The following is a 55,847-nucleotide window of genomic DNA, read 5'->3' on the forward strand; positions in this document are numbered from 1 at the left end:
GGCCAGCCCGGCGTCGGCGACCAGCGCGGCGGCCCGGGCGGTCGCGCTGAGCAGCGACCACCCCTCGCGGGGCAGGCCGGGCAGGCGCTCGTCGGCCAGGGCGGCCCGCGCCGCGGCCACCGCCTCCACCTTGTCAGCGACCGCGAGCGCCGCCTCGATCCGCAACTCCCGCAACGGCAGCCGGAGGTTCGGCCACAGGTAGGGGCGGGCCAGGAAGGCCAGCGCCCGGCCGGTCAGCTCGTCGGCGGCGGGGTGGGCCCGGGCCAGCCGCAACCCGGCCCGGAGCTGCAGCCAGTGCAGCCCGGACACGCCCGGCGGGTCGATCCGGGCCGCCTGTGCGCAGGCCTCGTCGGCCTCGTCCCAGCGGCCCAGCGCGATCAGCGCCTCGGCCCGGTTGGACAGCAGGTACGCCCCGGTCGAGCGGCTGATCCCGACCCGGCGCGCCTCGGCGACCCCGCCGGCCGCCGCCTCCGCGGACTCGGCGTACGAACCCAGCTCGTAGAGCACGTCGGAGAGGTGGACCAGGGCGCTGACCAGCGCCGACGCGTTGCCGGTGGCGCGGGCCAGGGCCTCCGCCCGGCGCAGCTCGACCAATCCCAGGTCCGGGGCGCGTGCGGTGCGGCAGAGCATGGCGATCCGGGTGGCCAACAGGGCCGTTTCCTCACCGACCGCCTCGGCGCCGGCCATCGCCTCGGCGGCAATTGAGGCGGCCTGCCCCGGATCGATCTTCACCAGGTGCGCGGCGATGTCGGCGAGCAGCCGTACCCGTTCCGGGCCGTCCGGCGTGTCGGCGGCCAGCCGGTACCCCTCGCGTACCTCGGCCGTGCCGTCGGTCTTGCCGAGCAGGGCGAGCAGCCGGCCGCGCTGGTAGAGCAGGCGGGCGGCGCGGAGCGGCTCGGCGGCGGAGTCCACCTCCGCCAGCCCGGCCCGGGTGAGGGTGAGCGCCCGGTTGTAGTCGCCGGCGGTGACCGCCGCGGCCAGCGTCTCCTCCAGCACCCGCAGGTGGTCCATGGCCAGCCGGTCGGCGGCGTCGGGCACCAGCTCCCAGAGTTCGAGGACCCGTTCCAGCAGCCGGCTCTGCTCGGCGTAGGCGTACCGGTCGGCGGCCGCGCTGGCCGCGGCCCGGGCGGCGACCAGGGCGCGCGGGTGGTCGTGCGCGGCGTACCAGTGGTGGGCGATCTCGGCCGGGGCGCGGCCGGCGGCCACCAGGTGCGGCTGCGCCTCGATCGCGGCGGCGTACCGGGCGTGCAGCCGGGCGTGCTCGCCGGGGAGCAGCTCGTCGTGGACCGCCTCGCGGACCAGGGCGTGCCGGAACTCGTAGTCCCCGTCCGGGTCGGCCACCACGAGCTGGGCGGCCACCGCGGCGCGCAGCGCGTCCTCCAGCTCCAGCTCGGGCAGGCCGGCCACCTCGGCGAGCAGCTGGTGGGCGAAGCGGGTGCCACCCGCGGCGGCGATCCGCAGCACCCGCTGGGCCGGCTCGGGCAGCCGGTCCACCCGGGCCAGCAGCAGATCGCGCAGCGTCTCCGGGAGCGTGGCGCAGCCCACCGGGTCGCCCGCGGCGGCCAGTTCCTCGATGAAGAACGGGTTGCCCTGGGTACGTTCGTGCACGTCGTCGACCGCCCGGGGCGCCGGTTCGGCGCCGATCAGGTCGGCGAGGATGGCGGCCGTGCCGTCCCGGTCCAGCCGGCCCAGCTCCACCCGCTCCACGCCCCGCGCCCGGTCCAGCTCGGCCAGGAACGGGCGCAGCGGGTGGCCGCGGTGCAGCTCGTCGGTCCGGTAGGTGCAGACCAGCAGCAGGCGGGCGGCCCGGGCGGCCCGGACCAGGAAGCCGATCAGGTCCCGGGTGGAGCGGTCCGCCCAGTGCAGGTCCTCGATCACCAGCACCAGCGGGCGCTCCGCGGCGATCCGGCCGAACAGCTCGCAGACCAGGTCGAACAGGTAGCCCCGCGGAGTGTCCGAGACGGGCAGCCCGGCGGGCGCGGCCGCCGCCGGCACCCGGGCAAGCTCCGGCAGCAGCCGGGCGAACTCCGCCTCGTACCCGGCGAAGGGCGCCGGACCGTCGCGGCGCAGCACCTCGCGCAGCGCCGCCGCGAACGGCGCGAACGGCAGGCCGGCCTCGCCGAGCTCCAGGCACTGGCCGACCAACATCCGGGCCCCGGCGGCCGCGACGTGGGCGCGGAACTCCTCCAGCAGCCGGGTCTTGCCGACGCCGGCCTCGCCGCCGACCAGCACGGTGACGGGCTCGCCGGCACGGGCCCGGCCGAGCGCGGCGCGCAACTCGGCCAACTCTCTCTGGCGGCCCACGAGGACGGTGCTGGCGGCGCGTACGGTCACGCCGTCGAGCATGCCACGGCCGGGCGGCGCACCGTCCCGGCCGACCGGCCGGTCTGCGGGACCGGCCGCCGCCGGGCCGGCCGCCCCCGTGGCGGTCGGCCCGGCACCTGCGCCGACCGCACCCGACCCGGCCGCGCCCGCGGCAGGGGCCGGGTCAGGTGCGGGATCCCGACCGGCCGGGCCGGGCGCGTCGCCGGGTGGCGGCGGCACCGGGCCGGCCGGACCGGGTGTGTGGTCGCTCCGACCGCCGGTGGGCGGCGCGGCGAGGGTGGTCACCGACGGCCCTGGGCCGCGCGGGCGGCGTCGTGGCGCCGGCCCAGCCAGCTGCGCTGGTGGCGGCGGGGCACCGACCGGGCGAGCCGGTCGCGGGCCGCGTCGGCCTGGAGCTCGGAGGCGTGGTTGCGGTGGATGGTGAGCATCAATTCCGCGTCGTTGCCGAACATGTCGTTTCCCCTGTCGTGTCGTTCTCGCTGTCGACACTCACTTTCCGCGCGAAGGTGGCCCCGGGGCATGGGTCCACTGCCTGATCTTCGGCCCCTCCCCCTCCTTACCGGCGGGCCTGAGGGGGCCGCCGGCGACGTAAGGTACTCAGCGCGGGCGGAAGGCCGGCCACGGATCAACCGGTGGCGGAGCGACCACTAGACTCTGCGGCATGGCAAAGCCCCAGGAGAAGGTCTCGTTCGGCCAGCGGCTGAAGCAGATCGGGATGGTGTTCCAGTTCACCGCCAAGCAGGACCGGTGGTTCGCGCCGCTGACCGCGGCGGCGGTGCTGATCCCGCTGGCGCTCACCGTGGTCGCCGTGCTCCTGTGGGGTTGGATCTGGCTGCCGATCGGCATCCTGTTCATCCTGCTCGCGGTGCTGATCGTGCTCAACCTGCGGTCCAACAAGGCGATGATGAACGCCGCCGAGGGGCAGCCCGGCGCGGCGGCGCAGATCATGGAGAGCATGCGCGGCGACTGGCGGGTCACCCCGGCGGTCAGCTCGACCACCCAGATGGACATGGTGCACCTGGTGATCGGCCGCCCCGGCGTGATCCTGCTGGCCGAGGGGAACCCGCAGCGGGTGCGCGGCCTGCTCGGTCAGGAGAAGCGCCGGCTGGCCAAGGTGATCGGCACCGCCCCGCTGCACGACTACGTGATCGGTCAGGGCGAGGGCGAGTTGCCGATCCGCAAGCTGCGGATGACCCTGATGCGGCTGCCCCGCAACCTCGCCCCGAAGGACGTCAACGCCCTCGACAAGCGGCTCAAGGCGCTCACCGCCCGCCCGCAACTGCCCAAGGGCGCGATCCCGAAGAACATGCGGCCGCCGCGCGGCGCGTTCCGCCAGACCCGGGGTCGCTGACCCGAGGCGTACGCGAGAAGGAGCCGGACCCACGCGGGGCCGGCTCCTTCGTCGTCCGGTGGCTCAGCGGCGGACCGGTCGGGGGGCGTCGACGATGACCGAGCCGGTGAGCCGGTCGTGCAGGCCGCGGCGGTGCTCGTCCATGATCAGGGCGGGGACGACCAGGGCGAGCAGGAGACCGCGCAGCAGCGCCCGGGCCAGGCCGATCCGCCCGCCGTCGGCCCAGGACAGGCAGCGGACCCGGGTGACGTACATGCCCGGGGTCTGGGCGAACAGGCCGAGGAAGAAGCCGTACTCCAGCACCAGCACCAGCACCGGGGCCCAGCCGTCCCGGACCGGGTTGGCGAAGATGTTGGCGACCAGCAGGCAGAGCACCCAGTCGATGACGAGCGCGCCGAAGCGGCGGCCCAGGCTCGGGGGCGTGAAGCTGGGGTCCGCGGCGGGCGGCACCGGCACGGCGGCGGTATCGGTCACAGCGGTCAAGGGTAGTCAGCCCGCGTCCCGGCGCGGGCAGCGCGGCGGCACCGCGGGGCGCCGGTCACTGCTCCCGGCTGGACCGGATCGCCACCCCGGCGGCGCTGCGCGGTGCGGTCACTGCCCGGCTGGACCGGTTCGCCACCCAGCAAGGAAACGGACCATTGCCATCAATCAGCGGCACATCGACACAGCGGGTATCGTCCGAACGGAGACTCCACGGCGACTGAGCGGCTCGGATGACGCTCCGCGAGGGACGTAACACGGCGGAAACAGAGGAGACACGGCCGGGCAACCGCGCGGCCATAGCGTCGCCAGGAGCCAGCCACCGGAGTGGACCTGCCAGGAGGACGTGTGTTCGCCAATCCCGAGGAACTCCTGCGATACCTCAAGAACGAGGACGTGAAGTTCGTCGACGTACGTTTCTGTGACCTGCCCGGCGTGATGCAGCACTTCAACCTGCCGGTCGAGTCCTTCGACGACAGCGTCTTCACCGACGGCCTCGCGTTCGACGGTTCGTCGATCCGTGGCTTCCAGGCGATCCACGAGTCGGACATGCTCCTGCTCCCGGACGTCGCCAGCGCCTTCATCGACCCGTTCCGCGGGCAGAAGACCCTCGCGCTCAACTTCTTCATCCACGACCCGTTCACCCGCGAGGCGTACTCGCGGGACCCGCGGAACGTGGCGAAGAAGGCCGAGGCGTTCCTGGCCGCGAGCGGCATCGCCGACACCGCGTACTTCGGCGCCGAGGCGGAGTTCTACATCTTCGACTCGATCCGACACGAGACCTCCGCGCACCGGTCGTTCTACTACATCGACTCGATCGAGGGCGCGTGGAACTCCGGCCGCGAGGAGGAGGGCGGCAACCGCGGTTACAAGACCGCGTACAAGGGCGGCTACTTCCCGGTGCCGCCGGTTGACCACTACGCCGACCTGCGCGACAGCATGGTCCGCCGCCTGATCGACGCCGGCTTCACCGTGGAGCGTTCGCACCACGAGGTCGGCACCGCCGGCCAGTCGGAGATCAACTACAAGTTCTCCACCCTGCTGCACTCGGCCGACCAGCTCCAGCTCTTCAAGTACCTGATCAAGAACGAGGCCTGGGCCGCCGGCAAGACCGCCACCTTCATGCCGAAGCCGCTCTTCGGCGACAACGGCTCCGGCATGCACACCCACCAGAGCCTCTGGCTCAACGGCGAGCCGCTGTTCTACGACGAGACCGGCTACGCCGGCCTCTCCGACACGGCCCGCTGGTACATCGGCGGCCTGCTGCACCACGCGCCGTCGCTGCTGGCCTTCACCAACCCGACGGTCAACTCGTACCGCCGGCTGGTGCCGGGCTTCGAGGCGCCGGTCAACCTGGTCTACTCGCAGCGCAACCGCTCCGCGTGCACCCGGATCCCGGTCACCGGCAGCAACCCCAAGGCCAAGCGGGTCGAGTTCCGGGTGCCGGACCCGTCCAGCAACCCGTACCTCGCCTTCTCGGCCATGATGATGGCCGGCCTGGACGGCATCAAGAACAAGATCGAGCCGCCGGCGCCGATCGACAAGGACCTGTACGACCTGCCCCCGGAGGAGTGGGGCGACGTCAAGCAGGTGCCGGGCTCGCTCCCCGCCGTGCTCGACGCCCTCGAGGCCGACCACGACTACCTGCTCGACGGCGGCGTCTTCACCCCGGACCTGATCTCCACCTGGGTGTCCTGGAAGCGGGCCAACGAGGTCGACCCGGTGCGTCTGCGCCCGACCCCGCACGAGTTCGCGATGTACTTCGACTGCTGACCCGCCCGGGCGACACACACCACAGCAGCGGCCGGGCCGACTCCGCGACAGCGGGGCCGGCCCGGCCGCTTTCCGTGCGCACCGCCCCGAGGCGCGGCCGGGCCTTCTTGATCGACTCCGGTTGCGGCAAATCGGCCCCTCGGCGCGGTTTGAGACCACAGATTGCCGCAACCCGAGTCGATCAAGACAGCCGGTCGGACCGGGCGGAGCGGACCGGGCGGAGCGGACCGGGCGGACGGTCAGCGGGCGGGGTCAGGGGCGGGCGGACGGTCAGCGGGCGGGGTCAGGGGCGGGCGGTCAAGGCGGGCCGAACGGCCAAGGCGGGGGGGCGGTCAGCGGGCCGGGCGGGGGCGGGTGGCCCGGGCGGCCCGGGCGGCCCGGATGGCGACGGCGGCCACCGCCAGGACCAGTGCCGTCATCGCGATCGCGCCCGGGGCCTTGGTGAACCGGGCCAGGTTCGTGCCGTCGGGGAGGACGAGCAGCCCGGCCAGCGCGCAGGGCGCCACGAACCAGGCCGTCCGGGCCGGCGACCGGGTCGCCACGGCGAGCAGCGCGAGGGGCCAGACCGCGTACCAGGGGTGGAAGACCGGGGCGAGCAGGACCGTGGCGGCCAGCGCCAGGCCCGCCCCGAGCAGCGCCACCCGGGCCCGGGCCACCGCCGACGGCGAGGCCGACTCCGGCGGCGAGCCCGGCGTCGGCAACGGGACTGTCGACGCCGCGGGTTCCCGGACGACGCCCGGCCGGCGCAGCGCGGTCCACGACCGCCACCAGAGCGCCACCAGCAGCACGGCGAGCACGGCCAGCGCGGCCAGCCGAGCCACCGGCACGGCGTCGGGCTCCCGCCCGAACAGGCCGCCCGCGTAGTCGACGACGAAGCCCACGGCGGTCGGCGGCGAGGTCCACTGCTGCGAGTCGCCGCTGCGCGCCAGGCCGCCCAGCCAGCCGAGGCCCAGCCCGGTGGCGAGCGAGGTGGCCAGCAGCGCAGCCAGCACCCCGCCGGCGAGCCAGGCACCGGCGCCCAGCAGCGCCCGTACCGGGGCAGCCCGCGCCGCGCCGCCGAGCCTGGCCCCGTCGCGTTGAACGAACCGTTCGGGCGCCACGCCGCCGAGCCCGGCACCGTCGCGTCGAGGGAACCGGTCGGCTGCCACGCCGCCGAGCCCGGTAGCGCCGGGTCGCGGGGGGCGGCCGGGCAGCGCGACCAGCGCGGCGAACGGCAACACCACCACGGCGACCGCCTTCACCGCCACGGCGAGGCCCAGCAGCGCCCCGGCGAGCAGCAGCACGCCCGGCCGGCCCGGCCGGCGGAGCAGCACCAGCAGCCCGGAGAGGACCAGCCCGAGCGCGAGGGCGTCGTTGTGTACGCCGGCCACCAGGTGCACCCCGACCAGCGGGCAGGCCAGCACCAGCCAGGTCGCCCGCCGGGGTGGCACGCCGGCGGCGTGGGCCAGGCCCGGCAGGCAGAGCGCGGCCAGTAGCACCCCGGCCACCGCGGCCACCCGCAGCGCCACCAGCGCACCGACCAGGCCGCCCCCGGCCAGTACGGCCAGGCCGGCCAGCAGCACGAAGAACGGCCCGTACGGGGCGGGGGTGTCCCGCCAGATCGGGGGCACCGCGTCGGTCCACGGGCAGCCGGCCGCGGCCACCCCGACGCGGTAGGGATCGGCGCCGTGCGTCCAGGACCAGCCCTGGCAGGCGTACGAGTAGACGTCCCGGCTGCCCAGCGGCGGCGCGGCCAGCAGCGGCAGCAGCCACAGCCCGGCGGTCAGGTACGCCCACCGGGTCGACGGGGCGCCCCAGCGCAGCGACCACCAGGCGCCGGCCAGCAGCACCGCGCCGGCCAGCCAGCAGGCCAGGACCGGGGGCCCGTGCGGGGCGCGCCAGACGTCGGCGAAGCGGGTGACCGGCGGGGCGTCGGGCAGCGCGCCGCCCAGCCAGCCGGCGACGGTCAGCAGCACCGCGCCGAGCAGCCCGGCGTACCGGGCGAGCGCGGCGGCGACCGGCCGGACCGGCCCGTCGGGAAGCGTGCCGCCCGGCTCGCTCACCGGCACCTCTCCTCAGTCGGCTGCCGCCTCGGCGGGGACCGCCTTCCGGGCCGCCCGAGCCGACCGTACCAACCGGACGGTGACCACGATCACCAACAGCGTCATCAGGGGCGCGCCGGGCATCTTGGTCCACCGGGGCAGGCCGAGCCCGTCCGGCAGGATCAGGAAGCAGCCGACGAGCGCGACCACCAGGTACCACTTCTCCCGCACCGCGGCGGTCGCGGCGAGCACGGCCAGCGGCCAGGTCCAGTACCAGGGGTGCACCACCGGGGAGAGCGCCACGGTCAGCGCCAGCGCCAGCCCTGCGTGGTAGAACGGGTCCCGGTGTCGGGCCCGCCACCAGAGCCAGACCAGCAGCACGGCCAGCAGCACCACGGCGATCCCCCGGGTCACCGGGAGCGCGTCGATGTGCGCGCCGAACGGCACCGCGAGGTAGCCGATGGTCTGGCCGACGGCGGTGGGCGGGGAGGTCCAGGCCACCGCCACGCCGCCCTGGGACAGCCCGCCGACCCAGCCGAAGTCCAGGCCGCCGCCGAAGGTGACCGCGACCACGACCGCCACGGCGCCGCCGACCACCCACCCGCCGTCGCGCACCAGCGTCCGGATCCGGTACGGCCCGACCATCGCGGCCAGCGCGGCGAACGGCACCACGACCAGCGCGGTCACCTTGATCGCCACGGCCACGCCGAGCAGCGCCCCGGCGGCCAGCAGCGGGCCGGGGCGGCCCGGTCGGGACGCCACCAGGGCCAGCCCGGCGACCAGCGCCCCGACCATCAGGGCGTCGTTGTGCGGGCCGCCGATCAGGTGCATGGCGACCAGCGGGCAGGCCAGCGCCAGCCAGACCGCCCGCGCGGCGGGCACCCCGCGGCGCCGGGCGAGCACCGGCACGGCGTACCCGATGAGCGCCACGCCGGCCAGGCTGAGCAGGCGGAACAGCACGATGCTCGCGGTCAGCGAGCCGGTCGCCTTGACCACCGCCCCGGCGATCACCACGAACAGCGGCCCGTACGGTGCCGGGGTGTCCCGCCAGATGAACGAGACGGTGTCCAGCCACGGGCAGGGCAGCGCGGAGACCCCCTGCTCGTACGGGCTGATCCCGCCGGCGTAGCTGGCGCCCTGGCAGGCGTACGCGTAGACGTCCCGGCTGCCGAACGGCGGCGCGACCAGCATCGGCAGCAGCCAGAGCCCGGCGGTGACCAGCGCCCAGCGCACCGACGGCACCCGGTCCCGCAGCGACCACCAGGCCCAGGCCAGCAGCGCGGTGCCGACCAGCCAGGCCGCGATGATCAGCGGTCCGTTCCGGCCCTGCCAGGTGCCGACCGGGGTGGGGCGCAGGTTCGCGTGCGGGAACGCGCCGCCGAGGTAGGCGGACAGGGCGAGCAGCGCCGAGCCGGCCAGGCCGGTCCAGCGCGAGAGGTGGTGAGGCACCCCGCCATGCTGCCAGCCCGGCCGGGCGGGACCGACGCTGGGCACCGGGCCGGGGCGCGGGTTCAGCAGTGCCCCCCGGGCGTCAGGCTGCTGGAGACGGTGAATTCGCCCGGGGCAAACGCCCGCACCTCGGTCCAGCCGTCCGGCCCCGGACGCAGGCATCCGTCGCCGCCGGCGAGGGTGAGCCAGCGGGACCAGCGGACCCGGACCGGCAGGTCACCGGCCTGTTCCGCAGTGAGGCGCAGCCGGGCCTGGTCGGCGGCGACCAGCCGACCCGGCGCGCCGACCAGCGGCGTCGGGTCGACCACGGCGTACAGCCGCCAGTGCGCGTCGCGCCACACCTCGCGCAGGTACGGCTGGCCCGCCTCGATCAGGTCGGCCTCGGCGCGTCCCCACCGGTCCGGCGGGGCGTCGGGGGCGACCGCCACGTACTGGACGGCCTCCCGGCGCAGCCAGTCCGCGTATCCGTCGGCGGTCAGCGGATCGGCGTAGAAGAGGCCGTTGCGGTCGGTGTCCGCCTGCCGTTCCCAGCCCCGGGCCAGCGGCACGGTCGGCGGCAGGTACGCCGACTCCCAGTGGTCGCGCAGCGGCACCACCTCGACCCGGCCGACCGGCTGCCGCCGGGCCAGCTCGTCGGCGAGCGGGCGGTGGAACGCGGGGTCGCTTTCCGCCGCGCCGGCCCGGGTCACGTCGCTGACCATCACCGGGTTCTGCCACCAGACGGTCGCGGCGAGCAGCGCGGCCAGCCACGGCCCGGGCAGTGGGGCGTAGCCGGCGAGGACGGGCAGCGCGAAGAGCATCGGCAGCCGCAGCGCGTTGGAGCCGACCGGGCTGGGCAGGTAGAAGGCGGCGACCAGCAGCAGCACGGTGAGCGCGGCGCCGATCCGCAGCGCCCGGCGGCGCCGGGGCAGCACGGCGCAGACCAGCACGGCCAGCGCCACGTTGATCCGCATCGACTCGGCCGAGTACGGCTGGGTGCCGCCGTTGCCGAACAGCACGGCCATCGGGGCGAGCGCGAGCGCCGGCGCGAGGCAGAGCACCAGGCTCTCGGCCAGCGGGCGGTCGGCCCGCCAGCCGCCCGGCAACGGCCGGCCCGGGCCGTCGCCCCGGCGCAGCCCGGCCAGCAGCAGCGCCGCGCCGGCCACACCGGTGAACAGCCCGGCCACCGGGCTGGCCCAGGTGGCGGCGGCGGCGAGCGCGGCGGCCAGGACCAGGCGGGCCGGGCGCCCCGGCCGGTCGGCGCTCACCGCGCCGAGCGCGAGCAGCCCGAAGGCCAGGCCGACGGCGAAGGTGATCCGGCCGCTGGCCAGGTTGCCGACCAGCACCACCGCGCCGAGCACCCCGGCCAGCACCGGCCGGCGGGCCCGGTGCCGGGCGAAGAGCCAGCCCAGTGCCGCGGCCCCGGCCACCGCGGCGAGGACGCCCAGCGGCCGTACCCCGAGCCAGGCGCCCAGCCGGGCGGTGAAGAGGCTGTAGCCGTACTGGTTGACCCCGCCGTACCAGCCGAGGTCGATCGGGGCCGCGCCGTGCCGGTCGACGAAGCCGGCCCGGGCGACCTGGGCGGCCAGGTCGGTGCCCATCGGCGGGGCGAGCAGGAACGCCACGCCGAGCAACAGCGCGACGCCGGCCGCCAGCACGCCCGGCCGCCCGATCGACCGGGGACCGCCGCTGGGCGGGCGGCGATCGGATGGGGCCCGGCCGGGCAGCTCAGGCACCGAGGACCCGCTCCATCGCCGCCCGGGAACGGCGGCCGGCCCGCAGGTAGTCGTCCAGGAACTCGCCGGGGTCGTCCCGGCCGAGCAGGCGGACCACGCCGGCCAGCTCCACCCCGTGCCGGGGCAGCTGGTCGCCGGCCCGACCGCGGACCAGCATCAGCGCGTTGCGTACCTGCGCGGCGAGCGTCCAGCCGGCGGCCATCGCGGCGGCGTCGTCCGGGTCGACCAGGCCGGCGTCCCGGGCGGCGGCGAGGGCGTCGAGGGTACGCGTGCCGCGCAGCTCGGGGTGCCGGCCGGCGTGCCGGAGCTGGAGCAGCTGCACCGCCCACTCGACGTCGGCGAGGCCGCCCCGGCCCAGCTTGGTGTGGGTGGCCGGGTCGGCGCCCCGGGGCAGCCGCTCGGTCTCCACCCGGGCCTTGATCCGGCGGATCTCCACCACCTGCTCGCGGGTCAGCCCGTCCGCCGGGTAGCGCACCCGGTCGGCCATCGCCTGGAACTCGGCGCCCAGGTCGGCGTCCCCGCAGACGAACCGGGCCCGCAGCAGCGCCTGCGCCTCCCACACCTTCGACCAGCGGGCGTAGTACTGCGCGTACGCGGCGAGGCTGCGCACCAGCGGGCCCTGCCGGCCCTCCGGGCGCAGGTCGGCGTCGACGCCGAGCGGCGGGTCGGGGGCCGGCGCGGAGAGCAGCCGGCGCAGCTCCTCGGCGACGGCGTGGGCGGCGGCGCTGGCCGCGCTCTCCTCGACGCCCGACGGCGGGTCGTAGACGAAGAGCACGTCGGCGTCGGAGAGGTAGTTCGACTCGTACCCGCCGAGCCGGCCCATGCCGATCACGGCGAAGCGGAGGCCGGGCGGCCCCGGTTGGGCGGCCCGGGCGGTGCGCAGCGCGGCGGCGAGGGTGGCGTCCGCGACGTCGGAGAGGGCGGTGCCGACCGCGCCGATGTCGGCCAGCGTCGGGAGCCGGGGGGCGCCGTCGGCCGAGCGGGGGGTGAGCGGGGCGAGCGCGCCGGCCCGGCTGAGCACGTCGGCGCAGGCCAGCCGGACCAGCTCCCGGCGGCGCAGGGCGCGGACCGCCCGGGTCGCCTCGACCGGGTCGTCGTGCCGGGCCGCCGCCGCGGTGAAGCCCTCGCAGAGCACCTCGCGGGGGCGCGGGGTCAGCTCGCTCTCCTCGGCCAGCAGCCGCAGCGCCTCCGGCTCGCGGGCCAGCAGGTCGGCCGCGTACCGGGAGGAGGAGAGCACCCGGGCCAGCCGACGGGCCACCGGCCCGGAGTCCCGCAGCAGCCGCAGGTACCAGGGGGTGCTGCCGAGCTTGTCGGAGACCTGCCGGTAGTTGAGCAGCCCCCGGTCCGGCTCGGGCGCGTCGGCGAACTCGCTGAGCAGCACCGGCAGCAGGGTGCGCTGGATGGCCGCGGTCCGGCTCACCCCGCCGGTGAGGGCCTGGAGGTGGCGCAGCGCCCCGGCCGGGTCGGCGAAGCCGAGGATCTCCAGCCGGTGCCGGGCCGCCTCCGGGGTGAGCCGCAGCCCTTCGGCCGGCACCCGGGCCACCGACTCCAGCAGCGGGCGGTAGAGCAGCTTGGCGTGCAGGCGGCGTACCTCGGTGGCGTGGGTGACCCACTCGGCGCGGAACTCCTCGACGGCGCTGCGGCCCGGGCTGGCCTGGTAGCCGAGCGCGGCGGCCAGCCAGCGCAGCGCGGCCGGCTCGGTCGGCACGGTGTGGGTGCGGCGCAGGGCCTGGAGCTGGAGGCGGTGCTCGACGCCGCGCAGGAAGCGGTAGCCGCGCAGCAGCGCCTCGCCGTCGGCGCGACCGACGTAGCCGCCGGCGACCAGGGCGCGCAGCGCCGGGATGGTGCCGGGCGCCCGCAGCGACTCGTCGGCCCGGCCGTGCACCAGTTGGAGCAGTTGGACGGCGAACTCGATGTCCCGCAGCCCGCCGGGACCGCGCTTGATCTCGCGTTCCAGCTCCTTGGGCGGGATGTTGTCGATGATCCTGCGGCGCATGGCGCGGACGTCCTCGACCGCCTCCGGGCGTTCGGCGGCGGTCCACACCAGCGGGGCGAGTTGCTCGATCCACTCCCCGGCCAGCGCCAGGTCGCCGGCCGCCGGGCGGGCCTTGAGCAGCGCCTGGAACTCCCAGGTCCGGGCCCAGCGCCGGTAGTAGGCGAGGTGGCTGGCGAGGGTACGCACCAGCGGCCCCCGGCTGCCCTCCGGCCGCAGCGCGGCGTCGACCGGCCAGGCGACCAGCCCGCACACGTGGATCAGCCGGGTGGCCACCTGGGTGGCGGCGGCCAGGTCGTCGTCGGTGGCGGCGACGAAGATGACGTCCACGTCCGAGACGTAGTTGAGCTCGTGGCCGCCGCACTTGCCCATCGCCACCACGCCGAGCCGGGGGCGGGCCGTGCCCTCCGGCAGCTCGGCCACGGCGATGTCGAACGCGGCGGCCAGGGTGGCGTCCGCGAGCCGGGACAGCGCCGCCATGGTCTGCTCCAGGCCACGCCCGCCGGTCAGGTCGGCCGCCGCGATCCGCAGCAGCGCCAGCCGGTACGCCTGCCGCAGCACCGGCACCGGCTGCGACACGGCGCTGAACCGGGCGGCGGCGGCCAGGTCGAGCCGGCCGTCGGCGGCCGGGGCCAGCCCGTCCGGGTCGGTGGCCAGCACCACCCACTGGCCCGGGTTGGCGACCAGGTGGTCGCCGAGCGCCGAGGAGGCGCCCAGCACCGCCACCAGGCGCCGGCACAGCCCCGGGTCGTCGTGCAGGGCGTCGAGCAACGGCGCCGGGCCGGCCGGCGGGCCGGCGCCGCGGCGTTCGGCCTCGACGAGGCGGTGCAGTTGGCGCAGGGCCAGATCGGGGTCGGCGGCGCGGGACAGCGCGGTGAGCAGCCCGGCGGCCCGCTCGTCGGCCGGCTCCTGCGCGTCGACCCGCCACAGCCCGAGCCCGCCCGGGCCGAGCAGGTCGGCGGCCCGCACCCCGGCGTCGCCCTCGGCGAAGCCGTAGCGGGCGAGCCGGCCCCTGGTCGGTCGGGTCATCTCAGTGCCCGAGCAGCGGCAGGCTGCGCCGCGGGCTGTCGTCGGTCAGCTCGCCGGTGGCGAGGGCGGCGAACCGGACCGCGAACGGCTGCCAGACCTCCTCCACGTCGGCCATCACCCGGTCGCAGGCGGCCACCACCAGCTCCGGGTCGTAGCCCAGCTCGGCCAGGAGCGTCGAGTCGCGGGCCCAGTCGGCGATCATCGCGGTGTCGCACTCGATGTGGAACTGCAGCCCCCAGGCCCGGTCGCCGAGGCGGAACGCCTGGTGCGGGTAGCGGGTGGAGGCGGCCAGCAGGGTGGCGCCGTGCGGCAGCTCGGTGATCTCGTCGGAGTGCCACTGGAGCACGTCCGGCATCAGCGGCACGTACCGGAAGAGGGGATCGTGCTCGGCGGCGTCGCGCTTGCCCACCACCGACGGGCCGACCTCGGGCCCGGACGGGCTGCGCTCGACCTGGCCGGCGTGCGCGCTGGCCAGCAGCTGCCCGCCCAGACAGACGCCGAGGGTGGGGACCCGCTGGCGGACCGCCTTGCGCAGCAGGCCCTCCAGGGCGGGGAACCAGGGCGCGCCCGGGCTGCCGTCCGGGCCCGGGTAGGCCTGCTGCTCACCGCCGAGCACCACCAGCGCGGCGTAGCCGTCGAGATCGCCGGGAAGCTCGTCGCCGGCGTGCGGGCGCAGCACCCACAGGTCCAGGCCACCCTCGGTGAGCCAGTCCCCCAGGCGGCGGAGGTCGTCGGTCGGGTCGTTCTCGATCACCAGCGCGGTTGCCACGGCACCGAGGCTATCCGGTACGGCCGACGCGGCCCGGTCCGGCTCGGCGGGGCGGGTGCCCACTAGGCTCCGGCAGGTGCCCACCGACGACTGCCTGCGCCCACCGGTCCTGCATCCCGGTGACCCGGTGATGCTGGTGTCGCCCTCCGGCCCGACCCGGCCGGAGCGGGTGGCCCGCGGCATCGAGCTGCTGACCGGCTGGGGGCTGCGGCCGGTGCTGGCCCCCCACGCGTACGCCCGGCAGGGCTACCTGGCCGGCGGGGACGAGCTGCGCGCCGCCGACCTGAACGCCGCCTTCGCCGACCCCGAGGTGCGCGGGGTGATCTGCACCCGCGGCGGGTACGGCGCGCAGCGGGTGGTCGACCTGATCGACATGGCCGCGGTCCGCCGCGACCCGAAGGTGGTGGCCGGCTTCTCCGACATCACCGCGTTGCAGTTCGCGCTCTGGCGGGGCGCCCGGCTGGCCAGCGTGCACGGCCCGGGGGCGGCCTGGCTGGACGAGCGCACCCCGCTCGCCTCGGCGGAGTCGCTGCACGCCGCGCTGATGACCACCGAGCCGGTGACCGTGCCGGCGGTGCCGGACGAGGAGACGTACGCCGTGCGGGTGCCCGGCCGGGCGACCGGTCCGCTGCTCGGCGGCAACCTCTGCCTGATCACCGCGTCGATCGGCACCCCGGACATGCCGGACCTGACCGGGGCGGTGCTGCTGATCGAGGAGGTGCAGGAGCCGCCGTACAAGATCGACCGGATGCTCACCCACCTGCGCCGCTGCGGCGCCCTGGACGGCCTGGCCGGGGTGGCCGTGGGTCAGTTCACCGAGTGCGCCGACGGCTGGGACACCACGGTCGTCGACGTGCTCACCGACCGCCTCGGCGACCTCGGCGTCCCGGTGCTGGGCGGCCTCCCCATCGGCCACGGCGTGGGCCAGCTCACCGTCCCCGTGGGCACCGAGGCCACCCTCGACGCCGACGCCGGCACCCTCACGGTCAGCCCCGCCGTCGCCTGACCCCGGCCGGGTCAGGGGATGAGGTGGGCGGCGGCGCCGGTTTCCAGGGCGATCCAGACGGTGTGGTCGGCGGCCACGGTGAGGCCGTGCGGCTCCGAGTGGGCGGTGGGCAGGTCGTGGGCGGTGATCCGGCCGGACGGGTCGAGGTGGCCGATCCGGTTCGCGCCCCACTCGGTGAACCAGCAGCCGCCGGCCGGGTCGGCCACGATGGCGTGCGGCCGGGCGGCCCGGTCCGGCAACGGGATCTCGCTGATCGAGCCGTCCGGGGTGATCCGGCCGAGCTGACCGGCGGCGATCTCCACGAACCAGAGCGCCCCGTCCCCGCCGAGGGTGATGCCGACCGGTCCGGCCGCCTCGGTGGGCAGCGGATGCAGGGTCACCTCGCCGTCCAGGGCCACCCGGGCGATCGCGTTCGCCTGGTTGAGGGTGAGCCAGAGCGCCCCGTCCGGGCCGGCGGCCAGCATCGACGGGAAACCCTTGGTGACCGGCAGCGGGAACGTGCTGACCACCCCGTCGACGGTGACCCGGCCGACGGTGTCGTCGCCCATCCCGGCGTACCAGAGGGCGTCGTCCGGGCCGACCGCGAGGCCGCACGGGGCGGTCCCGGTCGGCAGCGCGACGGAGCTGGTCGCGCCGTCGACGGTGATCCGGCCGAGCCGGTGGTCCCCGGAGCGGGTGTACCAGAGCGCGCCGTCCGGACCGGTGGTGATGATCAGCGGCCGGCTCCCCGCCGGGTCGTCCCGGTACGTCCGCACCCCGCCGTCGGCGTCGAGCCGGGCGACACCGCCGGAGCCGGCCAGCGTCAGCCAGCAGGCCCGGTCCGGGCCGATGGTGATCCCGTACGGCCCGGCGCCCGCGCCGGTCAGCGGGATCTCCCGGATGTGGGGAGACGTCATGGTGGGTCGCCTTTCCTCGTCGGACCGCCCACCCTGCCGGCCGCTCACCCACCCTCGCAACTGCTTTGTCCGGGTTTTCGGGGCGGATTTCCAGCGGGTTCATAGGGTCGCGATGGGGTTTCCCCAGGTTCGCCGGTCACTGTCGGTGACGTCATCGCATCACCACCGAACAGGAGAATCGCATGATCCGCAGGATGTCGAAGAAGCATCTGCTGGCCGGCCTGGCCACCGCAGGCGTGCTCGGCGTCGGGATCGCCGCCCCGGCGGTGGCGCTCGCCGACGACAAGAACCCCAGCCCGTCGCCGAGCGCCAGCACGAGCACCGACCAGGGCGGCGACCGTCAGCAGCGGCACGCCGACCGGCAGCAGGAGTTCGCCGAGGCCCTCGCCAAGGAGCTGGGCGTGTCGACCGACAAGGTCACCGCGGCGCTGGAGAAGCTGCGCGAGCAGCGCCAGGCCGACCGGCCGCAGCGGCCGTCCGCCGAGGACCGGCAGGAGCAGCTGAAGGACCGGCAGGAGCGGCTGAAGGATCGGCTGGACCAGGCCGTCAAGGACGGCAAGCTCACCCAGGAGCAGGCCGACGCGGTGCTGAAGGCCGTCGAGGCCGGCGTCTTCCCGGGCCCGGGCGGCGGCCACGGCCCCGGCGACCGTCCCGGCCACGGCCCCCGCGGCTGGTCCGGCACCGGCGACAAGTGACCCGGGTGGCCCCGCCCCCTCCGCACCGGCCGAACCTCCCTCCCGGCCGGCCCCGGCGGGGCCACCCCGACCCACCCCCGGCGCGCGCCTGCCCCGCTGCCGGGGCGGACCAGGTCCGGCCCGTGCCGGGCCCCGGGTGCGGTCGTCGCCCCGGCGGCGACGCCCGCACCCGGAACCGCCCGACCGCTCACCCCGCGGGCGGCGGGGTGAAGAGGCCGATCCGGTTGCCCGACGGGTCGAGCAGGTGGGCGAGGGTGAGCCCGCTCGGCGTGGTCCGCGGCGGCAGCAGCACCTTGCCGCCGGCCGCCTCGGCCCGCCGGCAGCTCTCCGCCACGTCCGGCACCTCGGCGTAGAAGATCGCGTAGTTCGGCTCGGTCCCGTCGATGCCGCGGATCGCCCCGCCGATCCCCCGCTCCCCACCGGCCGTCGTCTGCCGGTACGACCCCTGCGGGCCGCCCTGCTCCTCGAAGGTCCAGTCGAACAGCTCGGCGTAGAAGCGCTGGACCTCGTCGGGACGGTCGGAGCCGATCTCGAACCAGGTCACCGGAATGCTGGACATGCTGCCTCCTCGTGGTCGCGCCGGCCGGTCGGCCGGCGCCGTCAGGAGTCAGCCTCCGGGGCCGCCGCGACAGCGTCCTGTCGGTGTTTCCGGCTCAGTTCGGCCCGCCGCCGGGCAGCAGGAGCCCGGGAGACGAGGACGCGGGCGCAGCGGGGGCCAGCACCAGCGGCCGGATCCGGTGCACCAGGTCCGGGCGGCGTCCGGCCAGCAGCGCCGTCAGCCGATCCGCCTCCCCAGGGTTGAGGTGGTACTGGTCGGCCCCGAGTTCCGAGAGCCGCACCAGGGCCTCCACCGCCAACTCCTCGGTGCGCGACCGCCAGGAAGCCTGATCCGCGTGGAGCGCCTTGCGCACCAGCCAGCCAACCTCACGGGTCGGCGGATCGTTCTCGCCGATCACCGCCAGGCAGCAGCGCAGGTAGGCGAACGCGGGTTCATCGCCACGATGGGCCACGAAGTCGAGCATCCCGAGCAGCTCGACCACGACCGGACGAGGCACAGCGCGATCGGTGGCGAGCCGGTCGAGCAGCAGCACCGCCAGGTTCTCGAGCTGCCCGTCGGCTTGCCAAACGAGTTCGACGAGGAGCGCCGCGACGGCCCGGTAGTGATCGACCCGATCGTCCGGGTCGACCCGGCCCGACCCGAGCGACATCACGATCAGCACCTGCGCGACCGACTGCAACTGCCCGTCGGCGCCGACGACGAGCATGCCGAGCGCCGGCGGAAAGAGACGCAACGCCGGCTCCAGCGCGTGCTGCACCGCGTCACCCGTCACGCCGCACTCGAAGTTCACCATCCGTCGCGTGATCTCGGGCTGCGGCTCGGCTTCCAGCCGCAACCAGTCATGGCCCGGCGACGATCCTGGCCCGTACGTCCAGGCCAGGTCGAGGTTCGCGGGGCGCCAGGACTCGCCGGCCAGCCCCAACCGGATCTCCCGGCGGGCGCTGTTCCCGACCCGCTCCAGGGCGATCGCGTTCACCAGGCTCCGGTACTCCCCTTCGGCCAGCTGCGAGCGCCAGAGCAGGGCCTGCCGGGTCCACTGGCTACGCACATCCTCCGCTTCGGGAAAGAGCTGTCCACCCGACAGCGCCCCGGCCACGCTGAGCCCCAGGACGAGGAGGTTCGCGCTGTAGACGGCGTGCCGTTCCGGAACCGACAGCGCACGCGGCCGGTACGAGGTCGCTTCCGGTCGTGACCGGGCCTGGTGGACGTGCTGGAAGAGACGCAGCACCACGTCCGTGATCTGCTCCCGGTCCTCCTCGGCACAGGACCGCAGGGCCTCGGTCAGGAAGCCGACGATGGGCGCCCGCCCGGTCAGCGTCGCGTACGACAGCAGCGCGTGCAGCTCGTCGTCGATCGGCGCCGTGTGCAGCATGCTCGCCGCCTCCCGCGCCGCCAGGTCACGCAGCACGAGCGTGACCGTCCGCGCGACCAGGTACTCACCGAAGGTGGCGTGCAGGAACTCGTAGGTCTCCGCCCGCCGCTCCCCCCGGACCGCCTGCGCCCGGTGCACGAAGAAGAACCGCCCGAGCACGATCTCGGCGGCCCGTAACGGCTCCCGGAAGCTGCCGTCGGGCCGCCGCCGCGCCGACTCCCCGGCCAGGAAGGGCAGCCCGACCAGATCCGTCTCCAGCTCCTCCTCGGTGACCCACTGGGCACCCCGGTTGAACATCGCGAAAGCCACCACGGCCAGCCGGCGCAGCTCCGCCTCGGTGGCCCGGGCCAGCTCCCGCTGCGACAGTCCCGTGCGGTGCTTCACCACCTCCCGGCGGGCGAAGCTGCGCAGCAGCCGCTCGTACAGCTCACCCCGGCCGAGCGTGCCGGCCGCCGGCAGGTCGTTGCCGTCGGCCGCGTACAGGGCCAGCATCAGCAGCAGCAGCGGCTGCCCGGCCAGCTCGGGGTGGACCAGCACGGCGGCCGGATCCAGCGGCGGCACGTCCAGCGCCGGAAAGCGGTCGGCGTTGGCGGCGTTCCAGGTGGCCACCCACCCGGCCACCCGGGGCGGGTCGAACGGCTCCAGCCGCAGCGCGACCGTACGGGCCGGCGGTTTCGCCCGGTCCGCGACGCTGGTGCGGCTGGTGACCAGCACCGCCACCGGCCGGCCCTGGTCCCGCTCGCGCTGCTGGAACGCGGCCACCTTGAGCAGGTAGTCCGTCTGCGTGACGCCGGTGGCCTGGAGCAGTTCGTCGAAGCCGTCGAGCAGCACCACCGGCAGCGCGTCGCCGGCCGAGCGGGCCAGCGCGGGCCAGCCGAGCGCCTCCCCGGTGGCGTCCCGGACCGCCTGCTCGATCTGGTCCTGCAGGTCCGCCTCGAGCCGCACCTCGCGCAGCACCACCCGGACCAGCAGGAAGTCGGTGGCCGGCAACTGAGCGGCGAGCACCCGGGTCAGCACCGACTTGCCGGAGCCGGGCTGCCCCAGCACCAGCAGCGGCACCCGCACCGCCCAGGGCGAGGTGAGGTGCCCGGTCAGGAACTCGGCGAGGTCCTCCCGGACCGGACACTGCGCCCACCACGTCTCGTCGCTGGGCCGCGACTGCTCGCTCAGCGTGACCACCCGGTACGCCGGCGGCACGTACGCCCCGCCGAGCGTGGGCACCCGCAGCCCGTCCGGCACCTCGCCCGAGGTGACGATCGGTCGGTCGAGCTCCGCCCGGTAGGCGCGGGCCAGCGCCTGCCGGGCCTCGGTGGGCGTGCCGCCGGTGCCCGTGGCCGCCACCAGCTCCCGCAACTCCGCCAGCCCGACCGCGAGGTGCCGCACCTGCGCCCGGGTCGCCGCGTGCTCGTGCAGTCCCGACCAGTAGCGGACCTCGGCGAAATCCGCCGCCAGGGCGGTGAGCAGATCCCGATGACGATCGACCGCGGATGCCGGCACCCGGGTCAGCGCCTCCTGGAACACGCGCTGCTGATGCGCGATCAGCCGGTCGCCCAGGGCCAGGCCGGCGACGAATGACAACACGCCGCCGGCCATGACCTCGTAGTACCGGAGCAGGGCCTCCCGCAGTTCCGGGTACGACATCTCGGGCGCGGGTAGCGGCGTGGGCATCTCGAACAGGGTGCGGACGACGCTTCGCCCGTCGACCGGGCCCGCCCCCGCGAGGGTCAGCTGCTCGGCCCTGCTCAGCTCCAGTTCGGCGAAGTCGAACGGCAGGTCGGCGTCGGCCAACGCCTCGAAGAAGGCGGTCACCGCGATCACCGCGTGCGCGGCCTCCAGCCGCTGGGTCCGCCCGTACCGGGACAGGCCGGAGCGCTGCTCCGACACGCCGCGCACCAACTCGTGCCCGAGCCGGACGAACTCGGCCTTGGCGTCGAAGATGCCGAGCAGCGCCGGCACCGGCACCGCCGCGGCCAGCAGAACACCCCCGGTCAACCGGTCGAACCAGTCGAGGGCCGCGCTCTTCTCGCCACCCAAGAGGCGTACGGCGTCGGCGTAGCTGAGGTTGTCGGGCACCCGCGTTCCTCCCCCGGGGACGGCAGACCCGCCAGGATCCCGCATCGGAAGCGAAAACGCTGTCGGGTTTCAGACCAGGCTGAGCGGACGCACCCGGTCCCGCGGGATGTCGATGTCCTCGGGGCGCAGCTCCCGGGTGACCGGCTCGGCCAGCGGGCGCACCGAGACGATCCGGTCGGTGCGGAAGCAGCGCACCCCGTCGCGCAGCCGGCACCAGGCCACCAGGTACCAGTGGGTCGGATTGCCCAGGTAGGCCAGCGGCTCCACGTCGCGCAGCGAATCCGAGCCGCCCCGGTCCGCGTACCGCAGCCGCAGCACGCGCCCGGCGGCGACCGCGTCGGCGACGGCGGCCGGGACGGGACCGGCCGGCCCGCGGTCGATCAGGTGCACCCGGCCGGCGAGCCGATGTGCCTCGGCCACGTCGGCCGGCGGCATCACCGCGACCAGCTTGCGCAGCGCCGCGCCGGCGGCCAGGGCGAACGGGGTGCCGGCGAGGCGGTGCAGCGCCACGGCCATCGCTACCGCCTCGCCCGGGCTCAGGTTGACCGGCGGCAGGGTGCGCGCCCGGTCGACCACGTAACCGCCGGTGCGGCCCGGCTCGGCCCAGATCGGCACCCCGGCCTGCTGGAGCGCGGTGATGTCCCGCTCGACGGTGCGGCTGCTGACCTCGAAGCGCTGCGCCAGCCAGCGGGCGCTGCGCGGCCGCGGCGACACCGCGCGCAGCTCCTCCACCAGGGCGTAGAGACGGTCCGTCCGGTTCACGTCACGGACGCTATGCCCCGGGTACGACAGCCGTCAGGCGATGCAGGCGCAGACGATCAGCGCGGCGCCCAGGTGGGTGGCGGCGCTGACCCGGGCCGCCGGGTGCGGCTCCGCGGAGCAGATGACCTCGCCGAGCCGACCCGGGGTGAGCAGGTCGAGCACGAAGAAGGCCAGCGCCATCACCAGCAGGCCGATGATCCCGAAGACGACGGTGGAGGCGAGCCCCTTGGTGAAGTCGCTGTAGCTGGTCAGGATCGCGGTGAAGACGATCCCGGCGATGCCGAGCTGGTTGGCGGCGAGCAGCAGCGCGGCGTTGCCGTTGCGCCGTACCCAGATCAGTTCCCGCAGCCGGCCGGGGGTGAGCAGATCGACCAGCAGGAAGCCGGCGGCCATCAGCGCCACCCCGACGATCCCGAACACGATGCTCTGCCACGCCCCGCTCAGCAGATCCTCCAGCACCCACGCCTCCCCGGCTCCGCGCCGGGCGAGGGTGCCGCGGCGGTGCCGCAGACGTTAGCGGCACCGCGCCACCATGATCTAGAGCGAGAGGTAGCGCTGCCGCTCGTACGGGGTGACCTCGCGGCGGTACTGCTCCCACTCGGCCCGCTTGTTGCGCAGGAAGAAGTCGAAGACGTGCTCGCCGAGCACCTCGGCGACCAGCTCCGAACCGGCCATCACGTCGATCGCCTCGGACAGGTTCTCCGGCAGCGCCTCGTACCCCATGGCGCGGCGCTCGGCGCTGCTCAGCGACCAGACGTCGTCCTCGGCGCCCGGGGGCAGCTCGTACCCCTCCTCGATGCCCTTGAGGCCGGCGCCGAGCAGGACCGCGAAGGCCAGGTACGGGTTGGTCGCCGAGTCCAGCGAGCGGACCTCCACCCGGGCCGAGTTCGGCTTGCCGTACGCCGGCACCCGGACCAGCGCGGACCGGTTCAGGTGACCCCAGCAGACGTACGCCGGGCTTTCGGTGATCCGGTCCGGCAGCGCCTGCGGGAAGAGCCGCTTGTACGAGTTGACCCACTGGTTGGTGACGGCGGTGTACTCGCGGGCGTGGGTGAGCAGCCCGGCGATGAACGACTTGGCCACCTTGGAGAGCTTCATCGGGTCGCCGGCGTCGTGGAACGCGTTGCGCTCCCCCTCGAACAGCGACAGGTGGGTGTGCATGCCGCTGCCCGGCTGGTCGGTGAAGGGCTTCGGCATGAAGCTGGCCTGCACCCCGGTGGAGAGCGCCACCTCCTTCACCACGTGCCGGAAGGTCATGATGTTGTCGGCGGTGGTCAGCGCGTCGGCGTAGCGCAGGTCGATCTCCTGCTGGCCGGGGGCCACCTCGTGGTGGCTGAACTCCACCGAGATGCCGATCCGCTCCAGCGCCAGCACCGCCTGGCGGCGGAAGTCCCGGGCCACCGCGTGGGTGGTGTGCTCGAAGTAGCCGCCGGTGTCCACCGGGGTCGGCAGCGAGCCGTCCTGCGGGCCGTTCTCCAGCAGGAAGAACTCGATCTCCGGGTGGGTGTAGAAGGTGAAGCCCTTCTCGGCCGCCTTGGACAGCGCCCGGCGCAGCACGTGCCGCGGGTCGGCCCAGGACGGGCTGCCGTCGGGGAGCAGGATGTCGCAGAACATCCGGGCGCTCTCGCCGCTCACCCCGCCCTCGAACGGGAAGACCTGGAAGGTGGTCGGGTCCGGCATGGCGACCATGTCCGACTCGAAGACCCGGGCGAAGCCCTCGATCGCCGAGCCGTCGAAGCCGATGCCCTCCTCGAAGGCCGCCTCCAGCTCCGCGGGGGCCACTGACACGCTCTTGAGGGTGCCGAGCACGTCGGTGAACCACAGCCGGACGAACCGGATGTCCCGCTCTTCCAGCGTACGGAGGACGAACTCCTGCTGACGGTCCACTTCCACCCCTCGTGACACGTACGTCCGCACCGGTCGGGCCGGTCCGGCCTGACCGCCCAGTCTCCACCGGCCTCGTTACGCCGACGTTACGCCCCCACCCCGCGTACCGTCCTGTCGTGTCCCGCCCCCAGGGACGGCGCCCCGGGCGGCCGGTCCGGGCCGTGCCACCGTGGCCGGCGTCTCCCGCGTCCGGCCCGATTCGACCCGTCCCGCTGGGGCAAGATGAGGGCATGCCCACCCTGCGTCTCGCCCTGTGCCAGGTCAATCCCACCGTCGGCGACATCGCCGGCAACGCCGACCTGGTCCGTGCCTGGGCGCGCAAGGCCGCCGACGCCGGCGCCCAGCTCGCCCTCTTCCCGGAGCTGATGCTGACCGGGTACCCGGTCGAGGACCTGGTCTTCCGCCGTTCCTTCGTCGCCGCGTCCCGGGCCGCGCTGGAGCGGCTCGCCGCCGACCTGGCCGCCGACGGGGTCGGTGACCTGCCGGTGCTGGTGGGCTACCTCGACGCGGACGGGCCGCCGCAGGTCAGCTCGGACGCGCAGCCGGGCCACGGGGCGCGCAACGCGGCGGCGGTGCTGCACCGCGGCCGGATCGCCGCCACCTACTTCAAGCACCACCTGCCCAACTACGGCGTCTTCGACGAGGACCGCTACTTCGTCCCCGGGGACACCTTCACGGTGGTGCGCGTCGGCGGGGTGGACGCGGCGCTGACCATCTGCGAGGACCTGTGGCAGGCCGGTGGCCCGTTCGCGGTCGCCCGGCAGGCCGGCGTGGGGCTGGTGCTCAGCATCAACGGCTCGCCGTACGAGCTGAACAAGGACGACATCCGGCTGCCGCTGGTCCGCCGCCGGGCCGGCGAGGCCGGCGCCGCCATCGCGTACGTGAACATGGTCGGCGGTCAGGACGAGCTGGTCTTCGACGGCGACTCGATGATCGTCGACGCGGACGGCACGCTGCTCGCCCGGGCGCCGCAGTTCGTCGAGCACCTGCTGCTGCACGACCTCGAGCTGCCGCCGGCGAAGGAGCCGGTCGACGGTGGCCGGGAACTGGCGGACGGGATGCGGGTGGTCCGGGCCAAGGTCAGCGACATCCTGCCGCCGGCGTCCACCGACCGGGTCGCCGTGGGCGGCATCATCGAGCCCGTCGCCGACGAGGCCGAGGTCTGGCACGCGCTCGTGCTGGGCCTGCGCGACTACGTCAACAAGAACCGCTTCCCGTCGGTGGTGCTCGGCCTCTCCGGCGGCATCGACTCGGCGGTGTGCGCGGCCCTCGCGGTCGACGCGCTCGGCGCGGACCGGGTGGTCGGCGTCTCGCTGCCCAGCCAGCACTCCTCGGAGCACTCCCGGGCGGACGCCGAGGAGCTGGCCAAGCGGACCGGCCTGGACTACCGGATCGAACCGATCCAGCCGATGGTGGACGCCTTCCTGGCCAACCTGTCGCTGTCCGGGGTGACCGTGGAGAACCTCCAGGCCCGGGTGCGCGGGGTGATCCTCATGGCGCTGTCGAACCAGGAGGGCCACCTGGTCCTCACCACCGGCAACAAGAGCGAGCTGGCGGTGGGCTACTCCACCCTCTACGGCGACTCGGTGGGCGGCTACAACCCGGTCAAGGACGTCTGGAAGACGCTGATCTGGCGGCTGGCCAAGTGGCGCAACGCCGACGCGGAGCGGCGCGGCGAGACCCCGCCGATCCCGGAGAACTCGATCGGCAAGCCCCCGTCGGCCGAGCTGAGCCCCGGCCAGCTCGACAGCGACAGCCTGCCCGAGTACGACGTGCTCGACCCGATCCTGATCGGCTATGTGGACGGCGACCTGGGCCGGGACGGCCTGGTCGAGTCCGGTCACGACCCGGCGATCGTGGACCGGGTGCTGCGGATGGTGGATACCGCCGAGTACAAGCGGCGGCAGTCCGCGCCGGGCACGAAGATCTCCATCAAGGCGTTCGGCCGGGACCGCCGGCTGCCGATCACCAACCGCTGGCGCGAGGACGGCTGACCACGCCGCGCCGGCAGCCGGCCGGCCGCGAGTGAAATCCTCCACTCCGCCCTGCCGCCGCCCGCTCGTCCGGTGCGACGATCGCGGCGGAACCCGGGGACCGCGAAGGCGGCCTCGAGGAAGGAGAGAGTCATGGTGGAGTCCACCCCGGCCGAGGTGACCGCCCTCTACGGCGGGCCGGCCACCCGGCGGGTCCGTACCCGCGACCTGATCGCCGCCAAGGAGCGCGGCGAGCGGTGGCCGATGCTGACCTCGTACGACCAGTACACCGCCGCGGTCTTTGACCAGGCGGGGATCCCGGTGCTGCTGGTCGGCGACTCGGCGGCGAACAACGTGTTCGGCTACGAGACCACCCTGCCGGTGACCGCCGAGGAGCTGCTGCCGCTGGTGCGCGCCGTGGTGCGCGCGACGAAGCACTCGCTCGTCGTCGGCGACCTGCCCTTCGGCTCCTACGAGGAGGGGCCCGCGCAGGCGCTGCGCACCGCGGTCCGGTTCATGAAGGAGGGCGGCTGCCACGCGGTGAAGCTGGAGGGCGGCCGGCGCTGCGCCGCCCAGATCGAGGCGATCGTCGGGGCGGGCATCCCGGTGATGGCCCACATCGGCTTCACCCCGCAGAGCGAGCACACCCTGGGCGGCTACCGGGTGCAGGGCCGCGGCGACACCGCCGAGGAGGTGATCGCCGACGCCCGGGCCGTGGCCGAGGCGGGCGCGTTCGCGGTGGTGCTGGAGATGGTGCCCGGTGAGGTGGCCAAGCGGATCACCGCCGAGTTGGCCATCCCCACCGTCGGCATCGGCGCCGGCCCGGACACCGACGCCCAGGTGCTGGTCTGGCAGGACATGGCCGGCCTGCGCACCGGGAAGGCGCCGCGCTTCGTCAAGCGCTACGCGGACCTGGCCGGGGCGCTGACCGACGCCACCCGCCGCTTCGCCGACGAGGTGCGCGGCGGCGAGTTCCCCGCCGCCGAGCACACCTTCTGAGGTACGCCGGGCGGCGCGGCCGTGCCCCGCGCCGCCCGGCTGCTTCCGGTACGGTGCGTTGATGATCTTCAAACCGGGGCAGGTCATCACCCGCCGCTACCTGCGCGGCGACCGGTGCTCCTGGCTGCAACCCATGCTGGTGGTCGCCGACGACCCGGACGGCCTGCTGCTCTGGCACCCGGTCGGCAGCGACTGCGCCCGGCTGGTCGACGCCGACGGCAACACCCTGCACGAGCTTCCCGTCGACCAGATGCGCGACGCGAAGCTGGCCGTCCAGGCCTGGACGGGCTACGACATCCTCGTGCTCATGCCGCCCGCCGCGGCGTACTCGGTGTGGTGGTTCTTCCGGGACGGCGTCTTCGCCGGCTGGTACGTCAACCTCGAGGACCCGTACGCCCGGCGACCCGACGGCGTCGACACCGTCGACCACGTCCTCGACCTCGTCGTGTCGCCGCAGCGGCGGTGGGAGTGGAAGGACACCGGCGAGTTCGCCGAGCGGATCGGGCACCCGGCCTACTTCGACCGGGCGGCGGCCGACGCCATCCGCGCGCAGGGCGAACGGCTGGTCGCGCTCGTCGAGGCCGGCGAGTTCCCGTTCGACGGCACGCGTACCGGCTTCCGGCCGGACCCGGGCTGGCCGCCGACGCTGCGCCTCACCCCGGACCTGCTCCAGGCCGCCCAGGCCCCGCGCGCGGGCGGCTGACCGTCAGAGGTCGGTGACCCGGATCCCGGCGTGCGCCTTGTACCGCTTGTTGATCGCGATCAGGTTGGCGGTGAACGCCTCGATCTGGTGCGCGTTGCGCAGCCGGCCGGCGTAGATGCCCCGCATGCCGGGAATCCGGGCGGCCAGCGCGGCGACCACGCCGACCAGTTCCCGGTCCTCGGTGCAGATCAGCACGTCCAGGTCGATGCGGTCGACCTCCGGGTCGGCCAGCAGCGGGGCGGAGACGTGGTTGAACGCGGCGCAGACCCGGGAGTCGGGCAGCAGCGCGGCGGCCTGCTGGACGGCGCTGCCCTCCGCCACGGCCAGCGCGTAGGGGCCCTGCTTGTCGAAGCCGAGCGGGTTGACGCAGTCGATGACGATCTTGCCGGCGAGCGGGCCGGCCAGGGCGGCGACGGTGGCGGCGTGCCCGTCCCACGGCACCGCGACGATCACCACGTCGCTGCGGCGCGCGACCTCGTCGTTGTCCGCACCGGCCACCTGGGCGCCGGCCGGCACGCCCGGCAGTGCGGCGATCTCCGCGGCGGCCTGGGCCGCCCGGTCGGCGGCGCGGGAACCGATCAGCACGGTCTGCCCGGCCCGGGCGAACCGGTAGGCGAGCCCCCGCCCCTGGTCCCCGGTGCCACCGATGATGCCGACGGTGAGCCCGGAGACGTCGGGCAGGGTGGTCGCGTCGTAAGCCATGCGGCCATCCTCGCAAAGGTCATCGTTCGATGGGACGGCCGGGCGCTGTGACAATCCCCGCTGCCACGGCCGCCTCGCCGGCCCGGGACGCCGGCGCCGGCCGGTAGCCCAGGACAACGGGCCGGCCGGGCCGGCGGTGCCGTCAGGCGCGTTCGAAGAGGACCTTGCGCTCGGCGGGATCGGCGGTGACCAGGCGGACCCGCACCCGCTCACCGAGCGGCAGCTCACCCAGGCACCGCGCCCGGACCGGCGGCTCGTCCAACGCGACCGTGCCGCCCGGCGGACGGCCGGGCCGGCCACCGTTGACGCCCGGACGATCCGCCCCGGCGTTCCCACCCGATCGCCCCCGACCGTCGTCGGCGGACCCGGCCGGGCGGGGCGGCTCGGTGGTGGCGGGCTGGCGGGGTACCTCGGCCGCCGGCCGGGGCGCGTCCACGTCGAGCACCGCCGCCTCGAACGTCTCGCCGACCCGGTGGGCCAGCAGCACCGCCTCGGCCAGTTCGACCGCGCCCCGGGTGGCCGCCGACGCGGTCCGGTCGGTGCTCGCCATCACCTCGGGCAGCTTCGGCAGCGCCGCCCGGACCCAGTCCGGCACCTCCCGGCCCTCGTGCAGGGCCAGGCACGCCTCGGTCGCGTACCGGTCGGCGAGCCGGCGCAGCGGCGCCGTCACGTGGGCGTACGCGGCCGCCACCCCGCCGTGCGCCGGCTGCTCGGGCAGCTCGCCGTCGAAGGCGGTGTACGCGGCCCCCCGCATCAGCTCGGCCGCCTGATCGACGAAGGCGGCCGCCCGGGGCTGGGAGGCGTCCAGCCCGGCGAGCACGGCACCGACCGGCATCCCGTCCGGCCAGTGCACGCCGAGCGGCCCGGCGGCCTGGCGCAGCCGCTGCACCGCCTCGGGCCGGGGCGGCGGCATGGTCCGCAGCAGCCCGATCCGGCCGGCGAGCATGATGTCGGCGGCGGCCATTCCGGTCAGCAGGGAGATCTGCGCGTTGTGGTCCTCCATCGGGCTGGGACCGCGCAGCACCAGCCGCCAGCCGTCGCCGTCGGACTCGACGTCCTGCTCCGGCAGGGGCAGGTTGACCGCGCCCCGGCGCAGCCCGCGGGCGGTGAGCAGGGCGCCGATCTCGGGCAGCAGGGCGATCGGTTCGGGCAGCCGGCCGGCCTCGGCGGCGAGCTGGACGCCGACGTAGTCGAGTTTGGCGCGGCTGCGGACCCGGGCCCGTTCCAGCGCGACGCCGACCGTGCCGCCGTCGGCGTCGAGGTCGATGGTCCAGAGCACCGCCGCCCGGTCCGCCTCGGGGAGCAGGCTGGCAGCCCCCTCGCTGAGCGTGTGCGGGTGCAGCGGGACGTTGCCGTCGGGCAGATAGACGGTCTGCCCGCGACGCCACGTCTCCTCCTCCAGCGCGCCGCCGGGGCGGACGTGGGTGGCCACGTCGGCGATGGCGTACCGGACCCGGAAGCCGCCACCCGGACGGCGGCTGAGGTGCATCGCCTGGTCGAGGTCGCGCGACGCCACCGGGTCGACCGTGACGAACGGGATGTCGGTGCGGTCGGCGGCGGCGGGCAGCGGCGCGCCCGCCGCCGCGTCGGCCTCGCGCTGCGCCGCGGCCGGGAAGCTGTCGGGCAGTCCCAGCTCGCGGCGCAGCGCGCCGAAGTCGATGCGGGGCGCCAGTACGCGTCGGATCACCACGGGGTCAATCCTGACAGCGCCACGCGTGATCCGCCCGCCGGCCCGGCGGGCGCGGCGCGGCAGCCCTCAGCCGGTCGTGCTCCGGGTACCGCCCGGCTTCCTGGTGGAACGACCGGCGACCACCCGGGTACCGGCCGGCTTGCGGGCGGCGGTGAGCCGCTTGTGGGTACCGGTCGAGGTGCTCGTCCGGGCCTCGACCGGCCCGACCGACGACGCCGCGCCGGTCGCCTTCCGGCCGGCGGCCGACGTGCGCGCACTGGTCGAGGAGGTGCCGGTGGTCTTCTTCGCCGGCGCCTTCTTCGCCGTGGCCCTGCTGGCCGGCGCCTTCTTCGCGGCCGTCCTGCTCGCCGGGGCCTTCTTCGCGGCCGTCGTCCGGGCGGTGGCGGTCTTCTTCGCCGGGGCCTTCTTCGCCGCGGCGGTCGTCTTCCGGGCGGCCGTCGTCTTCTTCGCCGCCGGCGCCTTCTTCGCCGCCGTCCTGCTGGCCGGGGCCTTCTTCGCCGCCGTCCTACTGGCCGGGGCCTGCTTCGCGGCCGTCGTCCGGGCGGTGGCGGTCTTCTTCGCCGGCGCCTTCTTCGCCGCGGCGGTCGTCTTCCGGGCGGCCGTCGTCTTCTTCGCCGCCGGCGCCTTCTTCGCCGGCGTCCTGCTCGCCGGGGCCTGCTTCGCCGCCGTCGTGCGGGCCGTCGCGGTGTTCTTCGCCGGCGCCTTCTTCGCGGCCGCCGTCCGGGCCGTCGTGGTCTTCTTCGCCGGTGCCTTCTTCGCCGCGGCCGTGGTCTTGCGGGCGGCCGTCGTCTTCTTCGCCGCCGGCGCCTTCTTCGCCGCCGTCCTGCTCGGCGGGGCCTTCTTCGCCGCCGCCGTCGTCCGCTTCGCCGCCGTCGTACTCGTCGCCGCCGTCGTCCGCTTCGCCGCCGTCGTACTCGTCGCCGCCGTCGTCCGCTTCGCCGCCGTACTCGTCGCCGCCGTCGTCTTCTTCGCGGGCGCCTTCTTCGCCGCCGTGGTCTGCTTCCCGGCGGTGGTCTTCTTCGCGGCCGGCGCCTTCTTCGCGGTGGTCCTGCTGGCCGGAGCGGTCCCGGCGGTGGTCCGGGTGGCCGGGGCGGTCTTCGCGGGCGCCTTGCGCGCCGCCGAGACGGCCTTCTTGGCGGCGGCCTTCCTGGCCACCGCCTTCTTGGCCGGCACCCGGCCGGCGCCGGCGCCGGAGGCGTTCGGGGCCGCCTTCGTGACGGTCGCGGTCCTGGCCGTGGCCCCGCCCACCGTCCGGCTGGCCGCGGTGGTCTTCTTCGGGGTGGTGCGTTTCGCCGTTGGGCGGGTGGTGGCCTGCTGTGCTACGGCCATCTTGGTTCCCTTCCTGGGACGTACTCTCGCCCTCGCGGAGCACGGATCACCTCGACGCGGGCCGTCCCGCGCCGTCTACTTCTCCTCCCCGGCCCAACGGGCGTCCTCGGCGTCCCACGCTTCGTTGCGCTCCCGCACCTGCTGCAGGGCGTTCTCGGCGTCGGCGGCGGAGGCGTACGGTCCGAGAACGTGCTTCGCGGGGCACACGTCGGCATCGGTCTCGACCCGGTGGTGTCGGGTGCACCAGTAGTAGTGCCCACCACTTCCGTTGTCGCTCATGCGATCACTGTGCACCGCGAATCATCCGACCGCCACCGGAACGCCCGAATTCGCCGTTAATGTCCTCCACTGTAGACCTCATCGCGCCCGTCCGGGTCCGGAACGGCGGAATGGGGCAGCCGGGAGCCCGGCCGGTGGCGGACAATCCCCAGGTGCGGTACGGGGGAGAACGCTGGACACCGGTGCGCCGACGGCTGCTGATCGGCGCGGCGCTCCTGGCGCTGGCCGCGGTGGCCGTGGCGGTCGCGCTGCCGCTGCTGCGGGACCGGTCCCAGCATCGGCTGCAACGCCGGGCCGACCGCGAGGTGACCGCGACCGCCCAGCGCACCCGGGCGACCCTGCTGGCCGAACCGTCCGGGCGGGAGGCGGCCCTGCGAACCGCCGCCGACGACGTGGACGGGGTGGAGGTGCTCACCGTGACGGCCGGCGCCCGCGGGGTCCGGCTGGTCTTCCGGGTACGGGTGGCGAAGACCGCCGCGTCGCTCTTCGGCTGGCAGCGGGCCACCGCCAGCGGATGCTTCGCCCAGTTGGTACGCGGGGGCGCCACCCCGGCCGCGCTCGAACGGCTGCCCTGCCCCAGGTGACCGGCTCCCCCGAACGGCGGCACCGGCGGGCGAGGTTCCCGGCCAGGATCGGCGCTTGTGATCATCGCGGAGACGGCGGCTCCGCTACGGCCCTGCAGTTGCCGTTCCGAGAGGCCGACGGGGTCGATGACCTCGAGTGCACGCGGTCAGGCTCAACGTCGCGCATGGAGCCTGGTTTGCGCCGTCAGATCCGCAGGGCGGTGTCCCTGGCTTCGCTGGGAGAGCCCGACGGGCGGAGCAGCGGGATCGCCAGGGCAGCGAGCACGAGCGTGACCAGGGCCGCCCCGGCCGCGATGAGGGCGAAGGAGTGTGCGAACGCGGTCTGGACCACGTCGGTCAGGCCGGGAACGCGTTCGAGAGTCTCCATCACCCCCTCGTGCAGTGCGTGGGTCTGGTCGGCGTCAAGGTTCTCCACGTACGGGGCGAGATAGCTGCGGTAGATCACCGTTCCGGCGCTGCCGAGCGCCGCGATCCCGAAGGCTTGACCGAGTTCGGTGCCGGTCTCGGAGATCGCTGACGACGCGCCCGCATCGCGGCTCGGAACGGTGCCCACGATGATGTCGGTGCCCAGGGCCGCCCCTGGACCGAAGCCCAGATAGGCCAGCGAGAACCCGATGATGGCGAACCGAACTCCGCCCTCGTCCAGGGTGGTGGCCAGGACGGCGAAGCCTCCGGCGGCGACGAGCAGGCCGATGGCGAGGGTCTGCGCCGGGGTGATCCAGCGGGTCAGGACCGGACCGATGGCGGAGCCGAGGCCGAGCGCCACCGCAGGCACGATCATGACGAGTCCGGCCTCGACGGGTGAGAGTTCGGCGGCGAGCTGGAGGTACTGGGCGAAGTAGAAGTACGTTCCACCGATCAGCACCGCACACACGGTCATGAGTCCCACGGCTGCGGTGAAGCGCCGTTGAGCGAACAGGGACACCGGGAGGAGCGGACGGCTCCGCCTTCGTGAGCGCCAGATGAACGCCGACAGTGCCAGCACGCTGAGCACGAACCCGCCCACTGCCGTACTCGCACCGGCGACGCTCGACAGGACCGCCGCCTTCAGGCTGAAGACGAGGCTCAGGATCGCCGTGCCCAGCAGGAGCGCCCCCGCGACGTCGAGCGACGTGTCGGCCTTGATCTCCGATTCGGGCAGTGCCCGCCGCCCGGTCACCAGCACGGCGAGCATGACGACGACCCCGGGCAGGAACACCGCTCCCCACCACAAGTGCTCCAGGAGCAGGCCGCCCAGGCTCGGGCCGAGCGCGATGCCGACCATGAAACAGGCCATCCACAGCCCGATCGCTCTCGCCCGGTCGCCCACATCCGGGAACAGCGTCACGATGAGCCCGAGACTGGCCGGGGCGATCGTCGCCCCGGCGATCCCGAGCAGGGCCCGCGCGGTGATGAGGACTTCGACCGACGGGGCGAACGCGGCGATCAGCGAGAAGATCGCGAATCCGGCAGCGCCGGCCAGCAGCAGCCGGCGACGGCCGATCCGGTCGGCCAGGGCACCGAAGGGAATCAGAAACACCGCGACCATGAGGCCGTAGATGTCGCTGACCCACAGCTGGCTCACGACGGATGCTCCCAGCTCGGCCGTCAGGGTCGGGAGGGCGAGGAAGAGAACGTTCTGATCCATCGCCACGACCAATGCGGGCAGCGCCAACAGCACCAGTGCCCGCCACGGTGCGGGGCCGTTCATGGCGCATCCTCGAACAGCACCCGGCGGATCTCCACACTGCCGTATTTCAGAACGGGCATCTGGCGAGCCCACTGCTCGACGTCCGCAAGTGAGTCGGCCTCGATCACATACTGGGCGAACACCACCTCACCGTCATCGCCGCCCGGCCGCTTGGCGGGAAGGTTGCCCACCGGCAGATCGAGACCGAAGGACTGTACGAGCCGTCCCGAGGTCGTGAGTTCGCGGTTGAAGCGATCCCAGGCGCGCATCTCCTCCGCGTGCTCGGGCGATCCGTCGGCGGGGCCGTGGCCGGGCACGAACTTCGTCATCACGAGATAGCGGTCCATTACCTCTTCCTTCCGGTTGCATTTTGCAAGCGGTCAGACCCTAACGTAGACTGCTTGCATGACGCAACTGGATGATGGCGTGCTCGACGTCGCCGTCGGGCGATCCGCTTGTCCGATCAATCTCTGCGCCGAGCTCCTCGGTGACCGGTGGAGCGTCATCGTCCTGCGCGATCTCACGTTTCGCGGCCCGCTGCACTTCCGCGAGATCCTGACCGGGTCGACGGAAGGGATCGCGACGAACATCCTGACCAGCCGACTCAACAAGCTCGTCGCCGCGGGCATGCTCACGCGGCATGCGGATGAGCACCACCGGCAGAAGGTGCGCTATCACCTGACGGAGGCGGCGATCGACTTCGTGCCGGTCCTCACGGCGATCGGCGCCTGGGGCAACAGGTGGTTGCCGGCCGACCCGGACCTGGGCAGCGCCGCCGCGGCGCTGGCCGCCGGCGGCGCGCGGCTCCAGCAGGACCTCATGCACGAGCTGCGCCGCGAACACCTCGACGGACAGCCACTAGGGCCCGACAGCCTCCGTCACCGCCTGCTGCAGAACCAGTCCTCCAGCCGGGGATCGTGATCATGGCTCGACGAAGGCTTGCCGGGCGTAGTGGACTGGCCATGACGCAGCGGTGGCCGCAGCCGGCGCTCGGGCTGATCCGCTGCGGTTCGGCGCCGATTCAGAGGGGCGCAGTCCAGGCGGTGAACAACATCGCCACACCCAGGCCGAGATCGAGCATGAAGCACGCTTCCGCAAGCGATCGGGGTACGACCCTGTTGCGGACGAAGTACACCACGTCCCAGGCGGCGTGACCGATGGCGGCGAGGGCGGCCAGGTACAGCGCGGCGACGGGATTCACCATCATGGCGGTGAGGGCGACGGCGCTGAAGCCCAAGAATGCCAGCGTCTGGGCTCCGAGTTCGCGACGGTCGATGTCGTTACCGCGGAGGAAGCCGAGGACGGCGAACCCTACCCCCATGACCAGTAGGGTTGCGGTGGGGTCGAGCCCGGTGAGGCGGGCGAGGATGACGGCGACGCTTGCCGCGCCGACCATGATCCAACCGCTGCGCTGGGAACCTATTGCGCTCGCCGCGAGATAGCACATGGAGGCGATGACGATGATCATCGCAGTCACATGAGAGTCGCCACCATCCGCGACATTGGCGAAGAGAGCAAGCAGACCGAGAACGGACGGCCAACGCCCCAGCAGGTGGTGCCAGATCCCTCGCTTCTGCCCAGAGATGTCGGGTCGGTGATCGTGGAGCTTCACATGGGTGTTCATGTTCGAAAGCCTCGGCCACGGTCCCGCCCGGTGAACCCGTGAATCGATCACGAAGACCCCGTGCAGACCGAGCAGGACTGCCGTCTCAGACCCACCCGTTTTCACGGGCCACTCGATGCGCGCTGGCACGACTGTCCACTCCGAGCTTTCGGTTGATGGTCGCGAGATAGTTGCGCACGGTGCCCGGCGAGAGGAAGAGTTCTTGCGCAACATCCCGGATGGGGCGATCTTCCTGCGCGGTTGCCAGCACGTTGGTCTCGCGAGCCGTCAGCGGAGACGGGGCCAGCGTCAAAGCGTCTGCCGCCAGCACGGGATCGACGTAGCGTTTCCCTTCGTGCACACGCCGCACGACATCAGCCAGCGCTGTGCCCGGCGCCCCCTTGGCCAGGAAGCCACGCGCACCCGAGGCGAGGGCCCTGCGCAGCACGTGCGGGTGGCCATGACCGGTGAGGATCACTCCCGCACACTCTGGAAGCACCCGCGCCAGTTCGCCGATGACCCCGAGCCCATCCACTTTCGGCATTTGCAGATCGATGACCGCGACGGCGGGTCGATGAAGTACGGCGCGCTCGATTGCCTCCCGGCCGTCGCGCGCCGTGGCAACGAGGTGGATGTCTTCCTCGCGCTCGAGGAGGCCAGCCAGCGCCTCTCGGATCAGTTCGTCGTCCTCGGCGAGGAGGACCCGGATTGGCTCGCTCATGATGGTCCCCCAAGGCCCTCGCGGGATTCCAGACGCAACTCGAAGCAGTCTTCCCCGCTACGGCCGGCAACGAGAGTGGCCCCCACCGCGGCGCAGCGGGCCGAAAGTGCCGCGATGCCGGTCCCGTCGGTGCCGTACGCCGGTAGAGATCGACTGACCCCGTCATTGACCACGCGCAAGGTCACCAGTGAAGTCGTGGCGGAGATCACGATCGATGCGCTGCGGGCGTCGCTGTGGCGCAGCACATTCGTGACCGCCTCCCGGATGACCGTTGCCAGGAGGGCGGCAAGCGATGCCGGTATGAGTGCGAGAGCCTTCGGATCGGCGTCGATCGTGGTACGGATTCCGGCCGAGCTGAGCACGAGGTCGGCTGATTGCAGCTGGGTCGGGAGGTCGGTGGCGGTTTCTCCGTGGATCGCGCGTCGCGCTTCACGGAGCGTTCCGTTCGCCAGATCCCGGATGCTATTGCTCTCTACTGCGGCTCGGTCCGGGTCCCGCGCAGCGAAGCCGGCCGCGAGTTCGGCCTTGAGCGCGATGACAGCCAGACGGCGTCCGAGTACATCGTGCAACTCACGGTCGGCGCGCAGCCGCTCCTCGGCGACAGCGAGCTCGGCCTGAGCTTCCCGCCCGTCTTGCGCGGCCAACCATAGCCGGTGAGCCCACACCAGCACCTGACACATCGCCCACACCGCTACGGCGCAGCCGAGGCTGGTGACCACGCTGGGGACGGGTGACCCCTCGAAAGCAGCACCCCCGACCCCAGCGGCACTCACCAGCACGACAACCGCCGTGACGCCGCCCTGCCAACTCGCCAGAGCGCTCGCGGCGACGGCGAAGCCTGCGAGCCAGGCCCAGGGCTGTTCGCCCGGCTCTGCCCAGGAGTAGCTCGGCGCCCACAGCACCAGGGAGACCGCTATCAGCAGCACCGTATTCCGGATTCCCGCTGCGGGGACGCGTCCGGGATCAACCGCGTTGAGCAGGACAAGCAGCAGAGCGAACCCGAACACCACGAGACCTCCGACGAACACCGCGGTGAGCGACACCGTCGGAGGTGCGGTGAACGACATCGCAATGATCGGAGCCCACGCAAAACTGGCCAGCAGGAAACCGAGAACGATCCAGCGTGGGGACCTCCCGGTCGTCCGCGACAGAGGCAGGTCCTGTCTGTTCAGCGCCATCGGAGCACCTTCATGGAGACGACGACCGACCTCATGACCCGTCCGAACCACCATCCACGCCGGTAGAGCTCTCGCGCATCAGGAAGATCGGTCGGATGCGGCAACCGCTTCACCGCGGGATCAGGCAGGGCCACCGTCTCTTGCATGTCGTTCACGCCGATCTCCAAGGAGTGTTCCTCACGTAGTCGGAGTCGACGTTTGCTCTGCCGAGTCCGTAGACCTTCTGCCGGGCCACGCCGAGCGCTTCGGCAACAGTGACCGCGCTGAACTCATCGAGCAATGCCTCGACACAGACCGCCCTCACACTCGCGGCGCGGGCGACGAGATGCGACATCAGAGCGCCGATCTCCGCAGCCAGCAGCGCAACGGCGCGTGCGCCACCGAACTGGGCGGCCCACGCCTCCTCACCCGACATCGCCGCCGCGTACAGCCGATCCCCTGCGTCGCTGAGATGAGATTCGACTTCTTCCGGCGTGACGCCAGCGGCGCGGAATCGCTCCACGACCGCGGCGAACGTCGTCCCGTGATCCCGGCTGCGATGCGCGAGGACGCGTGCCCACTCCGCCCCTTCGGAGAGTGCTGCGCTTCCGAGGAAGTTGTCACCCCTGGGGTTACTGCTCACGTCGGTGAGCATCATTGTGCGACTTCGGAATGTCAACCCTAGGGTGACAGTCGGTTTGTCATCGTCATGGTTCAGTCCGGATTGTTCACGTCCCACAGGCCATAGCCGCAGGCCACGGCAGGACGGCCGGCCCATAATTACGTCGGGTACACCTCCGGACCAGTTAGCCGCCGGCGGGCCGGCCAGATAGGAAGCGCGCATGCTGAAGGGCAAGACGGTCGGGCTCCGTGGCCGGCACGAGGACGACATCCCGATCCTGCGGGCCGAGCTCTACGACGACGTGGTCTACTCCTCGCGGTCGGAGAGCCGGCCGTGGCGGCCGATCACGCCCGGTGCGAAGGACCCCCGGCTTGTGGTGGACGACACGGATCAGGGGCACGTCACGTTCTCCGTCGTGGAGCTGGCCGGAGGCACGCTGGTCGGCTCCGCCACGCTGTGGGGCATCGACAACCACCACCGGTCGGCGCACATCGGCCTCGGGCTGCTCCCGTCCTGCCGCGGCAAGGGCTACGGCACCGACGTGGTCGCGGTGCTGTGCCACTACGGCTTCGTGGTGCGTGGCCTGCAACGGCTACAGATCGAGACGCTGGCGGACAACGCCGCGATGCTGCGCTCCGCCGAGCGCAACGGCTTCGTCCGCGAGGGCGTGCTGCGCTCGTCGGCCTGGGTGCTGGGCGAGTTCATGGACGAGGTGCTGCTCGGGCTTCTCGTGCACGACTGGACGCCTCGCTACGGTCGCGTCGACCACAGCCGCTGAGCAAGCGGACGTGCCGGTCGGAGCCACCGGCCGCCGCTGCTGACCCGGCTCAGCGATGCGGCCCGTCCCACGACCATCGTGGAATGGTCAGGCCCGCCGGGACGTCATCCGCGGACTCGTGCGGCCAGGACCCGGGCGTGCCATGCCGCCGCCAGGCGGAGCAGGCCCGCGCCGCCGCCGGCAGCCTCGTACACACTCTGCCTCGGCACAGGATGCCACGGCCGGCAGGTGCCCGTGGGGCGGAGGACCCGCCAACCGCAGGCGGCGGGCCTCCCCCAGCGGGCCCCAACCGCATGGATCGGCGGCGATACCCTACCGGCTGGAGCAGCCCCGAAGGAGCCAGCTTGAAGATCGAGACCGTCGCCGTCCTGGCCTCGGGCCTGACGCCCCTGCTGACCGCCATCGGATCAGGCATCTGGGTGATCAGCAGGAATCGGCGAGAGGATCGGATGTTGAACCTCCTGAAGGAGGAGATCGCGGTCGCGGAGGCCCTTCCGGCCGGCAGCATCGCCCAGACGGTCCTGCGCGAACACATCGATTCGCTCTCCCAGCGCTACGTCCGGAACCGGCAAGCGCGTGAGCTGGTTTCCCGCGACACGGCCGGGATCGTCCTCGCCACGCTCATGTTGATGGCCGGCGTCGCGCTCACCTGGCTCGGCATGACTGCCACCAGACCGTGGGCCATCCTGTCCCAGGTCCTCGCCGTCCCGCTGTCGGTCTACGGAGTCATGGTCGGCATCAACGCGTTCTTCTTCCACGAGATCGGCGCAACCAGGAGCGGCGGCGGGACAGACCCCCACCGCACCCAGGGCGAGGCGGCTTCGGAGGAGTACGCCAACCCGACCTGAGCGGTCCCTTGCCGCCACACAGGGGCGTCCCGTGCCCGTAGAGTCCACCCACATGGGGCCGGCCAGGATAGCGGCGGGCGCGGTGCTCCGATGGCCGCACGACGACCGGCCATTGCGGGTCATCGCGCATGACAGCGGCGTGGTCATGTACGACACGTGGTGGCCGCACCTCGGCAGGTGGGGCCTGGCCGACCTGGGCGAGGTCAAGAAGCGACGGGTCAGCTATTACGTCGCCACGGCGTCCGCCCTCAGGGAGAAGGCCGCGTACGTCCGCTCCGAGCCCTTGACCAAGGACGAGGTGGCGCTGCACCGGCCAGACCTTCCGTTCGCTGTCGGGCAGTGCGAAGTGCTGTCGTGGCCGGCGGAAGCACCGGAGTCGACCGAGGCGTTGGCGCGGCGCCGGCGGGCTGCGGGCGGTCCGGAGGGCGAGGCGCTCGGCGTGTCAGAGGCGTATCTGCTTCCGTTCGGGCCGAAGGGCCGCGAACGAGCCGGAGTTCGGGTCGAAGCTGACAACGGCACCTCGTTCAGCTGCGACGAACTCGTCTGGAAGGCGGCGGTGGTCCAGGCGCCGTTGGTACGGGCCGGCGCGTCCGTCCCGGGGATCGGCATCTACCGGTCCGGCGTGTATCGCGGCATCCCCGCCTACTACCTGTGGGGTGCGCAGAGCCGCCTGCATGACCAGATCGCGTCCCAGGCAGCCCGGTCAGGCACCGGTTGAGCGTCGTCAGGTCCGCATCCAGCGCCGGCACCGAAGGGCACTGGACGAGACGGTCGGGTGAGGCCCCCGGGCGGCCCTGTGCCGATGAGCGGTAGTGGCAGCGCTGCGAGGAGCGGGTGTCAGGAGACCGATGGCGGCCAGCGGTGTCCGCGCCACTCGTCCCAGGTCGCGAATCCGGCCGGTGGGTCATCAATGGGTTCACTGCCGTCGAGTTCGCCGGGCGTTGGGACCTCGAAATCCGCCGCCCACCCGGCGAGTTCGTCGTCGGACATGGGCCAGGTCGTGTGTGGCGCCTCGGCCTGGCGCTGATCAAGTCGGCTCCGCTGCTCGGCCGGGGTGACGTTGAAGTAGCGCAGCTCCACCGTCGCGCCCAGGTCTGCTGCTGCCTGGCGTAGCGCGGAGCGCTCGTCTCGACTCCAGAGGCCGAAGTCGATCACGACGCTGTTGCCCAGCTCAAGGGCGCGCAGCCCGATCTGGATGAGCCGTCCTTCGATCACGTCTCCGGCCGATCGCGGATTCTCGTGCCCGTAGAGAGCCTTCACCCATTCGTCCTTGGTGAGACGAAGCGCCTCCTGCTCGATCTCGATGCGCCGAGCAGCAGTGGTCTTCCCGGTGCATGGGAGGCCCACAGTCAGGAACAGTGTCGGTCGCCTCATCATCGCTCCCGTCCGGCCGGACCGACCGTCGCCGCAAGGCCAGCGGTGGCCGCCGATGTCGTCAACTACCCACCGGCGGTGCGGTCATCATCCACTATCCGGTGCGGGACGGCGTCGGCTGAGCTGCGCCGGTACGCTCCGGGACGCGTTCGGTCGGCCGTTGCGGGCAGGTCCGGCTTGCGGCGGACGCCGTTCGCGGTTGCCGGTTCGTTGAGCGTCAGGGGTGGGCCGATGTTCTGGCCGGATGTCACGGTGGTTGATGCGTGCGTGCGGCGCGACGGCCGGGGCGGCAGCCCCACGGCCGTCACCGACGACGACCCGGCGGCCACGGACGCCGACCGGTGTGCGGTCGCGGCTGCGGCCGGCACCTCACACGCGGCGTTCCTCGGCCCGCGGCAGACGCCGGACGGTGGCTGGCCGGTGCGGTTCTTCACCGCCACCGCCGAACTGTCCGGCTGCGGCCACGGCACCGTCGCCGCGCAGGCCCTCCGGTTGACCCGCACCGCGCTGGGTGAGCTGAACGACCGCCAACACACCGGCGGGCGCACGTTCGACACCGCCGCGATCCGCCGCCCCGCCGCTGTCGAGGTGTGGTTCGACCAGGGCCTCGTCGCGCTGCGCCAGCCGGCGCCGGACGAGCGCGCCGCGATCATCGCCGCGCTCGGGCTCACCGCCGACGACCTGCCTCCGGCCGACGCGCCACGCATCGCCGCGCCCGGCGCACCACGCATCCTGGTACCGGTGGGCGACCGGTCGGCGCTGCGCCGAGTCCGCCCACACCTCGCCAGGCTGAGCACGGCGTGCCGGCGGTACGGGCTCCTCGGCTGTTTCGTGTACGTAGCGCCGGTGGGCGACCGACCAGGCGCGGCGCGGATGTTCGCGCCGGCGATCGGCGTCGACGAGGACGTCGCCAACGCCAACAGCACCGGCTGCCTGGCCGCCCACCTGCTCGACACGACAGGGGCACAGACGATCACGATCGAGGTGGAGCAGGGTGACACCCTCAATCGACCGGCCAGCGTGCTCGCCTCGGCCCGACACGGGCCGGCAGGCATCACGACCCGGGTCGGCGGATTAGCGGTGATCCGCCACAGACACCGAGGCGACCGGGACACCGCCCCAACCTTGCTGGAGGAACCAGCCCAGCAGTGCCGTGACGGAAGCCAGCCTGTCGACCTAGTCGGTGGTTAGGGCTTCCAGCTGCCGCGCCACGCTGCGTCTAGAGCTGGCGAACGACCCCGGCTCCATCGTCACGACGGTTCGGGTACGTCACCCGCCCGACCAGCTACTGACAGCCCGCATCCAACCATCATGTCGCTGCTCGCCCGCTATCAGGTCGTCGCTTAGCGATCTCAGGCCGTCACGGCCAAGACCAAGGCATCTCCAGGGCGTCAAACGCCGGCCAAAGCTAACCAACGGCGACCATCGACGCCCGAACATAGAACCAGCTCAGAGCTTGGTCAGGTGTCTGAGCTGGTAGGGCCTGCCCCTGCCTGCTGGCGACCTCCGGCCGGCGTCGGCCGGGCCGGCCAGCCTCAGAGATCAGCCGACTAATCACCCCGCCGGGCACCTACGTTGACTCTCCGGGGCAGGTACCACTACCGGTGTGTTGGCGGTCGCGTAGCCAACGGACCCGAGGCGCCTCATCGGGTCGAGGCGGCCAATCCCGGTAGGGCAGGAAGGCCAGCCGCCAGGCGATCACCGCGAAGATGTAGAGGCCGACGGGGCCCAGTAACCACCACAGCGCGTCTCGGCGGCGGTAGGAGGCACGCGGTGCAAGCCAGGCCGTAGTGGTTATCGGAACTACGATCCAGCCAACATCCGCGAGCGGGCCGTTTCCCAACTTTGCCTCGACCAGCCCACGGATGACGAAGGATGGCACCGTCACCCCGACTACAAGCAGCGCCGCGATCAACGCGCGTGGCACGCCTCCGAGTGCCGGGTGCGAGTTCGGCGCATGCTCGGCCATCATCAGAGGATACGAGCCAGCACCAATCGCCGGTGCAGCGCCGAAACGTCGGCGTACCCGACGCGTGCCCGATTGAGCGGTCAACAGCGGCACCTCGCGCGGTCTGAACACCTCGTCGCTTCGTCCTCCGTGCCGGTCGCACGGCTGCTCGCGCCGCGGAGGCAACGTCCGGACGCGCCCAGTCTGGCTTGCTCCGGGAATGGCGGCGCCGGGAAGCCGTAGCCTCGTGATCGTCGAGGGGGTCGCCGGGTGAACATCTCGTGGAGTGCTACGTCGCCGACGTCAGGAAGGTTCGCTCCGGCGGAGCGGTCCGGCGTCGCTGGCCTCATCGAGCGGTTCGATCAACTACGTGCCCAGGGGCGCGGCTACCTCGAAGTACGGTCCGACGCCGCATTCCCGGTGCTGACGCTCGGGTTCACGGGAAGTGCGGCGGTCGTCCATCTGATGACGGCCGAGGATGCCTTCTCTCTGCTAGCCGCCGACGAGCCCGCGAGAGCGAATGCGGAAGCGCTGGTGTTGGACGACCCGGTCGAGTTCACCGCGGACTTCGTTCTGGACCTCGAACGAGCCTGGCAAGTTGTCGAGGACTTCGTCCGCACAGGTGACCCTGATCGGTCAGGACAGTGGCGTGAGTTGCAGTGATAGCCCAGGCAGATTGCTCTGACATGTTGGCGCACGACCAAACCGGCAGGAGGCTAACTGAGTCACCACTCAGGGCGTCTCCAGGGCGTCAGGGCGTCAAACGCCGGCCAAAGTTGACTAACAACGACCATCGACGCCCAAACATAGAACCAGCTCAGAGCCTTGATCGAGGCTCTGAGCTGGTGGGCGACGGACGAGTCGACCTGTACGCCGGATTATGACGGTGAGACATCCGCTGACCTGGGGCGGAGCCTGGCGACAACCGCTGTAGGCCGTCGCCAGGCCGTCAGGGCTTCTCTCCCGACGCGAAGAGGTTGTCGATCGCGTTCCGGGTGCGTTCCTCGCTGGCCGGCATCAGGTGTGTGTAGACCCGGAGCGTGAAGCCGGGGTCGGCGTGGCCGAGGTACGACGCGAGGGCCTTGATGCTCTCCCCCGCGTCGAGCAGCGACGAGGCGTAGAAGTGGCGAAGCGCGTGCATCCCGGTGGCCCGGGTCGGCGTGATGCCGGCCGCCACGACAGCCGGTCGCCAGCTCTTGTCATCGAAGGTGCGCCGGTTGATCGCACCCTGCCGGGTAGTGGTGAACAGCAGCGGCACCGTGGCCCGTTCGTCGCTGGCCGGGTTCTCCCACGGCAGGGTCAGCTTCATCGGGGCGAAGTCGTCGACGTGCTGCCGCAGGACCAGGGCGACGGAATCAGGCAGCGGCACCCGGCGGTCACGATCGTTCTTGGGTAGCCCGAAGACCAGCCGGGACCGGACGAGCTTGACCTGACGCGAGACGTGCACCCAGCCCGCTTCGAAGTCGACGTCGTCGACGCCGAGCCCCAGGATCTCCCCCTGACGCAGCCCGCATCCGGCGCCCAGGTCGACCATCGGCCGATACCGCTCAGCGAGGCCACCGCGGATTGCCGAAACCTGGTCGTACCGCCACGGCACCACCCGACGCTGAACCGGTCGCGGCGGCTTCACCGACTTTGCCGAACACGGATTCTTCGCGATCCGTTCGTCGTCGACTGCCGCGCCGAGGATGGTCCGAAGGTGCGCGAACACGACGGCCCGGGTCGCCGGAGCCAGCTTCCCGACCATCGCGGCATCCCACTCCCGAATGTGGCCCGGTTTGATCGCCGCCAGCTGCTTAGACCCGAAGAACGGCAGCAGGTGCTTCCGTACCCGGAACTCCGTGCTCTCCCGGGTCGACTCGTCGAACGAGCGCGTCCGGAGCCAGGTTTCGGCGTACTCCATGAAGGTCATCCGCCCGGCAACCGGGTCGACGTAAGAGCCCCGGAGCTTGTCCGTCTCGGTCGAGACAAGGAACGCCTCAGCGTCCCGCTTGGCCCGGTCGGGGAACGACTTGCTGCGCTCCCGGCCGTCCGGTGCGATGTACCGGACCCGGTAGCGGTAGCCCGTACCGAACAGCTCCGACTTGACCCGCTCGGTCCGCCCGGTGGGGTGCCGGATGGTCTTGTACCAGCGATCTTCGATGTGTGCCATCTATGCCGCCGCCTGAGCCTTGAACCAGGCCCGCACGTCGGCCGCGTCGTACCGCAGGTACTTCCCCACTCGGGCAGCCGGCGGACCGTAGTTGACCTTCCGCCAGCGGTAAACGGTCGCCACTGGGACCCGCAGGAACTGAGCCACGTCCTCCACCGACCAGACCTCAGCCATCGGAATCCCCTCCCCTTTCTGGTGCTTGCTTCTTCCGCGCGGCGCGGATGCGGTCACCGATGGCTTCGGCGAGTTCGAGTTGCTCGCGGGAGTCGTAGCCGATGCCGAGGATGTACCAGTCGTTGACGACCAGGACCTCGGCATCGGCGGGTAGGCCCGCTTCGGTGAGCGCGGTCTGAAGCTGGTGCGCGCGGCGCTCAGCGCGCAGGTTCTTGAAGGTCGTGCTGTAGATGCGGGACTTGGTGAGGAAGTGGCCGCGGAAGCCGAGCATGTGCGCCCAATGGCGCAGCTTGAGGTCGGCGTACTGGTCGAGGCCGCCGAGGTCCCACGCGGTTTGGATCATGGCTCGGTGATGGCCGGACACCCGCAGTTGATCGATGTGCCCCTGTGAGCGGATGCGCCGGTCTCCGGTCTCGGTCGCGCCGGTGCCCTTGGTGGCGTACTTGGCGATGTAGCCGGCAAGCCGGGTGTCGTTGACCACCTGGTCGCCGTCGTCGTCGCCGTTGAGGACGTCGATGTCGGTGGCGGTGATGTCCTTGACGTCGACCTGTTTTCCCCACCGCAGGGGAAGGGTGGTCCCGTCGGGTCGGGCGGTGTCCAGCTCGACGGAGGAAGCCGCGGAACGGACCGCGTCGGCCAGGACGTCAGGGATGAGCCAGGCAGGGGGTGACGAGTCCGGGCCGGATGGGCCGTCCGCACGGATGACCGCGTGGAAGTGGACCAGGCCCCGGCCCTGATACTCGGCGACCTTGGCGTAGGAGATCCGCAGGTGTGCCCCGGATGCGCGGACGGTGAGCCCGCCAGCGGCGGCGACGGCCCGGCGTAGGGCGATGGTGAACCGGTGCCAGAGTTGGCCGCTGTGCGCCTGCCACAGCACCGCGCCCGTGTAGTCGTAGGCGCCCGAATCGATCGGGCTGCCCAGCAGTCGATGCCCTTCCGGGTGCCAGCGCCCGCAAGAGCAGGGCCGCTTGCCGGGCCGGTTGTGCACCGCGCCGAAGGACGGGGCGGTGAGGGTGACGAAGAGCCGGGTCGATCGGGCCACGGTGTCGGGCACGCCCTTGCCGCCGTTCATGCCCGCGTGGATGAGGTGCCAGGCGTCGGCGGCGTACCGGTCGGCGCAGGTGGGGCAGACGGCGGCGCGGCGGGTGCCGCAGGAGGCCCACACCCGGCCGTATCGGGATGCGATCAGGTCACCGGTGCCGAGGTGCCGGACTTCCCACTTGCCGGTGAGCCGGACAGGCTGGAGGCAGCCCTTGACGCTCTCGACGCCGGCCCGCCATTCCTTGTAGGCCGGCGAGCGCATCCACCGGGTGAGCGCAGCCTCAGCGTCGTAGCCGTGCGCCGGTCGAGGTGCGTGCGGTGGTGATGGCATGGAATCCCTCCAGAGACAGGCCCGCCGTGCCCCGAGGTGTGGAGCACGGCGGGCCGGAGCGAGTGAGAGAAGAGGCGCGAGTCAGTGCGCGTAGCCGTTGGCGGTGACCGGGGTAAGCCGGTCGACGACCCGCGCCGCGATCGGCAGCGGCAGCCGGGTGGCGCGTTGGACGTCGACGGCCGTGACCGGGTCGGTGGAGCCCGCGACGAGCTGCCGGATCTGCGCTTGCATGCCGGCCGGGATGCCCAGCCCATCCAGCTCGACAGCCGGAGCCGGGACCGGTGCCGGGGTCTGCTCCGGTACGGCCTGGGTGATCGGGTTGGAGGAGATCACGGCCTCCGGCATCACCGAGACGGCCACGCGCTCGACCGGGGTGATCGGTGGCGGAACCACGGACGCGGAGACGGCCGGAGCTTCCACCGGAGGAGTCGGGGTCTCAACCGCGACGGCCGGGACCTGGTCGACGGTGTCGGTCGCGCTGGCCTCAGGCTTGGTGAGCGTGATCGCGCGGCGTGCCTGGGTGCAGCGTGCTTGCACGATGGGCATGACTTCGGCCAGGAAGAACACCAGGACCGGCACCATGATGTGCGCCGCGAGCATGCCCGCGCTGATGCCGCCTTCCCGAGGCCACAGCGCCGGAACGACGTTCATGACGAGGGTCGAGCCGAGGAGGAACCGTTTCAGCCAGTCGACGGCCCCGGAGTCGATGTCGATGCCGCGTGCGATCATCGCGGCTTCCCACCGGAGCACGGTGATGAGGATGCCGACGAGGCACGGTTCGACGCCCCAGCAGCCCCACCAGACCGGGTCGGCCGGGGTGAGGTGCCCGGCGAGGAAGTCCTGAACGCCGGTGGTGGTGAACACCGACCCGACCGCCAGGAAGATCCACAGCGAGCGGGTCACGGACACCCGGAGCCGTTCGATGTCCACGATGTCAAGTGCGGCGTCCTGCTCCAGGTCGTGAAGCTGCCGCGCCACATCCAGACGCTTACTGAGCCGGCGGACCGGACGAGGCAGCCGAGCCGGTTTGTCGTCGCGCCCCATGTCGCTCACCGCTTCCCCGCCGTGGCCAGTTCCGAGACCGGCCAGCCGGCGACCCGGACGAGGTCGGCAATGTCGGTGTCGTCGCAGTAGGCGGCCCTGACCCGCACCGGGGTACGGGAACGCTGCTTGACGACGAAGCCGATGCCGGCCGTGCTCGGGTGGTTTGGGATCTCGTCGGCCAGCGCACCCCGGCGCCGCATGTCCTCACCGAGGACCATGTCGACGTGTCCGGCCGAGGTGGTCCGCAGGCAAACCCGCAGGGAGAACAGGTCACGCTGTGGGATGACGTCCTTGGTGGGTTCCTGAAGCGCGCCGATCACGCTGCCGCCCAGCGCCCGAGCCTGCGACAGGATCAGCGGCAACGCCGCCTGTGCGCCCTTGGTGAGGGACCGGTCGCCGTACCCGGTCACCGCGCCCAGCTCGTCGACGACCAGGACGTCAAGCGGAGTCTCCCGCGACATGGTGAAGGTCCGCTGGCCCTGCTCCGCAAGAACCTTCTTGCGTGCCTGCATCGTGGCCCAGAAGCCCTGGATGACCTCCACGATGTCGCCGTCGGATTCGGCGTACCGATGCGACACCGGCTGGAGGGCGTTGAGTTCGGTGCCCTTGGGGTTGACCACGTGCACGCGCACCAGGCCGTCACGGATCAGCGGAGCGCACGCCCGCAGCGCCATCCAGGTCACCGAGTTCTTCCCCGAGCCGGTGGCCCCGCCGATCAGCCAGTGTTGCCCGATCAGCGGCGCGTACCAGTCGGTGCCGTGCTCGGTCTCGCCCAGGTACACCCGCGACAGGTCGACCGCCTCGGAGTCAGCCAGCAGGTCCGGCGGGATGATCGCCTCGGTGAACGGCTCCGACCGCTGCACGACCAGCGCGATGACCTGGGGACGCACCCGCTCGACGCCGACCCGCTCAGCCCGCAACGCCACGGCAAGAGCGTCAGCGGCTTCCTCCCACATCGTCGGCGTCTGCCCGAGCAGCAGCCGCACGTAGACCGTCTCAGTGGACGGGGAGTGCGACCGCACCCGAATGATCCGAGGATGGTTGATCACGCCGGTCGTCCGGTGGACGGTCACCAGGTTGCACGCTTCCGTCACTCGACCCCACCACGGGCCGAGGTAGGCCCGCGACAGCCACCGCCGACGCACAGCCCGCAGCCGAGGAGCGGCCCACCGGGACCACGAGTCCGGGTGACCGCGGTACCAGCCCACACCGGCCGCCACCGCACCCGCGACCACACCACCGGTCGCCGCCGGCCCGAACTCGACCAGGGAGGCAGCCGCAGCGGCCGGAGTCGCTACGAACCCCGGGTGCCGAGCAGCCCAACCCGCCACACGCCATTCCCAACCCTGAACGCGCTTACCCATCTCTCGCACCTTCTCTCACCAGTCCGAATGCAATTTCGTCAAGTTGTGTTTCGGGACAAGGAAAGGCCCGGATCGGATCACCAATCCGGGCCTTCCCGTCGAACAATTACGGTCAGCGGACCGTGTCGAGCATCTTCCGCGCGAGCGTCGTTGCCCGCTTCGCCTTCTCCGTCTCCTCCATCCACGGGGTCGCGTCTTCCAGGAGGATTAACAGCACCGCCACCGCCCGCCGCAGTTCGTCGTAGTGCTTCATGTAGCGGTACCGCTCCGGCATTCCCTTCATCGACCGTCGCAGCAGCCGCATAGCCTGGTCGACGCCGTCGTAGGTGTCACTGATCCGGTATGACATCAACTCACCTTCCACGGCTTGGCGATCAGGTCCGCCTCGTACGTCTTGACCCGCAGGTGGAACGCCCGCAGCGTCTCCACGGCCTGCTTGTGCGCGTCCTCCAGGTCCTCGATCCGGGCCGCGAACTGGTACAGCGTCCCCGGCGGCGGTTCACACGCCTTGATCAGGCTGTTCACCCCGTCCAGCAGCAGCGCCAGCCCCTGCACGTTGCCGACCAGCGCCTCATACCGAGCCCTGCCGGTCCACGACTTCACGACCTCCGGCACCAAATCCATCCCCTGCCCCTTTCCGCCCGGGAGCCCACACGATCGGTGGACACCACCCGCCCCCGGGAAGCACGAATCCGAGGGACGGATAGAAACCACCGGCCGGCGGTCACTCCCGACCGGTCAGCCGCCATACCCGCCTCCACCGACGCGTTTCGCGGCGAACCAATCCGACATTGATGGAAACTGACAGCATCAGCAATCCGACAAGGATCAACTCGAAGTCCGACATGACAACCTCCTTTCGATTCTCGAATAGCGTCATTCAATCTGTTTCAGGCAAGGCTGTATCCACTGTGGAATTCTCAACGAACGAGACGCCCGGAAATGAGGACGGCAAGGACCGCATTCCCGAACGAAAGTGCCCCGACCCGACTCGAACGGGTCGCCCACCAGACAGGGGCGGAGCGGCGAGGCTTTCTGCCTCAGCGCATGACCGGCTTGAGGCCCTGCGCCTTCCACGTCAAGCCGGACCGCCCGTCCCGCTCCCAGTGCGACACCGTGGCCCCGACCAGTTCCACCAGGTCGCCTTCCTCCACCTGCCCCGGGTCCGCCGAGAGCGTGATCCGAAGCTCCTCGCCCTTGCCCCGGTAGCCGTCCTCGGTCGCAAGGGGCTTCGCGAACACCGCCACCGTGTACAGCGGGTCACTCGTGCCGTAAGCCGTGATCACCTTGCCGTCCTGATCCGCCTTGATCGACGGCTCCTCCACCACCCGCAGCTTGAAGCCAGCCAGGTTCACCGGGATGTTCCGCATCTCTGGTCTCCTTCGATCTTGATCGGTCTCACCGCGCGTAGCGCGAATCCAACGGAGTTGCCCGCCTGACTCGACGTTCGCCAGCTTGTCGCACCTGGCTAGTCAAGCAAGGTCTAGAAGGTAGCTGTGCCTGGCTAGCCAAGTCAAGGGCGCGGCGAGGAAGTTTCCCTACTTGGCTAGTCAGGGCTAGTCTGAACCTGTGAGCGAGAACCTTGATTTCCTCGGTGAGCTGGACCCTGATGACCCGAAGCAGGCGTCGCAACAGATCGCGAACAAGCTGCGAGCCGCCATCCTCACGCGCCGGCTCTCCCCCGGCGACAAGCTGCCGTCACAGCCCGACCTAGCAGCGCGCTACGGCGTCGCACGAGAAACCGTCAAGCGAGCCTTGGACCTGCTCCGGGCAGAACGACTGATCGTTACCCGGCAGGGAAGCGGCGCCTTCGTCCGCGCTCAGACACAGCGGGCCGTCGAGCTGCGCCCCCACATCGAAGCCGCATTCGAGCGACCTCACGTCAGCATCGACTTCGCCGGGTTCTCCGGGGAGACGCTGAGGGACGCGCTCGCTGAGGCGCTCGACAAGGTCCGGGTCGGGCGACTGACACCAGAGACGATCACCGTGCGCGTCCTGATCTCCGACATGACCGTCCCCATGGCACTCCCCGCACGAGCCGAGACCCAGGCCGACGATCCAGCCGTACGCGAGCGAGCGGAACGGATCACCCGCCGGGCAGCGGACGGCATCATCGACCAGGTCACCGAGCTGGGCGACCTCGGGCTCATCCGCTCAACCACGGTCGAGGTACGGATGCACCGGGCATCCCCGCTGTTCAAGCTCTACATCCTCAACGGCGACGAAGTCTTCTACGGCTTCTATCCGGTCGTTGAGCGCATCGTGTCGATCAAGGGTGAACCGATGGCGATCTATGACCTGATGGGCAAGGATGTGCCGCTCTTCCACTACGCGGTCACCGACGACGATGCCTCCCACGGCACGCAGTTCGTGGAAGCGTCGCGCCAGTGGTTCGACTCGGTGTGGTCGACCATCGCCTACCGGTACGACGCATGAACGCCGACCTTGGCCGGCTGTTCGACGAAGTCGGTGCCGTGCTCCTCGACTTCGACGGGCCGGTGTGCAGCGTCTTCGCGGGCTATCCAGCGCCGAGGGTCGCCGCGGAACTGGTCGAGGTGTTGCACCGGCGCGGCATCGAAGTCCCGCCGGATCTCGCCAGCGAACCGGACCCGCTTGAGGTACTACGCCGCATCGGGGCCGCCGGCGACCAGAAGGTCACGCAGGCGGTAGAGGATGCACTGTGCGCGGCTGAGCGCCAGGCCGTCGGGACCGCCGAACCGACGCCATACGGCCGGGAAGTCGTCGTCGCTGCCCGGCAAGCCGGCCTCCCCGTGGCGGTCGTCAGCAACAACTCTGCCGGTGCCGTGAGCGCCTACCTGGCAGCGCACCGCCTTGCCGTCCATGTCTCGCCGATCGTTGGCCGGGCCTACGCCGCCCCGGAGCGGATGAAGCCCAACCCGGAACCGATCCGGCAGGCTGCGCACGCGGTAGGTGAGCCGCCGGCCCGGTGCGTACTGATTGGCGACTCACTCTCGGACATCGACGGCGCGCGAGCAGCCGGGACACTTGTGATCGGGTACGCGAACCGCCCGGCCAAGGTCGGAAAGTTTCAGGAAGCCGGAGCCGACGTAGTGGTCACTAGCATGCGGGAGATCGCTGACGTGTTGGTCGCGCGGATGAACTCCTAAGGCTGGGGAGGACTGCAACCTTCGCCCTGGTTAGCGTGCGTTTCATAAGCCGTTTCAGGGCCACTCGTTGATCGCGGTGCCTGGGCGCACTACCTACGCTGGGCACGTGAACCTGCGACAGAGGAAGAAGCGCACGAAGCGACTGATGGAGGCAGTGCGACGCGAAGACGCCGCAGCCGTGAGCGCTCTCCTTCGCGCAGGTGCGGACCCCAACGTTCCCGACCGTGACCGCACCACTCCGCTGTATCAGGCATCCGTCAACGGCTCGGCTGAACTCGTGCAGGTACTTCTGGCAGCCGGCGCGGTACCCGACACGGAGAGCGGAGGGGACATGGAGGGAACGCCCCTATGCGCTGCCGCGGCCTGGGGATACAACACCGTCGTTCACCTACTCCTCGTCCACGGTGCAGACCCGAATCTGCGCGAAGACCAAGGAACCGGCTACTCACCACTGGATTGGGCGCTACGCGGCGATCATTCACAGGCGGCCGGCCTGCTCCTGGCCGCAGGCGCGAAGCGCGCTGCTCATACCGACGCTGACATCTGAAACACGGCCTAGTGCCCACCGCCTCCACCACCACCGCCGGCCCCGTCACCCAAGGCGCCGTTCTCGAAGATGGCGTTAGAGTGCCGATCCGGCACACCGTGGCCTCGCTCGAAGGTGTCCCGGTTCGGTCGGAGTGAATTCCTGCGTATTGACCGCGCCGCCCGCACCGCGTCCTGGCGCTGCTGTTCCTTGGTACGCGGTCTGCCGCGCCGGGAGCGCCGGAGCCACGCCATTGAGACCAACGCAACGACGGTTGCGATCGCGAGGACCATCCATCCGTAGGTCGGCATGAACCAATCTTATGAGCTGGTCGCCAGTGACTTGGCCGTTGGCCGGAGCGTATGCCTGGTCTCGCATAATGGTTGACGGAACGGCGTCGGAGGTCGTTTGACGCCTGGTCGTGATCGATTAGGTCGTGCCGTGGTGCTGCGATCGATCGTAGGGGTTAACCTCCCGGGGTGACCCAAGATCTGCCACGCGAGATCAAGAGGCTGGGTAAGGCTGAGCTGGTCGCACTCGCGCAGCGGGCGAGGGACATGCATCTTGGCGTCGGTCGACGCGCCGACTGGATCACCGAGCACGTCGAACACGGCCGTGCGGCGATCATGCGGGCGATCCTGCGCGAGTCCACCCCGCAGCCCTGCTATCGCACCCTTGTTCTCGCGCACCGCCTGGATGGCAGCGTGGAGCACTTCCCCCTCGACGTGCTCCCCGGTGACTTCGCCGCGCTGTCAGACGTGAGTTCCGCCGAGCTGCTCAAGCTGACGCGGTGGGCGTTGTCCTGGGTACCGATCAGTGATCTGCCCGCCGAGTACCAGGCCGAGTGGGACCGGGCAGGCCGGGGTGAGTCCCTGGAGTCGCCCGGTGGGTGTCCGAGGCCCTGATGTGGTGGTGCGCTTTGGTGCGGGTCAGACCGGTGGTGCTGCGCCGAGGGACGGCGTTGATCGGGCTGTTGGCGTCGTAGACGGTGACGGTGTGCTCGTCGAGAACGACGGAGACCACCTTGCGGGCATGGACCTTGCCGACTTGGATTCTCTGTCCGGCGACTTGGATGCTGCCGTTGATGGATACGACTCGTTCCGCGCTCGGGATGGCCGCTGGTGGCGGGATTGCGGATGCTGGGCGGGCGTCGCGAATACGGGTGCAGGCGGTGGGCGGGAGTGGGCAGCGCAGGGTGCGGCGCAGTTGCCCAACGTCGTCGATGACGTGCAGGAGAATCCCGTCAAGGCGGACCCGAACGCGCTGGCCTGCCAAGGGCATGCCGACGCTGATCTGCCGGCCGCTGATGCTGATGCCACCGCAGGCGTTGACGACTCGGTCGACCTCGACAGCGGCGGTTTGCGGCTCAGCCGGCGGCAATGGTGGTGGACCGGCGGGGATACCACCGTTGGCCAGCAACCGGGTTAGGTCACGTTGGGACAGCCGGGACGGGCTGGACTTGATGCGGGCGCCGTCGGCGGTCAGGACGTGCAGCCGATCGGTGTCGACCCAGATCGTCACCGCGGTGCCGGCGAGGCCGGGGCCGAGCCACACCTGCTGCTGAGCGACGGTCAGGTTCCCCGACGGCGGCACGACCCGAACCAGCTGCACTGGCTGAGAACGGGCGGTGGACACGGTCAGCGACGTGTCGACTTCGACGGCGGGTGGCGTTCTCTGGGCCGGCGGCGCGGCGGGCAGTAGCCCGGCCGGCAAGCGCAGCGGCAGGCCCTCTACGGCGGGGCGCACCAGTTCGGCGGTGGGGCGATGGAACCGTTCGGCGGGGAAGGCATCGTCGATGCCCTGGTGCGGCCGGTCGTGGTTGTATTCGGCGACGAACGCGTCCACCGCGGCCTGGGCCTCCTCCAGGGTGGCGAACACCCGTCCGTCCAGGCATTCACCCTGCAGGCTCTGGTGAAACCGTTCCACCTTCCCCGTGGTGGTCGGAGATCGGGGCTTGGTGTTGCGGGCGACGATGCCGTTGTCCCGGCAGATCCGCTCGAACAACACCTCACCCGGACGGGGCTTGGTGAACCGGCCGGTGAACTGCTTGCCGTTGTCGGTCAGTACCTCACCCGGCACCCCGAACCGGGTCAGAGCAGCAGCGAACGCGGCACACACGGCCCGGCCGGTGGCCCGACGCACCACCGTGGCGATCACGCAATAGCGGGAGTGGTCATCCAGACCAGTGACCACCTTCGCCTCGGTGCCGTCAGCGAGCAGGACACCCCCGACGATGTCCATTTGCCACAACTCCATCGGCTCCGGCCGTTCCCACCTCCGATAGTCCTCCCGCCGACGCTTACGAGGCACCGCCAGCACCAGGTTGTTCCGTCGCAGGATCCGATACACCGTCGCCCGAGCCGGTGGTGGAGTCACCCCGCGACGGCCCGCCTCGAACCGCAGCCGCCGCGGACCCCACCGCGGATGATCCCGCCGCAGCTCACACACCAACGCTTCCGTCGCGGCGTTAACCCGGTGCGGGCAGACATGCGGACGATGCGACCGGTCCTCCAAACCCTTGACGCCCTCGGCGGCATACCGGGCCAGCCAGTTGTGAATCGTCTGCCGAGACACCCCATACCGGGCGGCGACCTCCGTCTTCGGCGTCCCGCCCAGGCACTCCATCACGGCGTGAAACCGCTGCTCCATAACGCTCAACTCCGCAAGCCTCAACCCGGTGCTCCTCCCGCCTGAGTTACAGGCGCAACGAGCACCAGGCCGACCAGGTGTCAAACGTCAACCGAGGCCGCCGTGTCAAGCATCAACCGGCGCAGGACAGTTGGCCGGAGCGTAGTGTGTTCAGACTTTCTTTACTTGGTCAAGGGCGGGCCTGCGGCCCGCCGCCGTGTCGCGCCGGGGCGCGCGTGCGGCCTGGCGGCCGGTCACGCCCCGGCGCACGGCGCAGCAACGAGAGAGCCAAGAGGCCGCCGCCGGCCGAACAGGGCAAGGCTCC

52 protein-coding genes and 1 pseudogene (1 of these 53 running past the window's edge) are annotated in these 55,847 nt (G+C 72.2%); 19 read left to right on the plus strand and 34 right to left on the minus strand.

Annotation, left to right across the window (positions count from 1 at the left end; all coding sequences use genetic code 11):
• Nucleotides 1–2,334: the 5' portion of an AAA family ATPase gene (locus ACIBPB_RS09815; protein ID WP_396839153.1), read on the minus strand. 639 nt of this gene lie to the left of the window's left edge; 2,334 of the gene's 2,973 nt are visible here — the first part of the coding sequence; it begins with the start codon at nt 2,332–2,334; its stop codon lies beyond the left edge, outside the window.
• Nucleotides 2,335–2,606: 272 nt separating this feature from the next.
• Nucleotides 2,607–2,777: a hypothetical protein gene (locus ACIBPB_RS09820; protein ID WP_396839154.1), complete on the minus strand. Its 171-nt coding sequence runs from the start codon at nt 2,775–2,777 to the stop codon at nt 2,607–2,609.
• A 209-nt stretch (nt 2,778–2,986) separates the two neighbouring features.
• On the opposite strand from ACIBPB_RS09820, the gene ACIBPB_RS09825 reads away from it, so the two are divergent.
• The gene (locus ACIBPB_RS09825) at nt 2,987–3,676 is read left to right on the plus strand and encodes a DUF4191 domain-containing protein (RefSeq protein ID WP_046568888.1); all 690 of its coding nucleotides are present in this window, start codon (nt 2,987–2,989) and stop codon (nt 3,674–3,676) included.
• 63 nt (nt 3,677–3,739) lie between these two features.
• Here ACIBPB_RS09825 and ACIBPB_RS09830 read toward each other — a convergent pair whose 3' ends face one another.
• Nucleotides 3,740–4,159 (minus strand): RDD family protein, encoded by a 420-nt coding sequence (locus ACIBPB_RS09830; RefSeq protein WP_396839155.1) that lies wholly within the window; start codon nt 4,157–4,159, stop codon nt 3,740–3,742.
• A gap of 345 nt (nt 4,160–4,504) precedes the next feature.
• On the opposite strand from ACIBPB_RS09830, the gene glnA (ACIBPB_RS09835) reads away from it, so the two are divergent.
• Nucleotides 4,505–5,929, plus strand: coding sequence for a type I glutamate--ammonia ligase (gene glnA, locus ACIBPB_RS09835; RefSeq protein WP_396839156.1), 1,425 nt, complete (start codon nt 4,505–4,507; stop codon nt 5,927–5,929).
• 332 nt (nt 5,930–6,261) lie between these two features.
• On the opposite strand, the gene mptB (ACIBPB_RS09840) is transcribed toward glnA (ACIBPB_RS09835), so the two are convergent.
• The 5 genes from mptB (ACIBPB_RS09840) to ACIBPB_RS09860 form a co-directional block, all read right to left on the minus strand.
• The gene (gene mptB / locus ACIBPB_RS09840; RefSeq protein WP_396839157.1) at nt 6,262–7,977 is read right to left on the minus strand and encodes a polyprenol phosphomannose-dependent alpha 1,6 mannosyltransferase MptB; all 1,716 of its coding nucleotides are present in this window, start codon (nt 7,975–7,977) and stop codon (nt 6,262–6,264) included.
• Nucleotides 7,978–7,983: 6 nt separating this feature from the next.
• Nucleotides 7,984–9,399 (minus strand): polyprenol phosphomannose-dependent alpha 1,6 mannosyltransferase MptB, encoded by a 1,416-nt coding sequence (gene mptB / locus ACIBPB_RS09845; RefSeq protein ID WP_396839158.1) that lies wholly within the window; start codon nt 9,397–9,399, stop codon nt 7,984–7,986.
• A gap of 62 nt (nt 9,400–9,461) precedes the next feature.
• Nucleotides 9,462–11,114, minus strand: a complete 1,653-nt coding sequence (locus ACIBPB_RS09850; protein WP_396839159.1) for a hypothetical protein — start codon at nt 11,112–11,114, stop codon at nt 9,462–9,464.
• Nucleotides 11,107–14,136 carry a bifunctional [glutamine synthetase] adenylyltransferase/[glutamine synthetase]-adenylyl-L-tyrosine phosphorylase gene (locus tag ACIBPB_RS09855; protein WP_396839161.1) on the minus strand — a complete coding sequence of 1,010 codons (3,030 nt, stop codon included), beginning with the start codon at nt 14,134–14,136 and terminating at the stop codon, nt 11,107–11,109. The genes ACIBPB_RS09850 and ACIBPB_RS09855 overlap by 8 nt, the downstream gene beginning before the upstream one ends.
• Nucleotide 14,137: 1 nt before the next feature.
• Nucleotides 14,138–14,905 (minus strand): type 1 glutamine amidotransferase, encoded by a 768-nt coding sequence (locus tag ACIBPB_RS09860; protein ID WP_396839162.1) that lies wholly within the window; start codon nt 14,903–14,905, stop codon nt 14,138–14,140.
• Between the two features lie 76 nt (nt 14,906–14,981).
• Between ACIBPB_RS09860 and ACIBPB_RS09865 the strand changes: the two genes are divergently transcribed.
• The gene (locus tag ACIBPB_RS09865) at nt 14,982–15,911 is read left to right on the plus strand and encodes an LD-carboxypeptidase (RefSeq protein ID WP_396839163.1); all 930 of its coding nucleotides are present in this window, start codon (nt 14,982–14,984) and stop codon (nt 15,909–15,911) included.
• A gap of 11 nt (nt 15,912–15,922) precedes the next feature.
• Here ACIBPB_RS09865 and ACIBPB_RS09870 read toward each other — a convergent pair whose 3' ends face one another.
• Nucleotides 15,923–16,807: a virginiamycin B lyase gene (locus ACIBPB_RS09870; protein ID WP_396839164.1), complete on the minus strand. Its 885-nt coding sequence runs from the start codon at nt 16,805–16,807 to the stop codon at nt 15,923–15,925.
• Between the two features lie 182 nt (nt 16,808–16,989).
• Between ACIBPB_RS09870 and ACIBPB_RS09875 the strand changes: the two genes are divergently transcribed.
• Complete coding sequence (locus ACIBPB_RS09875; RefSeq protein ID WP_396839165.1) at nt 16,990–17,502, plus strand: hypothetical protein; 513 nt, start codon at nt 16,990–16,992, stop codon at nt 17,500–17,502.
• 187 nt (nt 17,503–17,689) lie between these two features.
• Here the strand turns inward: ACIBPB_RS09875 and ACIBPB_RS09880 are convergent, their stop codons facing one another.
• The 5 genes from ACIBPB_RS09880 to glnA (ACIBPB_RS09900) form a co-directional block, all read right to left on the minus strand.
• A complete protein-coding gene (locus ACIBPB_RS09880; RefSeq protein ID WP_396839166.1) occupies nt 17,690–18,061 on the minus strand; it encodes a VOC family protein in 372 nt (123 codons plus the stop codon).
• Between the two features lie 94 nt (nt 18,062–18,155).
• Nucleotides 18,156–21,506 carry an NACHT domain-containing protein gene (locus ACIBPB_RS09885; RefSeq protein WP_396839167.1) on the minus strand — a complete coding sequence of 1,117 codons (3,351 nt, stop codon included), beginning with the start codon at nt 21,504–21,506 and terminating at the stop codon, nt 18,156–18,158.
• A gap of 69 nt (nt 21,507–21,575) precedes the next feature.
• Nucleotides 21,576–22,268, minus strand: a complete 693-nt coding sequence (locus ACIBPB_RS09890) for a helix-turn-helix transcriptional regulator (RefSeq protein WP_396839168.1) — start codon at nt 22,266–22,268, stop codon at nt 21,576–21,578.
• Between the two features lie 33 nt (nt 22,269–22,301).
• Nucleotides 22,302–22,727 carry a DUF350 domain-containing protein gene (locus tag ACIBPB_RS09895; protein ID WP_396839170.1) on the minus strand — a complete coding sequence of 142 codons (426 nt, stop codon included), beginning with the start codon at nt 22,725–22,727 and terminating at the stop codon, nt 22,302–22,304.
• 78 nt (nt 22,728–22,805) lie between these two features.
• Complete coding sequence (gene glnA / locus ACIBPB_RS09900; RefSeq protein ID WP_396839171.1) at nt 22,806–24,155, minus strand: type I glutamate--ammonia ligase; 1,350 nt, start codon at nt 24,153–24,155, stop codon at nt 22,806–22,808.
• A 230-nt stretch (nt 24,156–24,385) separates the two neighbouring features.
• Here glnA (ACIBPB_RS09900) and ACIBPB_RS09905 point away from each other — a divergent pair, with 230 nt between their 5' ends.
• From ACIBPB_RS09905 to ACIBPB_RS09915, 3 genes are all read left to right on the plus strand, one after another.
• The gene (locus ACIBPB_RS09905) at nt 24,386–26,149 is read left to right on the plus strand and encodes an NAD+ synthase (RefSeq protein ID WP_396839172.1); all 1,764 of its coding nucleotides are present in this window, start codon (nt 24,386–24,388) and stop codon (nt 26,147–26,149) included.
• A gap of 132 nt (nt 26,150–26,281) precedes the next feature.
• Nucleotides 26,282–27,127, plus strand: coding sequence for a 3-methyl-2-oxobutanoate hydroxymethyltransferase (gene panB / locus ACIBPB_RS09910; RefSeq protein ID WP_357316546.1), 846 nt, complete (start codon nt 26,282–26,284; stop codon nt 27,125–27,127).
• Nucleotides 27,128–27,188: 61 nt separating this feature from the next.
• Nucleotides 27,189–27,830: a DUF402 domain-containing protein gene (locus ACIBPB_RS09915; RefSeq protein WP_396839173.1), complete on the plus strand. Its 642-nt coding sequence runs from the start codon at nt 27,189–27,191 to the stop codon at nt 27,828–27,830.
• Between the two features lie 3 nt (nt 27,831–27,833).
• On the opposite strand, the gene npdG is transcribed toward ACIBPB_RS09915, so the two are convergent.
• Complete coding sequence (gene npdG / locus ACIBPB_RS09920; protein WP_396839174.1) at nt 27,834–28,532, minus strand: NADPH-dependent F420 reductase; 699 nt, start codon at nt 28,530–28,532, stop codon at nt 27,834–27,836.
• Nucleotides 28,533–28,674: 142 nt separating this feature from the next.
• Nucleotides 28,675–30,222: an RNB domain-containing ribonuclease gene (locus ACIBPB_RS09925; RefSeq protein ID WP_396839175.1), complete on the minus strand. Its 1,548-nt coding sequence runs from the start codon at nt 30,220–30,222 to the stop codon at nt 28,675–28,677.
• 160 nt (nt 30,223–30,382) lie between these two features.
• Between ACIBPB_RS09925 and ACIBPB_RS09930 the strand changes: the two genes are divergently transcribed.
• Nucleotides 30,383–31,801: a hypothetical protein gene (locus ACIBPB_RS09930; RefSeq protein ID WP_396839176.1), complete on the plus strand. Its 1,419-nt coding sequence runs from the start codon at nt 30,383–30,385 to the stop codon at nt 31,799–31,801.
• Between the two features lie 181 nt (nt 31,802–31,982).
• Nucleotides 31,983–32,414 carry a hypothetical protein gene (locus ACIBPB_RS09935; protein ID WP_396839177.1) on the plus strand — a complete coding sequence of 144 codons (432 nt, stop codon included), beginning with the start codon at nt 31,983–31,985 and terminating at the stop codon, nt 32,412–32,414.
• 184 nt (nt 32,415–32,598) lie between these two features.
• Here ACIBPB_RS09935 and ACIBPB_RS09940 read toward each other — a convergent pair whose 3' ends face one another.
• Nucleotides 32,599–34,104, minus strand: a complete 1,506-nt coding sequence (locus ACIBPB_RS09940) for an MFS transporter (protein ID WP_396839178.1) — start codon at nt 34,102–34,104, stop codon at nt 32,599–32,601.
• Nucleotides 34,101–34,430: a YciI family protein gene (locus tag ACIBPB_RS09945; protein ID WP_396839179.1), complete on the minus strand. Its 330-nt coding sequence runs from the start codon at nt 34,428–34,430 to the stop codon at nt 34,101–34,103. The genes ACIBPB_RS09940 and ACIBPB_RS09945 overlap by 4 nt, the downstream gene beginning before the upstream one ends.
• Before the next feature lie 58 nt (nt 34,431–34,488).
• Between ACIBPB_RS09945 and ACIBPB_RS09950 the strand changes: the two genes are divergently transcribed.
• On the plus strand, nt 34,489–35,004 hold the full coding sequence (locus tag ACIBPB_RS09950; RefSeq protein WP_396839180.1) for a winged helix-turn-helix transcriptional regulator: 516 nt from the start codon (nt 34,489–34,491) through the stop codon (nt 35,002–35,004).
• A 100-nt stretch (nt 35,005–35,104) separates the two neighbouring features.
• On the opposite strand, the gene ACIBPB_RS09955 is transcribed toward ACIBPB_RS09950, so the two are convergent.
• From ACIBPB_RS09955 to ACIBPB_RS09975, 5 genes are all read right to left on the minus strand, one after another.
• Complete coding sequence (locus ACIBPB_RS09955; protein WP_396839182.1) at nt 35,105–35,707, minus strand: hypothetical protein; 603 nt, start codon at nt 35,705–35,707, stop codon at nt 35,105–35,107.
• 85 nt (nt 35,708–35,792) lie between these two features.
• The gene (locus ACIBPB_RS09960) at nt 35,793–36,407 is read right to left on the minus strand and encodes a response regulator (protein ID WP_396839183.1); all 615 of its coding nucleotides are present in this window, start codon (nt 36,405–36,407) and stop codon (nt 35,793–35,795) included.
• Nucleotides 36,404–37,585 (minus strand): sensor histidine kinase, encoded by a 1,182-nt coding sequence (locus tag ACIBPB_RS09965; RefSeq protein ID WP_396839184.1) that lies wholly within the window; start codon nt 37,583–37,585, stop codon nt 36,404–36,406. Before ACIBPB_RS09965 ends, ACIBPB_RS09960 begins: the two co-directional genes overlap by 4 nt.
• Entirely contained in the window at nt 37,576–37,752 is a 177-nt protein-coding gene (locus ACIBPB_RS09970; RefSeq protein ID WP_396839185.1) for a hypothetical protein, read from the minus strand. The genes ACIBPB_RS09965 and ACIBPB_RS09970 overlap by 10 nt, the downstream gene beginning before the upstream one ends.
• Entirely contained in the window at nt 37,737–38,222 is a 486-nt protein-coding gene (locus ACIBPB_RS09975) for a hypothetical protein (RefSeq protein ID WP_396839186.1), read from the minus strand. Before ACIBPB_RS09975 ends, ACIBPB_RS09970 begins: the two co-directional genes overlap by 16 nt.
• A gap of 184 nt (nt 38,223–38,406) precedes the next feature.
• On the opposite strand from ACIBPB_RS09975, the gene ACIBPB_RS09980 reads away from it, so the two are divergent.
• The 3 genes from ACIBPB_RS09980 to ACIBPB_RS09990 all read left to right on the plus strand — a co-directional run bounded on the left by ACIBPB_RS09980 (nt 38,407) and on the right by ACIBPB_RS09990 (nt 40,530).
• Nucleotides 38,407–38,964: a GNAT family N-acetyltransferase gene (locus ACIBPB_RS09980; protein ID WP_396839187.1), complete on the plus strand. Its 558-nt coding sequence runs from the start codon at nt 38,407–38,409 to the stop codon at nt 38,962–38,964.
• A 344-nt stretch (nt 38,965–39,308) separates the two neighbouring features.
• The gene (locus ACIBPB_RS09985) at nt 39,309–39,812 is read left to right on the plus strand and encodes a hypothetical protein (RefSeq protein ID WP_396839188.1); all 504 of its coding nucleotides are present in this window, start codon (nt 39,309–39,311) and stop codon (nt 39,810–39,812) included.
• A gap of 52 nt (nt 39,813–39,864) precedes the next feature.
• Nucleotides 39,865–40,530: a hypothetical protein gene (locus tag ACIBPB_RS09990; protein WP_396839189.1), complete on the plus strand. Its 666-nt coding sequence runs from the start codon at nt 39,865–39,867 to the stop codon at nt 40,528–40,530.
• Nucleotides 40,531–40,649: 119 nt separating this feature from the next.
• Here ACIBPB_RS09990 and ACIBPB_RS09995 read toward each other — a convergent pair whose 3' ends face one another.
• A complete protein-coding gene (locus tag ACIBPB_RS09995) occupies nt 40,650–41,186 on the minus strand; it encodes an AAA family ATPase (protein ID WP_396839190.1) in 537 nt (178 codons plus the stop codon).
• Nucleotides 41,187–41,417: 231 nt separating this feature from the next.
• Between ACIBPB_RS09995 and ACIBPB_RS10000 the strand changes: the two genes are divergently transcribed.
• Together ACIBPB_RS10000 and ACIBPB_RS10005 are read left to right on the plus strand one after the other, a co-directional pair.
• Nucleotides 41,418–42,377 carry a PhzF family phenazine biosynthesis protein gene (locus ACIBPB_RS10000; RefSeq protein WP_396839191.1) on the plus strand — a complete coding sequence of 320 codons (960 nt, stop codon included), beginning with the start codon at nt 41,418–41,420 and terminating at the stop codon, nt 42,375–42,377.
• Between the two features lie 1,027 nt (nt 42,378–43,404).
• The gene (locus ACIBPB_RS10005) at nt 43,405–43,797 is read left to right on the plus strand and encodes a hypothetical protein (protein ID WP_396839192.1); all 393 of its coding nucleotides are present in this window, start codon (nt 43,405–43,407) and stop codon (nt 43,795–43,797) included.
• Nucleotides 43,798–44,083: 286 nt separating this feature from the next.
• On the opposite strand, the gene ACIBPB_RS10010 is transcribed toward ACIBPB_RS10005, so the two are convergent.
• From ACIBPB_RS10010 to ACIBPB_RS10050, 9 genes are all read right to left on the minus strand, one after another.
• Complete coding sequence (locus ACIBPB_RS10010) at nt 44,084–45,286, minus strand: tyrosine-type recombinase/integrase (protein WP_396839193.1); 1,203 nt, start codon at nt 45,284–45,286, stop codon at nt 44,084–44,086.
• Nucleotides 45,287–45,460 (minus strand): helix-turn-helix domain-containing protein, encoded by a 174-nt coding sequence (locus tag ACIBPB_RS10015; protein ID WP_121400396.1) that lies wholly within the window; start codon nt 45,458–45,460, stop codon nt 45,287–45,289. It abuts the gene before it with no gap.
• Nucleotides 45,453–46,763, minus strand: a complete 1,311-nt coding sequence (locus ACIBPB_RS10020) for a replication initiator (protein WP_396839490.1) — start codon at nt 46,761–46,763, stop codon at nt 45,453–45,455. Before ACIBPB_RS10020 ends, ACIBPB_RS10015 begins: the two co-directional genes overlap by 8 nt.
• 150 nt (nt 46,764–46,913) lie before the next feature.
• A complete protein-coding gene (locus tag ACIBPB_RS10025; protein WP_396839194.1) occupies nt 46,914–47,876 on the minus strand; it encodes a hypothetical protein in 963 nt (320 codons plus the stop codon).
• 5 nt (nt 47,877–47,881) lie between these two features.
• Nucleotides 47,882–48,970: an FtsK/SpoIIIE domain-containing protein gene (locus ACIBPB_RS10030; protein WP_121400393.1), complete on the minus strand. Its 1,089-nt coding sequence runs from the start codon at nt 48,968–48,970 to the stop codon at nt 47,882–47,884.
• Nucleotides 48,971–49,352: 382 nt separating this feature from the next.
• Nucleotides 49,353–49,589 (minus strand): hypothetical protein, encoded by a 237-nt coding sequence (locus tag ACIBPB_RS10035; RefSeq protein ID WP_121400392.1) that lies wholly within the window; start codon nt 49,587–49,589, stop codon nt 49,353–49,355.
• A complete protein-coding gene (locus ACIBPB_RS10040; protein ID WP_121400391.1) occupies nt 49,589–49,864 on the minus strand; it encodes a hypothetical protein in 276 nt (91 codons plus the stop codon). The genes ACIBPB_RS10035 and ACIBPB_RS10040 overlap by 1 nt, the downstream gene beginning before the upstream one ends.
• A gap of 100 nt (nt 49,865–49,964) precedes the next feature.
• Nucleotides 49,965–50,087, minus strand: coding sequence for a hypothetical protein (locus ACIBPB_RS10045; protein WP_255421077.1), 123 nt, complete (start codon nt 50,085–50,087; stop codon nt 49,965–49,967).
• 193 nt (nt 50,088–50,280) lie between these two features.
• Entirely contained in the window at nt 50,281–50,610 is a 330-nt protein-coding gene (locus ACIBPB_RS10050) for a hypothetical protein (protein WP_121400390.1), read from the minus strand.
• A 199-nt stretch (nt 50,611–50,809) separates the two neighbouring features.
• Between ACIBPB_RS10050 and ACIBPB_RS10055 the strand changes: the two genes are divergently transcribed.
• The 4 genes from ACIBPB_RS10055 to ACIBPB_RS10070 all read left to right on the plus strand — a co-directional run bounded on the left by ACIBPB_RS10055 (nt 50,810) and on the right by ACIBPB_RS10070 (nt 53,799).
• The gene (locus ACIBPB_RS10055) at nt 50,810–51,676 is read left to right on the plus strand and encodes a GntR family transcriptional regulator (protein WP_396839195.1); all 867 of its coding nucleotides are present in this window, start codon (nt 50,810–50,812) and stop codon (nt 51,674–51,676) included.
• Nucleotides 51,673–52,368 carry an HAD family hydrolase gene (locus ACIBPB_RS10060; protein WP_396839196.1) on the plus strand — a complete coding sequence of 232 codons (696 nt, stop codon included), beginning with the start codon at nt 51,673–51,675 and terminating at the stop codon, nt 52,366–52,368. The genes ACIBPB_RS10055 and ACIBPB_RS10060 overlap by 4 nt, the downstream gene beginning before the upstream one ends.
• Before the next feature lie 106 nt (nt 52,369–52,474).
• Nucleotides 52,475–52,915: an ankyrin repeat domain-containing protein gene (locus ACIBPB_RS10065; protein WP_121400387.1), complete on the plus strand. Its 441-nt coding sequence runs from the start codon at nt 52,475–52,477 to the stop codon at nt 52,913–52,915.
• A gap of 458 nt (nt 52,916–53,373) precedes the next feature.
• Nucleotides 53,374–53,799 carry a hypothetical protein gene (locus tag ACIBPB_RS10070; protein WP_396839198.1) on the plus strand — a complete coding sequence of 142 codons (426 nt, stop codon included), beginning with the start codon at nt 53,374–53,376 and terminating at the stop codon, nt 53,797–53,799.
• Here ACIBPB_RS10070 and ACIBPB_RS10075 read toward each other — a convergent pair.
• Nucleotides 53,795–55,552: pseudogene (locus ACIBPB_RS10075) on the minus strand (IS481 family transposase); the annotation flags it as partial. The gene ACIBPB_RS10070 and the pseudogene ACIBPB_RS10075 sit on opposite strands and share 5 nt — an antisense overlap.
• Nucleotides 55,553–55,847 lie beyond the last annotated feature (295 nt).

Origin of the sequence: Micromonospora sp. NPDC049836 (assembly GCF_044465125.1) — a bacterium.
In the GTDB taxonomy this organism is placed as follows: domain Bacteria; phylum Actinomycetota; class Actinomycetes; order Mycobacteriales; family Micromonosporaceae; genus Micromonospora.

Bases quoted from the DNA above. Each gene is read 5' to 3' on its own strand.
- ACIBPB_RS09820 (WP_396839154.1), bottom strand. From the start codon at position 2,777: ATGTTCGGCAACGACGCGGAATTGATGCTCACCATCCACCGCAACCAC.
- ACIBPB_RS09825 (WP_046568888.1), top strand. From the start codon at position 2,987: ATGGCAAAGCCCCAGGAGAAGGTCTCGTTCGGCCAGCGGCTGAAGCAG.
- ACIBPB_RS09855 (WP_396839161.1), bottom strand. From the start codon at position 14,136: ATGACCCGACCGACCAGGGGCCGGCTCGCCCGCTACGGCTTCGCCGAG.
- ACIBPB_RS09870 (WP_396839164.1), bottom strand. From the start codon at position 16,807: ATGACGTCTCCCCACATCCGGGAGATCCCGCTGACCGGCGCGGGCGCC.
- ACIBPB_RS09875 (WP_396839165.1), top strand. From the start codon at position 16,990: ATGATCCGCAGGATGTCGAAGAAGCATCTGCTGGCCGGCCTGGCCACC.
- ACIBPB_RS09880 (WP_396839166.1), bottom strand. From the start codon at position 18,061: ATGTCCAGCATTCCGGTGACCTGGTTCGAGATCGGCTCCGACCGTCCC.
- ACIBPB_RS09905 (WP_396839172.1), top strand. From the start codon at position 24,386: ATGCCCACCCTGCGTCTCGCCCTGTGCCAGGTCAATCCCACCGTCGGC.
- panB (WP_357316546.1), top strand. From the start codon at position 26,282: ATGGTGGAGTCCACCCCGGCCGAGGTGACCGCCCTCTACGGCGGGCCG.
- ACIBPB_RS09915 (WP_396839173.1), top strand. From the start codon at position 27,189: ATGATCTTCAAACCGGGGCAGGTCATCACCCGCCGCTACCTGCGCGGC.
- npdG (WP_396839174.1), bottom strand. From the start codon at position 28,532: ATGGCTTACGACGCGACCACCCTGCCCGACGTCTCCGGGCTCACCGTC.
- ACIBPB_RS09940 (WP_396839178.1), bottom strand. From the start codon at position 34,104: ATGAACGGCCCCGCACCGTGGCGGGCACTGGTGCTGTTGGCGCTGCCC.
- ACIBPB_RS09945 (WP_396839179.1), bottom strand. From the start codon at position 34,430: ATGGACCGCTATCTCGTGATGACGAAGTTCGTGCCCGGCCACGGCCCC.
- ACIBPB_RS09950 (WP_396839180.1), top strand. From the start codon at position 34,489: ATGACGCAACTGGATGATGGCGTGCTCGACGTCGCCGTCGGGCGATCC.
- ACIBPB_RS09955 (WP_396839182.1), bottom strand. From the start codon at position 35,707: ATGAACACCCATGTGAAGCTCCACGATCACCGACCCGACATCTCTGGG.
- ACIBPB_RS09960 (WP_396839183.1), bottom strand. From the start codon at position 36,407: ATGAGCGAGCCAATCCGGGTCCTCCTCGCCGAGGACGACGAACTGATC.
- ACIBPB_RS09965 (WP_396839184.1), bottom strand. From the start codon at position 37,585: ATGGCGCTGAACAGACAGGACCTGCCTCTGTCGCGGACGACCGGGAGG.
- ACIBPB_RS09975 (WP_396839186.1), bottom strand. From the start codon at position 38,222: ATGATGCTCACCGACGTGAGCAGTAACCCCAGGGGTGACAACTTCCTC.
- ACIBPB_RS09980 (WP_396839187.1), top strand. From the start codon at position 38,407: ATGCTGAAGGGCAAGACGGTCGGGCTCCGTGGCCGGCACGAGGACGAC.
- ACIBPB_RS09990 (WP_396839189.1), top strand. From the start codon at position 39,865: ATGGGGCCGGCCAGGATAGCGGCGGGCGCGGTGCTCCGATGGCCGCAC.
- ACIBPB_RS09995 (WP_396839190.1), bottom strand. From the start codon at position 41,186: ATGAGGCGACCGACACTGTTCCTGACTGTGGGCCTCCCATGCACCGGG.
- ACIBPB_RS10000 (WP_396839191.1), top strand. From the start codon at position 41,418: ATGTTCTGGCCGGATGTCACGGTGGTTGATGCGTGCGTGCGGCGCGAC.
- ACIBPB_RS10010 (WP_396839193.1), bottom strand. From the start codon at position 45,286: ATGGCACACATCGAAGATCGCTGGTACAAGACCATCCGGCACCCCACC.
- ACIBPB_RS10015 (WP_121400396.1), bottom strand. From the start codon at position 45,460: ATGGCTGAGGTCTGGTCGGTGGAGGACGTGGCTCAGTTCCTGCGGGTC.
- ACIBPB_RS10020 (WP_396839490.1), bottom strand. From the start codon at position 46,763: ATGCGCTCGCCGGCCTACAAGGAATGGCGGGCCGGCGTCGAGAGCGTC.
- ACIBPB_RS10025 (WP_396839194.1), bottom strand. From the start codon at position 47,876: ATGGGGCGCGACGACAAACCGGCTCGGCTGCCTCGTCCGGTCCGCCGG.
- ACIBPB_RS10035 (WP_121400392.1), bottom strand. From the start codon at position 49,589: ATGTCATACCGGATCAGTGACACCTACGACGGCGTCGACCAGGCTATG.
- ACIBPB_RS10040 (WP_121400391.1), bottom strand. From the start codon at position 49,864: ATGGATTTGGTGCCGGAGGTCGTGAAGTCGTGGACCGGCAGGGCTCGG.
- ACIBPB_RS10045 (WP_255421077.1), bottom strand. From the start codon at position 50,087: ATGTCGGACTTCGAGTTGATCCTTGTCGGATTGCTGATGCTGTCAGTT.
- ACIBPB_RS10050 (WP_121400390.1), bottom strand. From the start codon at position 50,610: ATGCGGAACATCCCGGTGAACCTGGCTGGCTTCAAGCTGCGGGTGGTG.
- ACIBPB_RS10060 (WP_396839196.1), top strand. From the start codon at position 51,673: ATGAACGCCGACCTTGGCCGGCTGTTCGACGAAGTCGGTGCCGTGCTC.